We start from the raw sequence: 57,671 nt of genomic DNA on the forward strand, positions 1-57,671 counted from the left end.
CGACTGAGCCCGTAGAGGACTTTCACCTCCTAGATCAACGCCATGCTCGGCGCACCATAAAAAAGCCCACTCCGAGGAGTGGGCTTTGAGCATTTATATCCGCATATCAGCGATACACTTTAGGCGATTAAGCTTGAGAAGCTTTAACCTGAGCGTGTAGCTCTTGAACTGAAGTTACTGACGTTTTCGCGTCTGCAGTGTGCGCCATACAAGTCGCGAATGCAGCATTTAGCGTAGTCGTGTAGTTAACTTTCTCAGCAAGTGCACCACGACGAAGAACTTTAGAATCTTCAATCGCTTGACGGCCAGCTGCAGTGTTCACGATGTACGTATACTCGTTGTTCTTGATACGGTCAAGAATGTGAGGACGACCTTCGTGTACCTTGTTTACTAGACGTGGGTTGATGCCCGCTTCGCCAAGGATAACCGCAGTACCGTGAGTTGCGTCTAGCTGGTAACCAAGCTTAGATAGTTTAGATGCTAGGTCAACAACACGCTCTTTGTCGCCTTCGCGAACAGAAAGAAGTGCACGACCGCCTTCTGGGTAGATGTTACCACAACCCAATTCAGCTTTAGAGTATGCTTCTGCGAACGTCGCACCAACACCCATAACTTCACCAGTAGAGCGCATTTCTGGGCCTAACAGTGGGTCAACACCAGGGAACTTGTTGAATGGAAGTACAACTTCTTTCACTGAGTAGTAAGGTGGGATGATTTCTTTCGTAAAGCCTTGAGACTCTAGAGATTGACCCGCCATTACACGAGCGGCAATCTTAGCGATTGGCGCACCAGTTGCTTTAGATACGAATGGAACCGTACGTGCTGCACGAGGGTTAACCTCGATTAGGTACACTTCATTGTTCTTAACAGCAAACTGCGTGTTCATCAGACCACGAACACCCAACTCGAACGCTAGCTTTTCAACTTGCTCGCGCATTACGTCTTGGATTTCTTGGCTTAGCGTGTATGCAGGAAGAGAACATGCTGAGTCACCAGAGTGAACACCCGCTTGCTCGATGTGCTCCATAATACCGCCGATTACAACGCGCTCACCGTCACAAATCGCATCTACGTCTACTTCAACAGCGTCATCTAGGAAGCTATCAAGTAGTACTGGAGATTCGTTTGATACGCTAACTGCTTCGTTGAAGTAGCGACGTAGGTCTTGCTCGTCGTATACGATTTCCATCGCACGACCACCAAGTACGTAAGAAGGACGTACAACAAGTGGGAAGCCGATTTCACGAGATTTCTCTACCGCTTGCTCCATTGTTGTTACTGTCGCGTTTTCTGGTTGAAGTAGGCCTAGACGGTCTACAGCAACTTGGAAACGCTCACGGTCTTCTGCACGGTCGATTGCGTCTGGGCTAGTACCGATGATTGGTACGCCAGCAGCTTCAAGAGCACGTGCCAGTTTAAGTGGCGTTTGACCACCGTACTGAACGATAACGCCTTTTGGCTTCTCAACACGAGCGATTGCTAGTACGTCTTCCAGAGTTACTGGTTCGAAGTACAGACGGTCAGACGTATCGTAGTCTGTAGAAACTGTCTCAGGGTTACAGTTAACCATGATAGTTTCGTAGCCATCTTCACGTAGCGCTAGTGATGCGTGTACACAACAGTAGTCAAATTCAATGCCTTGGCCGATACGGTTTGGACCGCCGCCTAGAATCATGATTTTTTCTTTGTCTGTTGGGTTTGCTTCACACTCGTCATCGTAAGATGAGTACATGTAAGCCGTATCTGAAGAGAACTCAGCTGCACACGTATCTACACGCTTGTATACCGGGTGGATATCGTATTGGTCACGTAGACGACGGATTTCGCTTTCCGCTACACCTAGAATCTTAGATAGGCGCGCATCAGCAAAACCTTTACGCTTAAGCTTGTTTAGCTCGTCTTTATTTAGACCAGCAAAGCCTTTCGCTTTAAGTTCTTGCTCTAGCTTAACGATGTCTTCGATTTGAACTAGGAACCAACGGTCGATTTGCGTTAGGTTGAATACACCATCTACCGACATACCAGCACGGAATGCGTCAGCGATGTACCAAATACGCTCTGCGCCAGCTTCTTTAAGTTCGTGACGGATAGTCGTTAGAGCATCTGGTGCGTCTAGGTCTACCATTTCGTCAAAACCAGTCGCGCCAACTTCTAGGCCGCGAAGTGCTTTTTGTAGAGATTCTTGTTGGTTACGGCCGATAGCCATAACTTCACCAACCGACTTCATTTGCGTCGTTAGGCGGTCGTTAGCACCTGCAAACTTCTCGAAGTTAAAACGAGGAATCTTAGTTACTACGTAGTCGATTGTTGGTTCGAATGATGCTGGAGTTGCGCCGCCAGTGATGTCATTCATTAGCTCGTCTAGCGTGAAACCAACAGCCAGTTTCGCTGCAATCTTAGCGATTGGGAAACCCGTTGCTTTAGATGCTAGTGCAGAAGAGCGAGATACACGTGGGTTCATCTCGATGATAACCATACGGCCATCTTTCGGGTTGATACCAAACTGTACGTTTGAACCACCTGTTTCAACACCAATCTCGCGCAGTACTGCTAGAGATGCGTTACGCATTAGTTGGTATTCTTTGTCTGTCAGCGTTTGAGCTGGAGCCACAGTGATTGAGTCACCTGTGTGAATACCCATTGGGTCGAAGTTTTCAATCGCACATACGATGATGCAGTTGTCGTTTTTGTCACGAACCACTTCCATCTCGTACTCTTTCCAACCGATAAGTGATTCATCGATAAGAAGTTCGTTTGTTGGAGATAAGTCCAAACCACGACGACAGATTTCTTCAAATTCTTCTTTGTTGTAAGCGATACCGCCACCAGTACCACCCATCGTGAACGATGGACGAATGATACAAGGGAAGCCAACCATGTCTAAAACTTTGTAAGCTTCTTCCATCGTTTTCGCTGTATCAGCAGTTGGACACTCAAGGCCAATTGCTTTCATTGCTTTATCGAAGCGTGAACGGTCTTCTGCTTTATCGATAGCGTCAGCCGTTGCACCAATCATTTCAACACCGAACTCTTCAAGAACGCCGTGCTTTTCTAGGTCTAGAGCACAGTTCAATGCAGTTTGGCCACCCATAGTAGGTAGAACTGCATCAGGCTTCTCTTTAGCGATGATGTTACGCACAACTTCCCATTGGATAGGCTCGATGTAAGTTGCATCTGCCATGTCTGGGTCAGTCATGATTGTCGCTGGGTTCGAGTTTACAAGAATAACTCGGTAACCTTCTTCGCGAAGCGCTTTACAAGCTTGAGCACCAGAGTAATCGAACTCACATGCTTGGCCGATAACGATCGGGCCAGCACCTAGAATAAGAATACTTTTAATGTCAGTACGTTTTGGCATTGTCTACTACTCCGAATTACGCTGTGTGCTGTTTGATTAGTTCAATAAAGTGGTCGAATAACGGCGCTGCGTCTTCTGGACCTGGGCTCGCTTCAGGGTGACCTTGGAAGCTGAATGCTGGTTTGTCTGTACGGTGAATACCTTGTAGAGAACCATCAAATAATGATTTGTGCGTTGCACGTAGTGTCTCTGGAAGAGTTTCTTCGTCAGCAGCAAAGCCGTGGTTTTGCGAAGTAATCATCACAACATCACGATCTAAATCTTTCACTGGGTGGTTTGCACCGTGGTGACCAAACTTCATCTTCACTGTCTTAGCGCCTGACGCAAGAGCAAGAATCTGGTGACCTAGACAGATACCGAAGATTGGTAAACCTTTTTCTAGGAACACTTTTGTCGCTTCAATTGCGTAAGTACATGGTTCTGGGTCACCAGGGCCATTTGAAAGGAAAACACCGTCTGGGTTCAGAGCAAGTACTTCTTCAGCTGAAGTCTCAGCAGGAACAACCGTTAGGCGGCAGCCGCGGTCAACAAGCATTCGTAGGATATTTCGTTTTGCACCGAAGTCATAAGCAACAACGTGGTATGGCAATTCTGAGTCTGCTTTCGCTTCAGGAAGTCCACCCGTAAGCGTCCACGAACCTTGTTTCCATTGATACGCTTCTTTTGTTGTAACTTCTTTCGCAAGGTCCATACCTTTCAGGCCAGGGAATTCTTTTGCTTTAGCTAGAGCCAAAGCTTCGTCTAAATTGTTACCAGCTACGATACAACCGTTCTGTGCGCCTTTTTCACGAAGAATACGCGTCAGCTTACGAGTATCGATATCAGCGATACCAACAACGTTTTGCGACTTAAGGTAATCAGAAAGGGATTGTTCATTACGGAAGTTAGAAGCGATTAGAGGGAGATCGCGAATCACAAGGCCTTGAGCGTGGATTGAAGAAGATTCTTCGTCTTCGGAATTGGTTCCGGTATTGCCAATGTGAGGGTAAGTAAGGGTAACGATTTGTTGAGAATAGGAAGGATCAGTGAGGATTTCTTGGTACCCCGTCATCGAGGTATTAAAAACGACTTCACCAACTGCAGAACCTACAGCGCCAATGGCTTCACCGTGAAATACTGTCCCATCTTCTAGGACGAGTAGTGCTGACTTCTTCAAGACAACCTCCAGAAATAAAAATGCATTAAAATTGATTTAATTTGCAAATCTACCTTCCTGCAACACCAAAAACTGCGTGTTTATGGAAATTAGACAAATTGGCGGTATTTTAGTGATCTGCGTGATACGTGTCAACATTTAACTCAAAAGAAATTAAACATTTGTAAGGACTAATTCAATTCCCCCCCTCAAAGCTCCAAAAGTTCAACTTTCATACGCATTTAGCTCGAATATTACGATTTTCTAATTTTCACCCCTCATTTTAGCCAACCATAGAGTAACAAAAATATCAGCAACAAAACGCAATCGATAAATACAAAGAGAAAACATGGTAATTTAAAGGTCTAAAACAAAAAACACACTAAAGACCACATAAGTAGCATAGAAATAGAGTCAAAAAGGCGATAATAAGAAAGCAGAAGGAAGATCGTAGAAGTGAGTTTACTAAGGAAAAGGCACCAAATAAAGAAAGCGCCGGCAATTGCCAGCGCATAAATATCTATTTATAGGTCATTCAAACCAAGCACATCCGTCATGGTATAAAAGCCTGCTGGTTTATCATTTAACCAAACCGCGGCCTTGATTGCGCCATTAGCAAAGGTCATTCTATCAGTGGCTTTATGGGTAATTTCCACTCGTTCACCGATATCAGCAAACATAGCGGTGTGTTCACCAATAATGTCACCGGCACGAATCGTCGCGAAACCAATCTCATCTTTAGTACGCTCACCAGTAATACCTTCGCGTGACCATACAGCTACATCGTTCAGCTCGTTGCCCATCGCACCCGCAATAGCTTCGCCCATCCCAATCGCAGTACCTGACGGTGCATCGACTTTATGACGGTGATGAGCCTCAACGATCTCGACATCACAGTAATCGCCCATCACTTTAGCGGCCTTCTCTAGCAGCTTAAAGACCAGGTTCACACCAACGCTGTAGTTAGGTGCCATTACGATAGCCATCTCTTTTGAAGCAGCATCAATTACCTGCTTCTCTTCTTCAGAGAAGCCCGTTGTACCGATGATCAGTTTTTTACCGTGACGTTTACAAAGTTCAATATTCGCTAATGTGCTAACAGGGGCAGTAAAATCGACAATCACATCAAACTCTTCGATGGCTTTAGACAAATCATCGACTAAAGCAACATCAAAACGACCTTCACCGCATAACTCGCCGACATCTACGCCGACCAAAGATGACTCTGGACGCTCTGAACCAGCTCCAACACTTGCTTCTGAATTATGATGAGCGGCTTTCACCAAGTTGCGGCCCATGCGGCCCGCTGCTCCTGCAATTGCAATTCTTACCACTGCGAATATCTCCATTGTTTTGGTTACCGTTGCCACTTATCTCTTGCAGCAACGTTCAATCGATTAATCTCTTTAAACTAACAACAATCTCAAACTCAGGCTAGCAATTACGAAAACTCTTTTATTACTCGCTCTAAAATTGGCACATTTGCCTCTGGGAAGGCGTATTGATTCAATGATTCTAGGCTTACCCATTCACCTTGCTGACCTTCTTTACCATAAGGCTGCTCTTCAAAATCAGTCACGAGAATGAAATCGAACTTAAGTGACTTATCCGTGTAATCAAATTCAAGATGCTCAAACAGAGACTGCTCGGTCACCTTGATACCGACCTCTTCATCAAGCTCGCGAGTCATCGCTTGCTCAATAGTTTCGCCCTCTTCAACCTTGCCACCTGGAAATTCCCAGAAGTCACCTTTGTGCTTGTCATCTGGACGCTTAGTGATAAAGACCTGTGACTTATCTTGATTGAAGATAATACCCGCTACGATATGGATTCTTTTCATTGATGGTGTTCCTTAATAAAACGCTGAACTCACATAGTCCCTAAATACGTCATCCTCAAGAAAGAGGAACGACTGAGTTGGGGATCTAAAACTACGCGAGCCTAACTAAACAAGATTCCCTACTACGCTCGCTCCTCGCTATAGGGAATGACAACTTCCTTGCGTAACAAAGTAAGCCATGAAATTTACATACAAAAAGAGCCGCCTAAGCGACTCTTTATATTCTATTTGTCAGTTTTATGAAGCTAAGTTGTAGTGTATGAGAGCAAGGCGGTGGCACGGAGCTTACGACTGTAAGTGAGTACCACCAACGCAGCTATCATGCGCTACAGCAACGATTCATTAAACTTACGCGATTTTACCGTGACACTGCTTGTACTTCTTACCGCTACCACATGGGCATGGCTCGTTACGGCCAACTTTACGCTCGTCACGCACTACCGTTTGTGGAGATGCCGCTTCAGCTTCATCGTCAGCTAGCTGGTTTTCAGCTGTTGCATGTTGCGCTTGTGCACGACGCGCCGCTTCTTCAGCTTGAGCTTGACGTTGAGCTTCCATCTTTTCAACTTCTTCTTGTTGCTGAACGCGCACTTTAGAAAGGATGGTAACAACGTCTGTTTTCAGTACATCTAGTAGGCCTTCAAACAGTTCAAACGACTCGCGCTTGTACTCTTGTTTCGGGTTCTTCTGAGCATAACCACGTAAGTGGATACCTTGACGAAGGTGATCCATCGCAGCCAAGTGCTCTTTCCAAAGACCGTCTAGCGTTTGTAGCATCACAGATTTCTCGAAGTTACGCAGTACTTGAGCACCAACCACTTCTTCTTTCTGTTTGTACGAATCAACCGCCATACCAAGAATACGCTCACGCAATGCTTCTTCATAAAGCTTGTCGTCTTCGTCTAACCAACCTTGAATATCAAAGTCTAGATCGAAGTCATTCTTCAGACGATCTTGCAGACCCGCGATATCCCACATATCTTCAAGAGACTGAGGTGCGATGTATTCATCAATGACTGATGCCAGTACATCTTCACGGTTGTGTTCGATCATTTCGCTGATGTCGTCAGAACTCATCAGTTCGTCACGAAGCTCATAAACCACTTTACGTTGGTCATTGGCTACATCATCGTACTCAAGAAGCTGCTTACGAATATCGAAGTTACGACCTTCAACTTTACGTTGTGCTTTTTCAATTGAGCGAGAAAGCATCTTAGATTCGATCGCTTCGCCTTCGTCCATACCACTTTGGATAAGACCAGCCATACGATCCGATGTGAAGATACGTAGCAGAGAATCTTCCATTGATAGGTAGAAACGAGAAGAACCCGCATCACCTTGACGACCAGAACGACCACGTAGCTGGTTATCGATACGGCGAGATTCATGACGCTCAGTACCAATGATGTGCAGACCACCTGACTCAAGCACTTTATCGTGGATTACTCTCCAGTCAGCTTTGATCTTCTCGATCTGCTCTTTGGTTGGATTCTCTAGCTTCTCAACTTGTGCCTGCCAGCTACCACCTAACACGATATCGGTACCACGACCAGCCATGTTAGTTGCGATAGTTACCGCACTCGGCATACCAGCTTGTGCAACGATCTCTGCTTCCATTTCGTGGAATTTAGCATTTAGAACGCTGTGCTTAATTTTTGCTTTTTTCAGTGCGTTAGACAGTAGTTCAGACTTCTCGATAGAAACCGTACCAACCAATGATGGCTGACCAGCAGCTACACGGTCTTTGATGTCTTCAATGATCGCATTGAACTTGTCTTCTTCGGTACGATAAACCACATCTGGCATATCGTTACGAACCATAGGCTTGTTGGTTGGGATAACCACTGTTTCTAGGCCGTAGATAGACTGGAATTCGAAAGCTTCTGTATCGGCTGTACCTGTCATACCTGACAGTTTTTCGTATAAACGGAAGAAGTTCTGGAATGTAATCGATGCTAGCGTCTGGTTTTCATTCTGAATCTTCACACCTTCTTTAGCTTCAACAGCTTGGTGTAAACCTTCAGACCAACGACGACCTGGCATAGTACGACCAGTATGTTCATCAACGATAACCACTTCGCCTTCTTCAGTAACGATGTAGTCGACGTCTTTCTCAAACAGTACGTGTGCACGCAGCGCTGCATTAACATGGTGCAATAGGCTGATATTAGTTGGAGAGTAAAGCGTGTCACCCTCTTCCATCAGGCCGTTTTTGACCATTAGCTCTTCTACAAATTCTTGACCGTTTTCAGTCAGGTGAACCTGTTTCGATTTCTCGTCCATGGTGTAGTGACCTTCACCACGGTACTCTTCAGAATCTTCTTTGTCTTGGCGCTCAAGGTTAGGGATCAACGTGTTAATACGCGTGTAAAGATCTGAACTATCTTCAGCTGGGCCAGAGATAATAAGTGGAGTACGAGCTTCATCGATTAAGATTGAGTCAACCTCATCGACAACAGCAAAGAAGCGCTCACGTTGAACACGATCTTCAGCACGGAAAGCCATGTTGTCACGTAGGTAATCGAAGCCAAACTCGTTGTTTGTTCCGTATAGGATATCCGCTTGGTACGCTTCTTTCTTCTCTGGTGGAGCCATGTTTGGCACGTTTACGCCAACAGTCATACCAAGGAATTCAAATAATGGGCGGTTTGTTTCCGCATCACGCTTCGCTAGGTAGTCGTTCACCGTTACTACGTGAACACCTTTGCTAGGTAGGGCGTTAAGATAAGCTGGTAGGGTTGCTGTAAGAGTCTTACCTTCACCAGTACGCATTTCTGCAATTTGGCCAGCATTTAGAACCATGCCACCAATCATTTGCACGTCAAAGTGACGCATGCCGTAAACACGCTTAGACGCTTCACGTACCGTAGCAAATGCTTCAGGTAGAAGTTGGTCTAGCGATTCACCTTTATCTAAGCGCTCACGAAATTCAACCGTTTTTGCTTTTAGTTCTTCGTCTGAAAGTGCTTCAAACGTTGGTTCGAAGTTATTAATTTCTTTTACAATTTTTCTAAGGCGGCGCAGTGTTCTGTCATTGCGACTGCCAATTACCTTTGTCAGCAGCTTAGTAATCATGTGCTTGGAATCTCTTCGTTCTCAGATCGTCCGCGATCTATTTTAAATGCCGTCAGTGTCTCTACTAGCTATGAACTAGTCTTCAGTTACTAACCAAGGATACTGAGATAAATCTAGTATCTTTGATATTGTACTTGAGAGTAGAGTTTTCAAGGCTTGAGTTAAAATTAATGCCCTTTAGTGTAAGTAATTTTCACACCAACAACCATTTATAACCCCATTTGTTTGATGTGCTTGGAACTTTTCTTTCTAATTGCTGATGGATTAGCCAGACTGCAGCTCATTGGGAGACAACTTTCGGATGTTGACGACACTGTATCTGGAAAATAGATACAAAAAAACCAGGTCAATGACCTGGTTTTCGAAATCTTATATTGCTGTAAACAACAATTACGCTAGAACCATTCCTGGTTCAGCAAATGCAACAGGAGAGCCTACTTCTTCTTCGAATGTTGCCCATTCCCAAGCTTCTGCGTCAGCAAGTACTGCACGTAGTAGTTGGTTGTTTAGGCCGTGACCTGATTTGTATGCACGAAACTCACCAATAATAGCGTGTCCACACATGTACAAGTCACCAATCGCATCTAGTACTTTATGAGTTACGAACTCATTGTCAAAACGTAGACCCTCTTCATTAAGAATTCGGTATTCGTCAAGTACGATAGCATTATCAAAGCTACCACCAAGTACTAGGTTTTGAGATTGTAGATACTCAATGTCGCGCATGAAGCCGAAAGTACGAGCGCGAGAGATTTCTTTCACAAAACCTTGTGAAGAGAAATCAAACAACAAACGTTGCTCATCAGATTCAATTGCTGGGTGGTTAAAGTCGATCTCAAAGTCCATACGGAAGCCGTTAAATGGAACAAACTCTGCCCACTTATCGCCATCTTGAAAACGGATAGGCTTTTTGATACGAATAAAACGCTTCGCTGCATTCAGTGTTTCTACACCCGCTTGCTGTAGCAAGTATACGAATGGGCTTGCGCTACCATCCATAATTGGGATTTCAGGAGCATCTACTTCAACAATAATGTTGTCGATGCCCATACCCGCTAAAGCTGCGTTAAGGTGTTCCACTGTAGAGATACGTACGCCTTCGTCATTAACAAGAGCTGTACATAGCATAGTGTCACGAACTGACGCTGGATCAGCTGGGAAATCTACAGGTGGATTGACATCTGTACGACGATAAACAATACCTGTATTTGCAGCTGCCGGGCGAAGAGTAAGTGTGACTTTACGACCAGAGTGGAGACCCACACCAGTTGTTTTCACAATTTCTTTCAGAGTACGTTGTCTGATCATCTGCTTGCCTCGTTATCAGTGCTACAAATCACGGTCAGTATTTACCGACCGCGAATTTTACCATTAATTCGACGATAGTCAAATTTTGGGTATTTGTTAATCAGCCTGACGTCGTAAGAATGCTGGAATATCTAAGTATCCACTCTCTTTCTCAGCCTTAGGTGCTGCACTTTGGCTAGCGCCTGTACCTGAAGAAACAGGTGACGTTGTTGGTTGCGGCTTAACTTGAGGTTTAACCTCAGTTTTTTCTTGCAATGGTTGTGCCACTTTCTCTTCCACTTTTGGTGCAGTTTGAGCCGCTACCTGTGGTTGAGGAGTTGGTGCAACCTTAGCTTTACCACCAGCAACTAATGTAATGTCTGGTTTTTTCTCTGTGCCGATACCTGTTGCAACAACAGTTACGCGGATTTCATCCGTCATATCAGGGTCTAGAGAAGTACCAATCACAACTGTTGCATTATCAGATGCGAATGCCTTAACTGTATTACCTACTGTTTCGAACTCATCTAGACGCATATCTAGGCCTGCAGTGATGTTCACAAGAACGCCACGCGCGCCAGCTAGGTCGATGTCTTCTAGTAGTGGGCTAGAAATTGCTGTTTCAGCAGCTTCTTCAGCACGGTCTTCACCTTTTGCGATACCGCTACCCATCATTGCATGACCCATCTCAGACATTACGGTGCGAACATCCGCGAAATCGACGTTAATCATACCAGGGCGAGTAATTAGCTCAGCGATACCTTGTACAGCGTTTTTAAGTACATCATTTGCACTTGCGAAAGCTTCTAGCAGAGTTACGCCGCGGCCAAGTACTTTAAGTAGCTTTTCATTTGGAATCGTAATTAATGAATCCACATGTTTAGAAAGCTCTTCAATACCTTGCTCAGCAAACGCTAAACGCTTTTTGCCTTCAAAGCTAAATGGCTTAGTTACAACAGCAACCGTCAGCACACCCAACTCTTTCGCAACTTCAGCAATAACTGGAGCAGCACCTGTACCAGTACCACCGCCCATACCAGCTGCGATAAATACCATATCGGCGCCAGTTAGAACTTCTTTAATTCTTTCTCGATCTTCGAGAGCTGCATCACGGCCTACTTGTGGGTTTGCACCAGCGCCCAAACCTTTAGTGATATCACCACCAATTTGGATCACGCTGCTCACGCTTGTTTTACGAAGTGCTTGTGCATCAGTGTTAACACTGATGAATTCTACGCCTTCGATTGATTCACGTACCATGTGCTCAACAGCGTTACCGCCACCGCCACCAACTCCAACGACTTTAATTACTGCATCGTCAGACATTTCCATCATCGGTTCAAACATGTGTTATCTCCGTTTTTTCCTGCAACTCAGGTTAAAACTCTTTTTGTATCCAATTACGCAATTTGCCAAATAAACCAGACATAGAAGGTGCTGAACGCTTAGGTTCGCTGTAATCACCTTCATCACTGATCTGACAATCTCTTGCGTAATGAAGTAAACCAACCGCCGTAGAATGATACGGCTCTTTAACATAGTCAGTTAAGCCACTAACTTCTAACGGCTTACCAACTCGAACTTGATTGCGGAAAACACGTTCCGCACACTCTACCAATCCGTCAATTTGTGCCGCTCCACCAGTAAGAACGACGCCAGCTGCAAGGTGGTGTTTAATACCTTCATCTCGTAGCTGTAATTGAACCGTATCAATAGTTTGGTTAACGAGACCCATAAGTTCAGTGTAACGTGGTTCAATCACTTCCGACAAAGTTTGTCGTTGCAAACTTCTCGATGGGCGACCACCAACACTTGGGACGTTAACAGAGTCATCCTTGCTTACGAGTTCACTCAGAGCGCAACCATGGTTTACTTTTATCTCTTCAGCATCGCTCACTGGCGTGCCGAAAGCGAAGGCAATATCACTGGTTACTGCATTTCCTGCGTAGGAAAAGACTTCTGTGTGTCGAAGTGCGCCGCCAGTCCAAATGGAAATATCCATTGTACCCGCACCGATATCGACAACACATACTCCAAGCTCTCTCTCGTCTTCAGTAATTACCGCATTGCTTGAGGCAAGTCCTGAAAACACGATTTGTTCTACTGTGAGACCACATCGTTCAACAGCTTTAATAATGTTTCTCGCCATGTCGCTATGGCAAGAAATTAGGTGAACACTGACTTCCATTCGAACACCAGATAAGCCAAGTGGGTTCTTAATCCCTTCTTGATAATCAATGGTAAATTCTTGTGGGATCACGTGCAGAATTCTCTGCTCATCACCTATTTTAATTGATTTCGCGGTATGGATCGCTCGATCCATATCGTCTTGAGACACCTCTTCATCAGAGATAGTGCCCATGCCTTTTTCAATTCGGCTTGCGATATGTTTACCCGATAGCGAGATAAATACATTGCTGATTTGGCATTCCGCCATCAACTCTGCTTGATCAATAGCTCGCTGAACCGACTTAACTACCGACTCTAGGTCGTTTACACCACCTTTATCCATACCTCTGGATGGGCTTTGCCCAGAACCAATGATATTGATTTGACCATCAGGCAATATTTCACCAACCAGAGCTGATATGGTCGCAGTGCCTATATCAAGACCAACGATTATGTTGTCATCTGCGGTCTTAGTCATCTGTGCTCTCTTCTAACTCTTGCTCTGGAAACCAGCCTACAGCGGCTCCCGTATCATACCTGAGGTCGATGTAGCTCACTTGATTCGCTTTACTACCAAGTTCGTTGTAAAGCGAAATGAAGCGTTCAACACGCTCATCTAAAGAATCTTTACCTAGTTCTAAACGGATACCGTTATCTAGGATTATTTGCCAAGCGCGACGCTCATTGAGAACGAGAGAGGTAACGGTTAACCCTAGACTGTTAATCAAAGGAGTTATCTGTCGCCACTTTTCTATCACTTCTTGGCTGGTGCCGTCTGGGCCGTAAAGCTTAACTCTATCGCCCTTTAACAGGCCGATATCACCATTAAACACCTGACCATCGTCATTCAGCAGCATGTTACCGTTCCAGATTGCTGCCGCATGGTACTCAGTCAAAAATACTTTTATTGTGTCTGGCCACTGCTTACGAATGGAGACCACTGAAACCCAAGGTAACGCTTCTAAACTGTCTTGCAACACACCGATGTCTTGCGACATGAAGGTTCCAATGTGCTCTAGCTCGCTAAAGGCATGTTGAACATCACCAGCGGTTACGTAAGTTAAGTCGCCTTGAAGTACTATTTTGGAGAGAGGCAATCGCTGATCGTCCCACATCCAAGTTAGTGTGGTATAAAAAAGAAACCCAATGAATAGCAATACCATGACAAAAAAGGACCCGCCTAAGGCGTGTTTCTTGAGCGATGGTAAACTGAATAGGTGGCGGTTTTCGCTAAAAGTACTTTCTACCAAAGCCCGCTTTCCCTGTCGTTGGTTCGCAATTCTATTCCCTATCTTCGTAATAGAGGTAAAAGCACTTACTTTAACCTATGAATTATACTGAGCAAAATCAAACTATCAAACGTTGATAATAAGATTTTTGGTCAATTTTAGGTCAATCGCAAGAAGTGAGCGATTGACCACAGTCTGTAGACAGTATTCAGCTACGCGTTCTGCATTTTATTAATGTCTAATTGTAATGATTCTAGCTGCTTAGCAACGCGACCAACATCGCCTGCACCCTGCGTCAATACAAGGTCACCGCCTTGAATCACGTTAGCTAAAACCGATGGCAGTGCGTTGATATCAGCAACAAAGATTGGATCAATCTTACCACGCCCGCGAATAGTTCGACTTAATGAGCGTCCATCTGCACCTGCAATAGGTTTCTCACCCGCCGAGTAAACATCCAATAAGATTAAGACATCAACTTGCTCAAGAACGTTCGCAAAATCATCATATAAATCACGCGTTCGACTGTAACGGTGCGGCTGGAAAATCATAACAAGACGCTTGTCAGTCCACCCACTACGAGCAGCCTGAATAGTTACATCAACTTCGGTTGGGTGGTGACCGTAATCATCAACCAACATAGCGACACCATTACCTGTTTCGTACTCACCAAGGTGATCGAAACGACGTCCAGTACCTTCGGTTCCCGCCATCGCTTTTAGAATCGCTTCATCGCTGATGTCATCTTCTGTTGCAACAGCAATCGCCGCTGATGCATTCAATGCATTGTGACGACCTGGAATGTTTAACGTGATATCAAGGTTAGCTTTACCTTCACGTACCACTGTGAATTTGCCTTGCTGGCCTTCTTGTACGTAGTTCTCAATACGAATATCCGCATCTTCAGAGAAACCGTAAGTAATCACCTGGCGACTTACCTGAGGAATAAGCTCACGCACTACTGGATCATCAACACACATCACAGCCTGACCGTAGAATGGTAGGTTGTGTAAAAAATCAATAAACGTCTGCTTTAGCGTTTCAAAATCGCCGCCGTAGGTATCCATATGATCCGCTTCAATGTTAGTTACGATACTAACCATAGGTTGCAGATGTAAGAATGACGCATCACTTTCATCGGCTTCAGCGATAAGAATACGGCTTGAACCTAAACGTGCGTTAGTGCCGGCACTTTTCACCAAACCACCATTTACGAAGGTTGGATCTAGGCCGGCTTCCGAGTAAATCTGTGTCACTAGCGCAGTCGTGGTTGTTTTACCGTGCGTACCTGCCACAGCAATACCGTGACGAAAACGCATCAGCTCAGCCAGCATTTCTGCACGACGAACGATCGGTGTGCGCGCTTCACGAGCTGCAATAATTTCTGGGTTTTCTTCGTTGATAGCGGTTGAAACAACCACCACACTTGCGTCGGCAACGTTACTCGCTTGGTGACCGATATAAACGGTCGCACCCTTGCTAACTAAACGATCAGTCACTGGGTTTTGAGCAATATCAGAACCCGTGATCTGGTAGCCTTCATTTAGTAAGACTTCAGCAATCCCGCTCATTCCGGCACCACCAATACCAATGAAGTGGATAGATTTAACACGGCGCATCTCTGGCACCATTGCACGGATTTGCGCTAAGTCTTGGGTATGTTCAATCGTCATCAATTCAATCTCATTATTTTGCTAAAGCTTTAATCGCTTCAGCGACGGTCACATCAGCATCAAGCTTGGCGGCTTGACGAGCTTTTGTTGCCATCATTTTTAATTCATTTCTATCAAGCTGCGCGATAGTGTTCGCTAGCTTATCAGCCGTTAGTTGAGGCTGTTCAATCATTAACGCTGCGCCACATTCAACTAAATGGTCGGCATTCAACGCTTGTTGTCTGTCTTTGTGCATAAACGGAACGAAGATAGAACCGACACCTGCCGCAGACACTTCTGATACGGTTAATGCACCTGAGCGACACACTAATAGATCTGCCCACTCATAAGCTTGCGCCACATCATCAATAAATTCAGTCACTTGAACATTACCAACAGAATGTGATTTGTATTGCTCAATAACTTGTTGTTGATTGTTCTTACCCGCTTGGTGCATCACAGTGAAGCCTTCACCAAGCTGCGCCATCGTTACTGGCAAGGTATCGTTTAGGATTTTTGCGCCCTGACTGCCGCCCATAACCAAGATGCGGATGTCACCATCACGCTCAGCCATGCGTTGCTCGGGTTCAGCTAAGGCAACCACATCTTCGCGTACTGGGTTACCCACCACTTCTGCGGTAGGGAAAGCACCAGGGAAAGCTTGGAAAACCTTTTTAGCAATCTTAGACAGCCATTGGTTGGTTAAACCTGCCACTGCATTTTGTTCATGGAGAACCACTGGAATGCCAGACAACCATGCCGCGATACCACCCGGGCCACTCACGTAGCCACCCATACCAAGTACCACATCAGGCTGCCATGCTTTGATGTGTTGCCTTGCTTGAAGTATGGCATTAATAATCTGGAACGGCGCTTTAATTAACTTGCTAATGCCTTGACCACGCAGGCCTTTCACTTTGATGAAGTCGATTTCAATGCCATGCTTTGGCACTAAATCCGCTTCCATTCTGTCTGCTGTGCCTAACCAGCGAATTTCCCAACCTTGTTGCTGAAGCTTTTTCGCTACTGCTAACCCTGGGAAAACGTGACCGCCAGTACCACCAGCCATCACTAAAAGTTTTTTGTTTTGTTTCATCACGTTAGATTCTTATTCTACTAATTCGTTTTGACTATCAGCTTGTTCTTTTTGTTGCATTCGGCATTCGTGGTCAATGCGCAGCAGCATTGATACCGCCACAGACATAACAATTAAACTCGAACCACCATAACTGATTAGCGGTAGGGTTAGACCTTTGGTCGGAACGATGCCAGATGCAGCACCTACGTTAACAAGCGTCTGAAACGCAAACCAAATACCAATACCAAAAGCCAGATAGCCGCTGAACACTTGATCGTGTTCAAAGGCTTTTTTGCCAATAAAAATGGCTTTAAAAACCAAGCTAAAGATGAGTATCAAGACCAAGGTCACGCCAACAAAACCCAATTCTTCTGCCAACACAGCAAATACAAAATCGGTGTGCGCTTCGGGTAAGTATTCGAGTTTCTGAATTGAGTTACCGAGCCCTTGCCCCATCCAATCACCACGGCCAAACGCCATCAATGACTGAGTTAACTGGTAACCACTGCCGAACGGGTCGTTCCAAGGTTCCCAGAATGAGGTAACACGTCGAACACGATAAGGTTCTATAACAATCAAACCGACGACCGCGGCAATACCTGCCACCATCAAGGCGATAAACTGTGAAAGCTTGGCACCAGCAATGAATAGCATGCCGAACAGGGTCACTAGCATTACGACCACAGTACCTAAATCGGGCTGGCCTAGCAGCAGCACGGCAAAAGCGCCGAATACCATGATCGGTTTACCAAAACCACCGAAGAAGGTTTTTCTCACTTCATCTTGCTTCCGAACCAAGTAGCCCGCCATAAAGATAAACAGCGATAACTTGGCGACTTCAGCGGGTTGTAAGTTAAATAGCCCTAATGGGATCCAACGCGATGCGCCGTTAACCGACTTACCGACGGCTAATACCACAATCAGCAAGAAGAAGGACAAGCCCAGTAGATACATACTGTATTGAAACCAGCGTTGCATCGGGATTTGCAATATGACGCTAGAGACACCTAACGCCAATACAAGGAAGATGGCATGACGGAACATAAAGTGAAACGGCTGATCGGTTAAACGAGCACTGATGGGGAACGAAGCAGACGTCACCATCACCAAACCTGTCAGCATTAGCCCAAGAGCAATCCACACCAATTGACGATCGTAAAGCGCCTCGGGAGTAGCACGGTTTAGCCACTGCCAGATGGATTGATTAATCTCTTTGACTCTTTGCACTGAATGTTAGTCCTTCAACACGTTAAGCATACTCATGAGCAAGCTCAGTGAACGCATCACCTCTTGCCATGAAATTATTAAATTGATCGAAGCTTGCGCACGCCGGAGACAGCATCACCATATCTCCAGCCACCAGCTGTGGCGAGATAGATTCGATTATCTGCTGCATGGTATCGAACTTTTGTGCCGATGGGTGCAGAGGCATGAATTGATCTGCATCTTCACCGAAACAACACAGCTGAACACGCTCAAGTTGCGCCAATACTGGTTCAAGCTCACTAAAGTCAGCACCTTTACCAACGCCGCCAACCAAAAGATATAACGTACCTTGATACTCCAACCCAGACAGGGCTGCCAATGTGCTGGCTACATTCGTTGCTTTGGAGTCATTAACCCATTTGATTTCGCGCTTGTCAGCCACGACTTGGCAACGATGCGTCAAACCGTTATAGGCCTTCAAAGCATCAAGACTTTTGCTGTAGTCGATACCAACTTGCTTCAATAGTGCAAGTGAGACTAACGCATTCGCCACATTGTGACGTCCAACCAATGTTAAATCTTGGGTAGCAAGGACAGGTTTACCGTGATCGACCAACCACTCAGTACTATCAATCGTTGATACACCAAACTCTTGGTTATCTAGGCCAAAAGTCAACAATGGCATTGTCTGGTCAGGGTAAGTCTCTTTGTCTTCACGATTAACAATCGCACACTGCGCGTTATTAAAGATTCTTAACTTGGCCTCACGGTAATCAGCCATGCCTTGATAGCGATCCATATGATCTTCAGACAGATTTAAGAATGCCGCAGCGGCAAGTTTTAAATTCGATGTAGTTTCTAGCTGAAAACTTGAAAGTTCAAGGACATATAAATCCGCATCAAGTTCTAGAAGGTCTAGGGCAGGAATGCCAATATTGCCGCCAACGCCAACATTAAGCCCAGCAGCCTTAGCAAGCACACCAGTCAAATCCGTCACGGTACTCTTACCGTTTGAACCAGTAATCGCCACAACAGGCTTATCTACAGCCCAACCAAACAGCTCGATGTCGCCAACGACAGGCGTACCCGCTTGAAGCACATCTTGAATTTCAGGTGTCGCTAAAGCAATACCTGGGTTAGCAACCACCAGATCAGCCTCAGCTAGCCATTGGCTATTCCAGCTTCCAGAATGCAGCTCTACCGACTCAGGCAAAGATTCCTTTCCTGGTGGTAGCTCTCGCGTATCAATTACCTTTACGCAAGTATGGGGCTGATATTTTACGAGATGTTTAACGACAGAGAGCCCGGTAATACCGAGCCCCACAACCACTACATTTTGAATATTTTGCCAACGTTCCATTTAAACAAGATGCTCTTAATAGTTTTAAAGAGCCCCTATTCAGAGGCTCATACAGGATTAACGAACTTTCAGTGTCGCTAGGCCAACCAGTACTAATACCATTGAGATTATCCAAAAACGCACGATAACACGCGGCTCTGGCCAACCTTTAAGTTCATAGTGGTGGTGAATCGGTGCCATGCGGAAAATACGCTGACCACGCAATTTGTAAGAGCCCACCTGCAGAATCACTGACAGAGTCTCCATTACAAACACACCACCCATGATCACTAGTACCAACTCTTGACGAACGAGTACCGCAATCACACCCAGTGCACCGCCCAGTGCTAGTGAGCCAACATCGCCCATGAATACTTGTGCTGGGTAGGTGTTGAACCATAGGAAACCTAGGCCTGCACCGACGATAGCAGTACATACAACCACAAGCTCAGAAGTGTATGGGATGTATGGAATGTGTAGATATGCTGCGAAGTTAACGTTACCTGTCGCCCAAGCAATCACAGCAAAACCAGCAGCAACCATCACCGTTGGCATAATCGCCAAACCATCTAGGCCGTCTGTTAGGTTCACCGCGTTACTGGTACCCACAATAACAAAATAAGTCAGTACGATGTACAATAAACCCAATTGTGGCATCACATCTTTAAAGAAAGGAACAACCAGTTGAGTTGCCGCAGTATCGTGCCCGTGAGCATACAGAGCAAATGCCACAACCAATGCAATAGCCGATTGCCAGAAGTACTTCCAGCGAGCAATCAAGCCATCTGTGTTCTTACGAACCACTTTACGGTAGTCATCAACAAAGCCAACCGCGCCGTAACCGCCAAGGACAACTAATACCGCCCAAACGTAAGGGTTAGAAAGATCAGCCCACATTAATACCGTAATAATAATGGCAGCTAGGATCATCACGCCGCCCATGGTTGGTGTACCACGTTTGCTAAAGTGAGATTCAGGGCCGTCATTACGAACAACTTGGCCAATTTGTAGCATTTGCAGACGCTCAATTAAACGAGGTCCCATCCACAGCGACAGACATAAAGCCGTCAAAATACTCGCGATTGCACGAAACGATAGGTATTCGAACAAACGGAAAAAAGAAAGGTATGGCTGTAGTAGCTCTGCAAGCCAAATTATCATGAAAAGTTCTCCTTTAAAGCAGCGGCTATTTTACTCATTCCTGCACTATTCGCGCCTTTTACCAACAAGGTATGTGACGCGTTTTCTGGCAAGCGTAAGTGCTGCTCTATGTGCGCGATCATCGCTTGATGCGTTGCAAAGTGGGTACCGTTACAGACCTCACTAATCACCTTGGTATCATCACCGTAAGTGAGTACATGCTCAAAAGCGAATGGGGCAGCATATTCACCGACTTGACGGTGAAGTGCAAGACTTTCGTCGCCTAATTCAGCCATATTGCCTAAAATCAACCAACGTTGACCTTTGAAGCTCGACAGCAATTTTGCTGCTGCCTTCATTGCAGGTACGCTGGCGTTATAACTGTCATCTATCAGCTTGATATTCTGACTTAATTGTTGAACCTCAACTCGACCTTTCACCGAGATAAGGTTTGCTAAACCGCTTTTTATTTCCTCAAGCGTGGCACCAAATTGAGTGCTTAACGCTGCAGCCGCCAACGCATTTGCCACGTTGTGCTGACCAATAATGCCAAGTTCAACTGCCATTGCACCTTGTGGTGTCTGCATATCAAAGCAAGCTTCACCTTGCTCATTAATGCGAATATTCTTAGCAAAGTAATCCGCCGCATTATCGCTTTCTGAAAATGTCAGCACGCTTTTATCTGCAAGCACTTCATTCCAGAAATCACCACCGTTGCTCTCTAGGTTAACAATAGCAGTATCACCAGCAGCAAGCCCCTGAAAGATTTCACCTTTCGCTTGTTTAACACCATCAATTGAGCCAAAGCCCTCTAGATGCGCGGCAGCAACGTTATTCACTAAGGCCACCTGTGGTTTCACAAGCTGCGTGGTATAGGCAATTTCACCAATGTGGTTCGCGCCCAGTTCTATCACGGCATAGTCGTCATTGGGTTCACTGCGCAGCAAGGTTAGTGGTACTCCAATATCATTATTGAAGTTACCCGCTGTAAACAGCACTTTGCCACGTTGTTGTAGAATACTCGCGACCATCTCTTTGACGGTCGTTTTGCCACAGCTTCCTGTTATCGCCATGGTTGGCACGTTACATTGTTTGTGGATCCAAGCACTTAGCTGACCTAAAGCAAGTTTAGTGTCTTCAACAACAACTTGAGTAATATTTAGGTCAAGTTTTCGTTGAACTAATAACGCACTCGCATTGGCCTCAACAGCCTGACCACAAAAATCATGCGCATCAAAACGTTCACCTACGAGAGCAACAAACAGTGCACCTTCTTCAACGGTGCGAGTATCGGTAGAAACCGCATTGATCAAACTATTGCTCGATTTGCCAGCCTCTATCAGCTGACCGTTCACCGCTGAGCAGATCTGCTCGAGTGATACATCAATCATTATGAAATACCTAAAAGTTGTAGTGCTGACTCTCGATCCGAATAGTGGATCGTTTTGTCTTTCAATACTTGGTAATCCTCATGGCCTTTACCTGCCAGAAGAATAATGTCGTTATTACCCGCCTGCTCTAGAGCAAACTTAACCGCCTGAAAGCGATCGTGTTCAACAAAGGCGACTTCAGGCTCACTTAAACCTGCCAGCATGTCTTTAACAATCAAAGCAGGATCTTCGCTGCGAGGATTGTCATCTGAAATAATAATTTTGTCGGCGAACTGCTCAGCCGTTACCGCCATCATTGGGCGCTTGCCGGTATCTCGATCACCACCACAGCCAAAGATTGCCCATAGTTTTCCAGAACAGTGTACACGCAGTGCCGCCAATGCTTTTTCTAGAGCATCTGGTGTGTGCGCGTAATCGACAACGACTTTTGCTTTGTTTGGTACTTGGAACAGTTCCATGCGACCAATCACAGGTTGAAGCTGAGGCGCGGTGTCGACCAAGATTTGCTTGTCGATGCCCAGTGAAAGCAGAGTCGCGAAAGCAACCAACACATTTGATGCGTTGAACTGACCAATTAAAGGAACCGAAAGCTGACCTTGCCCCCAGCTACCTTCAAAAGACATCTGAATACCGGTTTCTGCATAAGCGACATCAGATGCCCACACTGACTGTTGATAACCAGACAGCGGAAGCAATGAAACGGCTATCGCATTGGACAAATCTGACATCCAAGCTTTACCGACTTCATCATCCACATTGATCACTGCATGCTTGCATTTATGTTGAGTAAACAGGCTTTTCTTAGCCAGTGCGTACTCTTGCATCGTGCCGTGATAATCCAAGTGGTCACGACTCAGGTTTGTGAATACACCAACCTCAAAATCCAACGCTTTTACGCGGCCTTGAACCAAACCATGAGAAGAGATTTCCATCGCGGTATAAACGGCTTTTTCTTCAGCCAACTCACTCAGCGTGCGCTGTATTTCAATCGCACTGCCTGTGGTGTTAGCTGCTGTTTTTAGATTATCTAAGAAGCCATTACCTGTTGTGCCCATTACCGCAGAGCGTTGACCAACGAGATCAAGCCATTGAGCAATCAATTGAGTGATGGTGGTTTTGCCATTGGTACCTGTAACGCCAATCAGTTTGGTCGCTTGAGAAGAATAAACTCGGCCTGCCAGTTCAGAGAGAATTGAATTTAGCTCTGCTACATAAACAACAGGAACGGCATTTAACCAGTTAACCAAGCCATGAGTTTTGTCATCACCAGCCTGTGCGATGACGGCTTTCGCACCTTGAGCGATCGCTTTGTCGATAAAGCGACGACCATCAACGGCATGTCCAACAATGGCAACAAAGATATCACCGTCCTTGATCGCACGGCTATCCAACTCCAACTGCTTAACAGCAATCGCATCCAGCTCAGGTGAACTAAAGTCACCCCAAGGAGAAAGTAAAGATGACAGCGTGAGGCTATTACTCATATTGAATCCTGATTGGCTCTATTCTTGAAACTTGTTTTCATCAGCAGGGACATTCAGAATTTGCAGTGCGCCCTTCATGATTTCAGAAAAAACAGGGGCTGCGACCGAGCCACCATAGTAGAGGTCACCTTGAGGTTCATTGATCATCACAACCAAAGAGACTCTTGGGTCACTCACTGGAGCAACACCTGCGGTATAGGCGAAGTACTCGTCTCCATAACCACCGGAAATCGCTTTTCTAGATGTACCTGTTTTTGCTGCTACTCGGTAACCCGGCACGGCAGCTCTTGTCGCTGTACCGCCCTTTTGGGTTACGCCTTCTAGCATGTTCAAAACCAACTCAGCATTTTCGCGCTTGATGATCTGTTTTGAGAAATCTTGGTCGTTGCTTTTAACGATATGGATAGGTTCGTAAACACCGTGATTCGCTAACGTCGCATAGGCATGAGCCAATTGCAGCGGAGTAATCGCTAGACCATAACCAAAGGATAAGGTAGCGATTTCAAACTTAGACCAGCGTCGACGGTTCGGGAAAATACCCGCGGTCTCACCGACTAGATTCAGCCCAGACATCTCGCCAAGACCAACAGAACTGTACATGCCCAGTAGCGCTTCAAGTGGCATATCCAGTGCTAACTTCGCCACACCGATGTTACTCGACTTCTTAAGGATTAACGCCAAGTCTGCCTTACCAACTTTGGAAGTATCACGTACACGGCTACCACCGATTTGCATGATGCCGTTACCCGTATCAATTACAGTATCAGCATCCGCGGTACCATTTTCGAGAGCGGCAAGAACAACAAACGGCTTAACCGTCGAACCTGGCTCAAAAGCATCGGTGATCACGCGGTTACGCATCTTAAAGCTTTGTAAATCAGCACGATTGTTTGGGTTGTAAGACGGTGCGTTAACCATGGCCAAAACCGCACCCGTTTTTACGTCTAATAAGATGGCAGATCCAGACGTCGCCTTGTGATCGGCTACCGCCTGTTTAATCGCTCGATAAGCGATGGCTTGTAAGCGCTGATCGATGGTCAATTCGAGTGGTTTACCTTCTTCACGCTCTTCTAGTGCAATGTTTTCAACTACTCGCCCGTAACGGTCTTTACGGATTGTACGTTTACCTGCTTCACCCGTGAGCCACTTATCGTAGCTGCGCTCGACACCTTCTAGGCCGTGTCCATCAATTCCGGTCACACCAATAAGATGCGCGCTGACTTCACCGGCTGGGTAATAACGACGTGATTCTGCTTTAAGACCAATACCCACCAGCTTTAAGTCGCGGATGTATTTCGCCATTGCTGGGCTAACTTGTCTTTGTAGGTAGATAAAACGACGAGATTTGTCGCTGGAGATCTTGTTGATCATCGATTGTCGATCTAAGCCAAGTACATCAGCTAGCGCATACCAACGATCAATTTGGGCCATGCCATTTTTATCGAAGATGGTTTTCGGGTCAGCCCATACCGCCTCAACAGGCACACTCACAGCAAGTGGTTCGCCATTGCGGTCTGAAATAATACCGCGGGCAGAAGGAATAGCCTTAACACGTACAGAACGAAGGTCGCCCTGACGAATTAAGTTATCTGGTTCAATGACTTGGATGTAAGCCACACGACCTACTAGTACAGAAAAGGCAACCAACACAAAAGCAATAACGACGTTGAAACGCCATTTAATCAGAATTGGATCCGAGTCCTTTTCGCTCTTCACTCGCTCTTTCGTTGGTTTCTTAACGGCTTTCGCGGGGGCTTTTTCCTTTTTTCCGGTCATTTCAGTATGATCACAACTTCTTTGTCGGAGTCTGGACGTTTCATGTCTAGCTCTCGTTTTGCCGATGCTTGAACGCGGCTATGTTCAGCCAGAGCCGTCTCTTCAAGCATTAAATTTCGCCATTCATTATCAAGCTGTTCACGCTCACTCAATGCCATGTCTTTTTGCGTGATTGCCTGACGTGACATGTGTGTCGTGAGAACGACCCCCATCGCACTCGCGAAGATACAGATAAGAAGCATCAATGGGACCTTGCCCACGGAGATCAAATCAAAAAATATTATCTTGGCTAAGTTCGGTTTGGAGGTCTTCATTGACTATAGCTTTTCTGCGATTCGTAGTACTGAACTGCGCGAACGAGTATTCTCATCCACTTCATCTTTAGAAGGCTTGATCGCTTTACCAATTGGTTTTAGATCGGCACTACCTAAAGCTTTAATTTGATCTTCTGTTAGCGGTAAACCATGAGGAACCTGTGGCCCTTGGCTCTCTTTACGGATAAAGCGCTTCACCATGCGGTCTTCAAGAGAGTGGAAGCTGATAACAGAGATACGACCTTGAGGAGCAAGAATGCTTGCTGCACCTTTCAGTGCGGTATCGATCTCTTCAAGTTCGCTGTTGATGTAGATACGGAAGGCTTGGAAAGCACGTGTTGCTGGGTGCTTTTTCTCTTTGAAGCTTTTTGGAGCGACATCCGAGATAAGCTTAGCCAACTGACCGGTACGCGTTAGTGGTTCGTTCTCTTCATTCTCTTGATAAGCAATGATGCCTTTCGCGATACGACGAGCGTGTTTGTCTTCACCGAACTCACGAATAACCCATGTGATGTCATCAAGATCGGCTTCAACTAACCACTGAGAGACAGGAATACCGGTTGTTGGGTCCATACGCATATCAAGCGGACCGTCTTTCATGAAGCTAAAGCCACGCTCAGCGTCATCTAGCTGTGGTGAAGAAACACCTAGATCCAGTAACACACCATCCACTTGACCGACTAAGTCATAACGCTCTGCATATTCAGCCATACCTGAGAACGGGCCGTGAATAATCGTAAAACGAGGGTCATCAATCTTTTGCGCTTCTGCAATCGCTTGTGGATCGCGGTCAATACTAAAGAGTCGTCCATTCTCGCCCAGTTTAGACAGGATTGTACGGCTGTGACCACCACGGCCAAAAGTACCATCGATGTAGGTACCGTCAGGTTTGATCGCAAGTCCGTCAATAGATTCGTTAAGCAATACTGAAATATGTTTGAATGCTTCTGTCATAGTCTTCTCAGTGAGTGGATTGAGCCATTAGTTCGGCAATAATTTGTTCTATTAACGTTTTAGTGTACTGATTTCACGCCGTATCTCCACCATATTGTGTATAGGCTTTGGGAATTTTTGACCCAAGCTCATATCAGGGTGAAGGATTCTAAGGAAATCTAAATAATTTACGTCAATATAAAGCAAAAAACCCATCACTACCGTTAAGTAATGATGGGTTCTTTATATAGGTGGAGTTGACACATACGCCGGGTTCTGTTCCGCTTGCGCGGCGGTAACCATTCGTCTAGGCCTGCAATCGCTCACAGGCTCAAGCAATCTACCCGCCCCCATACGCGAGCAACGCAATGTGAGGGCCTATTTGATCTTGCTCCGGGTGGAGTTTACCTTGCTACGAACTGTTGCCAGTCGCACGGTGCGCTCTTACCGCACCCTTTCAGCCTTACCTGTGCCCCTTCCGAAGAAATGAGGCCATCGGCGGTCTTCTCTCTGCTGCACTTGTCGTGGGCTCGCGCCCCCCAGACGTTATCTGGCACCCTGCTCTATGGAGCCCGGACGTTCCTCCCCTCTGCCAGTCTCCCGAAGGACTTCAACGTCAGTTTCCCGAAGGACCTCAACGTCAGTCTCCCGAAGGACATCAGCAAAGCAGCGATTACCCGTTCAACTCCGAGGGCGGATTGTATAGAGATTAGGGTGCAGTGTCTAGCGAGATCACAAATATGGTGCAAACCTCTAAGCAACTGCGTGAATTTTACACAATTCAGACAAAAAAAGAGGAATAACGGCAATACCATCACTCCTCACAAGCTTTTCAATACAGGTTAGCTACTCTATAAAGAGGTTTCTAGTGGTCTAGATGCTCTAGGCCCCATTTGTATAACGCGTTCTTTTTCAGATTGTAGATTTCTGCCGTCATCGCCGCCGCTTTTTTAAGAGGCAGCTCTTTGGTTAGAATGCCTAGTGTGCGAGTCGCTTCGTCTGGCAGTTCTGTGCTCGCTTCTTCACGGTGGCCGTGAATCAGTAACACCATCTCACCGCGTTTACGGTTCGCGTCTTCTTCAATCCACTCAATAAGTTCACCAAGTGGCAGCCCTTGGATGGTTTCGAAGGTTTTGGTTAGCTCACGCGCCAATACAACCTCACGGTCAGGGCCAAGAATCTCAAGCATATCTTGTAGAGAATCTGAAATACGGTGTGGTGATTCATAGAAGATGCACGTGCGCTCTGCCTTTGCGATCTCTAAGAACTTGTCTTTGCGACCCTTACTCTTTGGTGGTAAGAAGCCTTCAAAGCTGAAACGATCTGACGGTAAACCTGACGCACTGAGTGCGGTAATCACAGCACAAGCACCAGGAAGTGGCACAACTCTCACACCCGCTTGACGACATTGTGAGACAAGATGGTAACCTGGATCACTGATTAAAGGAGTACCCGCATCAGAGACTAATGCGATAGACTGACCTTCTAATAACCTTTCGACTAGAACTTGCGCTTTAGTTTGTTCATTATGATCATGTAAAGCGAACGTTCTGGTGGATATATTGAAGTGAGCAAGCAGCTTACCCGTGTGGCGTGTGTCTTCGGCTGCAATAACATCGACACTTGATAAAATTTCAATTGCTCTTTGAGTGATATCTCCCAAATTTCCGATTGGGGTTGGCACAATGTAGAGAGTTGGGCTCTCTGTGAGCAAGGTTTTGTTATCTGTCATTTGTTTACCATCACTTCAACGATTAATATAGATACAAATTTATACGGAATTTAAAGAACTCATGGCAACGATGAACCATAAGAGACTCAGTGTACCACGCTTACTAACTCCAATTGCATTAGCAATTACATTGGCGGCTTGTTCTTCAGGTCCTCAAGCACCAACGAGCGTTGATATTACACTAGATCCAGCGCAATCAACTGAAAGTTACATGATGCAAGCGGATAGTAGCAAAGGAAGTCTACAAAACGACTGGTTAATCATGGCGCTTAAGGCTTCTGTGCAAGCTGGAAAAACCGATCAAGCAACTCTGCTGATTAAACGCTTAGCAAAACAAGAGCTGAGCGAAACGCAACAAGCGGAATGGCAATTAGCGCGCGCTCAACTGCTGGTGAATAACTCGCAGCCTGAACAAGCTTATAGCCAACTGAACTTCCAGCCTTGGTGGAAACTGCCTAACGAACAGTGGAAAGATTATCACGAGCTACGCGCGAACATTTCAGAGATGAAGAGTGAGTATTTCGAGGCAAGCCGTGAGTTAGTGCTCTATTCAGAGTACTTAGACGCTGACGAAGAGCTTCAACAGCAAACTGCCGACCGTATTTGGCAGAATCTGAATAGCTACTCTCAATACGAGATTCTAGAACTGAAAACATCGCCGACAGAAGATGTGCTTTCTGGTTGGTTACAACTGGCTATCTACATGAAGACGCTGAACTCGAATCTTCCAAACCTACAGGAAACCTTATCTGATTGGTTAGCCGAGAATCCTCAGCACCCAGCTGCTACTTACACACCTCAAGCGATCACCGATATATTAGCGTTAGAAATCAGCAAGCCAACCAGCACAGCACTGTTGCTGCCGCTAACGGGTAAGTACGGTAAGCAAGCACAACTCGTACGTGATGGCTTCATCTTTGCGATGATGAACGACAAAGAACGCGAAGAAGATGCAACGCTGACAGTAATGGATACCAACGTACAAAGTGCAGCTGAGATTAAAGCGACACTGGAAGAGAACAACGTTGATTTCATTGTGGGTCCGCTAATTAAGAGCAACATCACTAAGCTTCAGCAAGCGCAGAAAAACCACGAGAATTCGATTCCAGCTTTAGCTCTGAACATTCCAACGCAACTAGAACCTGATACCAATATTTGCTATCTCGCTCTATCGCCTGAACAAGAGGTCGCTCAAGCAGCGAAGCACCTTTTTGCTCAAGGCTACAAGTACCCGCTTATCCTTGCGCCAAGAGGACGTTTAGGTGAGCGTGTTGAGCAAGCGTTTAAAGAAGAGTGGAAAAAATACAGCAGCAACGATGTGGCTATCAGCTTGTTCTCTGACAAACGCCAACTGCAACGTAATGTGAATCAGGTATTTGGCTTGCAAGAGAGCCAACAACGTATCGCTCAAATGGATGGGTTACTGAACCTAGACCTAGAAACAGAGCCACGCAGCCGTCGTGATATCGATTCTGTCTACATTGTGGCTAAGAACTCAGAGCTAACGCTAATCAAACCCTTCATTGAAGTTGCAATTAACCCTGATGCTAGCCAGCCCGCTCTTTTCTCAAACTCACGCAGCAACAGCGGTGATAAGCAGTATGAAGACCTAACCGGCGTGTTCTACAGCGACATACCACTATTGGTTGAGAACAAAAACGAGCTTAATAAAGAGCTAAACGACCTATGGCCTGCACACTCAAACGGCCAAAAGCGTCTGCAAGCACTGGGAATGGATGCATACTACCTAATGGATGCACTGCCACAGATGAAAGCCGTACAGGGTTACAGCATTCCAGGTGAAACGGGTGTGCTAACCATCGATAACAACTGTGTGGTTCAACGTGAAATCAGCTGGGCAGAGCATGGGGCTTTTTAGCCGAAAGTTCCTATCCAAACCAACCATCACCCACAAACAAGTGGGTGATAAATACGAGGCCGTGGCAAAATCTTATCTGATTAACCACGGTTTATCGTTAATAGAAGAAAACTTCATAGCAAAATGTGGCGAGATTGATCTTATAATGCGCCATAACAATACGGTTGTGTTTGCTGAGGTAAAATACCGCAAGCAAACCCGCTACGGACATGCCGCTGAAATGGTGACTGCCAAGAAGTCACAGAAACTGCTCAAAACAGCCAATGTTTGGCTTATGCAGCAAGGCTTGTCGGTGCACTCTACAGATTTCAGGTTTGATATTGTTGCCATTGAAGGGCCGAATGACACTATCGACTGGATTCAAAACGCGATTACCCAAGGATAAACATGCTAGACAGCATTAAAGAAAGTTTCACAGAAAGTATTCAAATCCAAATTGCGGCTGCAGAAGCTCTGCCTGACGCAATCACGCATGCCGCTCAAGCAATGGTTGCGACCTTGCTTAACGGAAACAAAATTCTTTGTTGTGGTAATGGTGGTTCGGCGTCGAATGCTCAGCAATTTGTATCGTGCCTACTCAACCGGTTTGAAACAGAGCGCCCTAGCCTTCCAGCAATGGCACTCACAGCAGACAACACCACGCTAACGGCTGTGGCTAACGACTACCACTATGAAGAGATCTTCTCTAAGCAGGTGCGTGCATTCGGTCAAACTGGCGATATTCTGTTGGCTATCTCGACTAGCGGTAATAGCAAAAACATCATCAAGGCAATGGAAGCGGCGGTAACTCGCGACATGACCATCATCGCCTTTACCGGTAAAGATGGTGGTGAGATGGCAGGTTTGCTTGGTGAACACGATGTAGAGATTCGTATCCCGTCACACCGTACAGCGCGCATTCATGAAGTACACATGGTGACACTGCACTGCCTATGTGACCTAATCGATCAAGTACTCTTCCCTGCTCACGAAGAGTGATATACGGAGCATCACAATGAAATCATTAACCTCTATGAGGCTGTTTAAGCTGATTAGTGTTTCGCTACTTACACTGTCTCTGTCTGGTTGTGCTGGCATTTTCATTGCTGGTGCTGCAACCACTGCAAACCTAGTCACGGATACGCGAACAACCAAAGAGATTTGGAACGACAACAACATCGAATTTGAAGTCGCAGCGATTACCAATAAACAACCATTCCGTGGCAACGTACGTGTCACCGCAAGCTCGTACCGAGGTTCGGTGGTATTGATGGGACAAGCAACCACAGATTCAGAACGTCGCGCTTTTGAAAACCAAGCCAAAGAAGTGGCTGGCGTTGAGAGCATCCACAATCAGGTTCGAGTGAAAGAACCTTTGTCTGTAAGTGCTATTAGTAAAGACAGCTGGATTACCACTAAAGTGAAATCAGCTCTGCTTGCGAATGCTGAGCTTAACGGCATCAAAGTAAAAGTGATTACTGAGGATTCAGAAGTATTCCTGCTTGGACTCGTGACTCGAGAGCATGCCGATATCGCAACAGAAGTTGCTCGTAACATCTCTGGCGTAAAACAGGTCATTCGAGCGTTTGAATATGGTGAAGAAGAGACGGCTGTTAACTAGCCTTAAGCCAGTCAATTGAATGCTATATAGCAGAAAAGAAAAAGCAGCGACGAGTCGCTGCTTTTTTATTTGGTTCGTTATTTAACTAACGTTATTTGATAACACGAAGGCTTGGGCGACCTTTCGCTGGACGAGGTGGCTCAGGATCTGAGTCTGGCTCTTCAGCATCTACGTCTGCCGTTGCTACGCTCAAAGATGGGCCTTTTTCTGGTTCTTCAAAAGGACTTTCTTCAATCCCTTCTTCAAACGCTTCCATGTAAGCCTCTTCAGGTTCAAACATGGTACCAGCACCATTTTCACGAGCATAAATCGCTTGTACTGCGTAAAGCGGAACGATCACAGAGTGTGGACGACCACTAAAGCGAGCACTAAACGTCACAGCTTCGTTACCCAGTTCAAGTTGTCCAACCGCACGAGGCGCGATGTTCAGAATGATCTGACCATCTTGAACAAACTCTTCTGGAACTCGCACACCCGGTAATGTTGCTTCAACAACAAGGTGCGGAGTTAGTTCGTTATCAACCAGCCATTCATAAAATGCACGAAGCATGTATGGTCGGCGTGGAGTCATATTAGAAATATCCATAAACGCTTAGCGAACGAGTCGCATCTCACGCTCAGCTTCAGTTAGAGAAGCTAGGAATGAATCACGTTCGAATACGCGGTTCATGTAAATCTTAAGCTCTTTAGAACCAGGACCAATTAGTTCGATACCAAGCTCAGGTAAACGCCATAATAGCGGAGCTAGGTAACAATCAATTAGGCTAAACTCTTCGCTCATGAAGTATTCATACTCAGCGAAGATAGGAGCAAGAGTCAGTAGGTCGTTGCGCAGTTTAACGCGAGCTGCTTCAGATTCTTCAGCGTTGCCTTTAACGATCTTCTCTGCAACTGAATACCAGTTACGCTCAATGCGGTACATCATTAGACGGCTATTACCACGAGCAACCGGGTATACAGGCATCAACGGTGGGTGAGGGAAACGCTCATCTAGGTATTCCATGATGATCTTCGAGTCATATAGAGCAAGCTCACGATCAACAAGAGTAGGTACTGATTTGTACGGGTTCAGTTCAACAAGCTCTGCTGGTAGATTTTTTTCATCAACCAACTCAACTTCAACACTTACGCCTTTTTCAGCAAGAACGATGCGCACCTGATGGCTATACATATCAGAAGCACTTGAGAAAAGAGTCATTACAGAACGTTTATTGGCAGCTACAGCCATGGAGCCCTCCAGTACACTTTAAATAAAAACAATGGAGGCCTAAAGCCTCCATTGAACATTAACATAATTTGGGAATTAGCACGGTATTATAGCACAATTAGTGCACATCACGCCAATACTCTTTCTTCAGCAAAATCACGATGATAGTGAAGATTACTAAGAAGGCCATTACCCACCAACCCATAGCGTGACGCTCAAGTTGAACTGGGTCGCCCGAGTAAACCAAAAAGTTAACAAGGTCACGAACTGCTTCGTCGTATTCACCAGCACTTAATTCGCCAGAGCCGTCAGTCTCAGTGCCAACAACAACCGTCACTTCCTCGCCATCTACCATATGAGTATCGTAGATTGGTGTTGGGATACCTTGCAGTTCTTCAAGAACGTGCGGCATACCAACGCTTGGGAAAACAATGTTGTTCACGCCAAATGGACGAGACGGATCTTCATAGAAAGTACGAAGGTAAGTGTACAGCCAGTCTGCGCCACGAACACGAGCAACCAATGTTAGGTCTGGTGGCGGAGCACCAAACCAACTTGCCGCTTGATCAGAAGGCATAGCATTAACCATCAAGTCACCGATTTTCGCTTCAGGGTCGAAAATCAGATTTTCCTTCATAAGATCAACGGGGATCTCTAAATCATTCGCAACACGTTCATAGCGCTGGTACTGCGTTGAGTGACAAGCGAAACAGTAGTTCATGAACATCTTAGCGCCATTTTGCAATGAAGCTTTGTCTGTTAAATCATTGTTCGCTTTGTCTAATGGTACGTTTGCACCCGCTGCCATCACCAGTGACGGCAACATAGCAAATAAAATTACAATCCACTTTTTCATTTGAATGTCACCCTTTCTGGTAATGGTTTCGTCGCTTCATTTTTACTGTAGAACCACAGTAGAACGAAGAACATGAAGTAACCTAAGCTAAAGATTTGAGCCAGTAGCGTGTATGTTGGCGTTGCTGGAAGCGCACCAAGTACACCAAGAGCAATAAAGCTTATTGTGAATTGGATGATGTTAATCAAATGCAGTTTGCTACGGTAACGGTAAGAACGCACTTTACAACGGTCGAACCATGGTAGTAGGAATAGCACAACAATAGATGCGCCCATTGCTACAACACCTAGCAACTTATCAGGAACAGCACGCAGAATTGCGTAAAACGGCGTGAAGTACCATACCGGAGCGATGTGCTCTGGTGTTTTCAGTGGGTTAGCAGCTTCAAAGTTTGGCGGCTCAAGGAAGAATCCACCCATCTCTGGGTTAAAGAACAGCACATAACAGAAGAAGAATAGGAAACCGGCCACACCAACCATATCTTTCACGGTCCCGTATGGGTGGAAAGGAATAGAGTCAATGATGTCGTATTTCTTAGTGTAATCCTTGTGGAATGGGAACTGCGTTTTGTAGTCGTCGCCCATTGTGCCTTTAGGAAGTTTCGTCTCAATACCGTCTGGGTTGTTCGAACCCACTTCGTGCAGTGCTAGTACGTGAAGTACGATAAGCAGCAGAAGTACAATTGGTAGAGCGATAACGTGCAGTGCGAAGAAACGGTTCAGCGTTGCACCAGAGATGATGTAGTCACCACGGATCCAAAGCGTTAGGTCATCACCGATAACAGGGATCGCACCAAACAGAGAAATGATTACCTGAGCACCCCAGTAAGACATTTGACCCCATGGTAGTAGGTAACCCATGAAAGCCTCAGCCATAAGCACTAAGAAGATCAACATACCGAAGATCCAAAGTAGCTCACGAGGCTTTTGGTAAGAACCATAGATTAGGCCACGGAACATGTGCAGGTAGATAACAACGAAGAATGCCGAAGCACCTGTTGAGTGCATGTAACGTAGTAGCCAACCGTATTCCACATCACGCATGATGTATTCAACAGAAGCAAATGCACCCTCACCTGACGGTACGTAGTTCATTGTTAGCCAAATACCCGTAAGGATTTGGTTAACCAATACCAACATTGCCAAAGAACCGAAAAGGTACCAAAAGTTAAAGTTCTTAGGCATTGGGTATTCAGATAAATGCTTTTTATACGCATTCATCGCGGGTAGACGTTTCTCTACCCAATCAAGCAATCCTTGCATTACGCGTCTCCCTCGTCCACACCGATCATGATCTTAGTGTCACTCAAATACATATGCTTTGGTACAACAAGATTCAATGGAGCTGGTACGCCTTGGAATACTCGACCTGCCATATCAAACTTTGAACCATGACAAGGACAGAAGAAACCAGACTTAACACCCTGAACTTGTTCTGCAAAAGAATCCGGCAGGTAAGTTGGAGAACAACCTAAGTGCGTACAGAAACCAACAGCAACGAAGAATTCCGGCTTAATTGAACGGAACTCGTTCTGTGCGTATTCTGGTTGTTGTTCAGCTTCAGATTGAGGGTCACGAAGTTGACCACCGATCGATTTTAGGTTTTCTAGTACCGACTCAGCACGGCGTACAACCCATACAGGTTTACCTTGCCACTCGACACGAACCATTTGTCCCGGTTCTAACTTACTGACTTCCACTTCCACCGGCGCGCCCGCAGCTTTCGCCTTGGCACTCGGATTCCATGATTTAATAAAAGGCACGGCTACAGCAGCTGCTCCTAAACCACCAACAACGGCTGTTGTTGCGGTTAAGAAACGCCTGCGACCGTTATTTAAAGGCGCGTTGCTCATCCAAACATTCTCCCATTTGCTCCTTGTGGATTGAAATAATTCCGATTAAAGAGCATGGCTAACAAAATATGTATTTAGTTCTATTTATTGACGGCAAATGATAAATAAAACCCTACTTTTTGACAAGATAAAGCTACCTTTTTGTAACAATCATGAGGCAAAGCGCACATTGGGTTACAAAAGCTTTCAAAATATAAGAATTTGGAAATAAAACGAGGAAGGGAAAGCGTTTAGAGGGGGTATAAAAACAAAAAGCCCGGCATATAGCCGAGCTTTGAACCACAATTCCAGTCGTAAAACTGGGGGCGTGTACTTTTTCGTAAAGAAAAATTAACGCTTAGAGAATTGAGGTTTACGACGTGCTTTACGTAGACCAACTTTCTTACGTTCAACGCAACGAGCGTCACGAGTAACGTAGCCAGCTGCACGTAGAGCAGGACGTAGAGTTTCATCGTACTCCATAAGAGCGCGAGTGATACCGTGGCGGATTGCGCCAGCTTGACCAGAAATACCACCACCAGAAACAGTGATGTAAAGGTCAAGTTTCTCAGTTAGTTCAACTAGCTCAAGAGGTTGCTTAACAACCATACGAGAAGTTGGACGACCGAAGTAAACATCAAGGCTACGCTTGTTGATTACGATCTCACCAGAGCCTGGTTTGATGAAAACACGAGCTGCTGAGCTTTTGCGACGACCAGTGCCGTAGTATTGATTCTCTGCCATTTTCATAATCCCCTTAGATGTCTAGTACTTGTGGCTGTTGAGCAACATGGTTGTGCTCAGTACCAGCGTACACTTTAAGCTTACGGTACATCGCGCGGCCTAGAGGACCACGTGGAAGCATACCTTTAACTGCTAGTTCTAGAACCATTTCTGGTTTCTTAGCAATTAGCTTTTCAAAAGTGATAGTTTTAAGACCACCTGGGAACTCTGAGTGACGGTAGTAAACCTTACCCTTAGCTTTGTTACCAGTTACAGCAACTTTCTCAGCGTTAACAACGATGATGTAATCACCAGTGTCTACGTGAGGAGTGTATTCTGCTTTGTGCTTGCCGCGTAGGCGAGAAGCGATTTCACTTGCTAGACGGCCAAGAGTTTTGCCTTCAGCGTCTACAACATACCAGTCGCGTTTTACAGTTTCTGGTTTAGCAACGAAAGTTTTCATGCTAATAATTACCTATTTAAAAAATTTACACTTAAGGAATACTCGCGTATTCCCACTGTCTAAGAGTTACCATTCATCACCCCTTCGAGTGTTGGAAAACTCTTGGCATAACGTGATTTTACTCATCGCTAGAGGCCCGCAGTAACGGTAGGTCGCAGGATTATAGAGAAGAGCGAAGAAAAAATCACCTCTTTTTGAACAAAATCACGATTTTTTTAATTCTATTTCTTATTCGAGATAATCAAAGCTAACTTAAGTGTTCTTTTGCCAAATATTCATGGCTCTGCATTTCAATTAAACGCGACTGACAACGTTTAAATTCAAACTCTAGCTGACCATGGGTGTATAGCTTTTCTAGCTCCACTTCCGCTGAAATAATCAGCTTCACATTGCGCTCGTAGAACTCATCAACTAATGCAATGAAGCGCCTCGCAGCGTCATCTGAAGTCGCGCCCATTTGCAATACATCCGCCAATAGAACTGTGTGATAAACCCGAGACAACTCAATATAGTCGTTCTGGCTACGAGCCGACTGACAAAGCTGAGCAAAGGTACCATGCAGTACGCCATCACTCGCTTCGACTACATCTAATTGACGGTGGTTAACCTCTATCTGCTTAAGCTTCTCTTTATCTTCACCAACGAGCTGAGCGTAATACTTTTCGAGATTAATATTCGCTTGGCTATCTAGCGGGTAATGGTAAATCTCAGCCTGTTCTAAGGTACGTAGACGATAGTCAATACCACTATCGACATTAAGGATATGACAGTTGTCTTGAATGAGCTTGATGGCAGGTAAGAAACGCGCTCGCTGTAACCCGTTGCGATACAGATCCGCAGGTGGAATATTAGAGGTCGCAACCAAGATAGCGTTTCGAGCGAATAACTCTTGGAACAAGGTTCCTAGGATCATCGCATCGGTGATGTCTGAAACAAAGAATTCGTCGAAACAGATAATGTCCGCTTCTTCCTTCAACTTGTCTGCGACTAAAGGCAATGGATCACTCACATTACCTAGCGCCTTTAGCTCATCATGAACTCGATACATAAAGCGGTGAAAGTGAACACGCATTTTTTTAGTGGTCGGTAAGGCATCATAGAACGTATCCATTAGGTACGTTTTTCCTCGCCCTACGCCACCCCAAAAATAGAGACCTTTCGGTGGTTGTGGCAGTTCTGGCTTTTTGCCTAGTAATTTCTGGAAGCGAGTCAGTTGAGGAATGGGCGTATTCATGTAATCTTGAAATTGATGAAAGAGTTCATCTAAAGATTTTACGGCTTGCTCTTGTGCTGGATCTCTTTGAAATCCATGTTCTTTTATATCTTGTTCGTATTTTTTAATGGGATTCATGACGACATTTCCACAATGAAAGCAATATCAGACAACAACTAAAAATGAGCCCAAACAGTACGAGGAATAACGTGATGTGGTGAATAATGCAGCATCAAACTGCTAACTAGCGCACACGCATTTCTCTTTATACTGCGGCTTTCTCATAGTACCATGGAGCCGTATCACGTGTAACTAAGTAGTAACAAACATGTTAAAAAACAATAATAAGGAGCTGTTATGCCTTGGATGTATGCCGTTGCCGGTTTACTAGTCGGAGTTATTTTAGGGGTCGCTATTTCTCGTCTCATGACACCTGAATACAAAAAACAAAAGAACGTACAGAAAGAATTGGATAGCGCAAAGTTTGCCCTTGAGCAGCAGCGACAAGAGCTGGCTGATCACTTTGCGAAATCAGCAGAAATGTTGGACACATTAGGTAAAGACTACACAAAACTGTACCAACACATGGAAAAAACAAGCTCAGAGCTGATTCCTAACCTGCCAGAGCAAGATAACCCGTTTGTGAAAACAGCCGCTGCCCATTCGGACAAGCCACAAGAGAAGCCTTCAGTAAAAGAGGCGACACTTGAGGAACAACCGAAAGATTACGCTAATGGCGCAACCGGTTTATTTACAGAGCAGAAGAAAGAAATCATGAATGCTCCCGATGTTGTTACAGCAAAAGCATCGTAAACATTTAACACTTCTGTGAACTTTACAAAGGTTTTTGAGTCATAACTTTCACTCAGGTCATTTGAAACTTATCATACTTATTAAACGTATAAGAGGGTTAAGACCTTAACTAGAGAGGAGTTTATGATGAAAAAACCTTTGCTTGCTTTATCAGTGCTAACTTTAAGCTTAAGTTCAATCATCACCCCCATTAAAGCAACAGCCGCACTGCCATTAAGTGTGGGTAATGAACAATTACCGAGCCTTGCTCCTATGCTTGAACAAGTGACCCCCGCTGTGGTTAGTATTGCCGTAGAAGGCAAACAGGTACAACGTCAGCAAATCCCTGAACAATTTCAATTCTTTTTTGGTCCAGAACAAACACGAGAGCGTCCCTTCCGCGGATTAGGCTCTGGTGTCATCATTGACGCCGAGAAAGGTCATATCGTGACCAATTACCATGTCATTAATGGTGCGGACGATATCAAAGTAAAACTGCATGATGGTCGAGAGTACGATGCTGAGCTAATCGGCGGCGACCAGATGTCTGATATCGCACTGCTAAAATTAGAAGAAGCCAAAAACCTGACCCAGATAAAAGTCGCAGACTCAGACAAACTAAGAGTTGGTGATTTTAGTGTCGCGATCGGTAACCCATTCGGACTTGGGCAAACCGTGACATCCGGTATTGTTTCTGCACTCGGCCGTAGCGGCCTGAATCTAGAAAACTTTGAAAACTTCATTCAAACCGATGCAGCAATCAACAGCGGCAACTCTGGTGGTGCGCTAGTGAACCTTAACGGTGAGCTAATTGGTATCAACACCGCCATTCTTGGCCCTAACGGAGGTAATGTCGGTATCGGCTTTGCAATCCCTTCTAATATGATGACAAACCTGACAGAACAAATTCTCGACTTCGGTGAAGTAAAACGCGGCATGCTTGGCGTTCAAGGCGGAGAAGTGACCTCTGAATTGGCAGAAGCACTCGGTTATGAATCAAGCAAGGGCGCCTTTGTTAGCCAAATCGTCCCTGACAGCGCAGCCGATAAAGCAGGACTGAAAGCGGGCGATATTATTGTCTCTATTAATGGCAAACGCATTGATACCTTCAGCGAGTTAAGAGCTAAGGTCGCAACACTCGGCGCTGGTAAGCAGATTGAACTGGGTGTGGTTCGTGACGGTAAGAGCAAAACCTTTGATGTGACGCTTGGTGAATCCACCAATAATAAAACACAAGCTGAGAAGCTCCATGAAGGACTAGCTGGTGCTGAGTTAACCAACACAACAGAGAGTGACTCTGCAACGGGCGTCAAGGTATCGAATGTTGCTCAAGGTTCACCAGCCGAAGCCTATCAACTCCTGAAAGATGACATCATCATCGGAGTAAACCGCCAGCCCGTTAAGAACCTTGCTGAGTTTAGAGAGATTCTTGAAAAACAACCTGGTGTACTGGCGCTTAATATCCAGCGAGGCGACCGAACTATCTATCTTGTGATTCGATAGTCTTACGTCAGCGCAATTACAGGGAGGCTCAGTAAGTTTGCTTTAAACTTACTCAGTCTCCCTTTTCTTTAGATCAATCAAAATGCTATGCTTCACTTGTAATCAAATCAGTCATCCATTGATGGAGGCTTCACACCTTACTTGTTGAAGAGGGAAACATGCTGTCCTTTCTATTTCGTTCTATTTCCCTTGGACTCGTTTCAGCGGCGCTTATTCTTCTCGCCTTCCCGAGCTTAAGACCAGCGATTGTCGCTGACGTCACTAGCCCTAAAGTCGATAATATTGGCTCTCTTCAGATTTCATTTAACCAAGCAGTTCGCCGCGCGGCGCCTGCAGTGGTTAACATTTATAGCCGTAAATACGCTGAAAGCGATCGAAACAAACTGCTCACACAAGGTTTGGGCTCTGGGGTGATTGTTAGCGAGAAAGGCTACATCATTACCAACTTCCATGTGGTGGCTCAAGCAGACCAAATAGTTGTGGCACTTCAAGATGGCCGAGTAGCAGCTGCGCAACTTGTCGGTTCAGACAAACGCACCGATATCGCGATACTTAGAGTCAGCGGTGATAATCTACCGGTGATCCCACTCAATCCTAATTACAAAGCCAATGTCGGTGATGTTGTACTGGCTATCGGTAACCCATACAACCTAGGTCAAACAACAACCTTTGGTATCATCTCTGCAACCGGCCGTTCTTCGATCAGTGCCGATGGCCATCAAGCCTTTATCCAGACCGATGCGGCAATCAATGAAGGTAACTCAGGTGGCGCACTGGTGAACTCACAAGGTGAGCTAGTCGGTATCAATACCGCCTCTTTCCAGCAAGCTACCGACATGGAAACCTATGGGATCTCATTCGCTATCCCCTATCCGCTTGCTAATAAAATCATGGAAAAGATCATCGCCGATGGTCGTGTGATTCGTGGCTATATTGGTATCGATGGACAAGACATCAACTCAGTCACCTCACGCATGTTGGGTACTAAGAATATCGGCGGGATCGTTGTGTTGGGGATAGACCCTAATGGTCCGGCTGCCGATGCGGGTTTTGAAGCTCAAGACATTATTGTCAGTATCAACGATAACCAAGTAAATGGTCGCCAGAGTGTAATGGACATCGTTACCGACCTGCGACCTGGTACAGTTATCGATGTGGGTATATTGCGCCAAGGTGAAAGCAAAACCTTAAAGGTGACCATCGCCGAAGATACTCGCCTGTAGAGCAAACTCTGTAAGCAATGATTCAAGCTGCTAATACACAAGTACAAAAAACCCAGCTCATAGGCTGGGTTTTCTTTTATCTAAAGATTGTTTCAAGTATCTCTACGATTCACTTTGCTCTTCGATATCGATGCGAGTCACTCGCTGTAGTCCTCTAGGCAGTAGACCACCACGACGACCACGTTCACCACGGAAGTTTTCAAGATCCGCAGGTTTCAAACCAAGCTTACGTTTACCGGCGTAGATAGTCAGCGTCGCATTCTCTGGGATAGCCATAAGATGTGAGACAAACTCTTCACGCTCTTTTGCTTTCGCAGAAGGGATGTTGATGATCTTGTTGCCTTTACCTTTGCTCAGCTGAGGGAGATCTTTAATCGGGAACAACAACATACGACCTTGGTTAGTAATCGCCAGAATCTGATTACTGTCCAAGTCAGCAATAGGGCTTGGCATCATCACTTCAGAAGCTTGTGGCAAGTTAACCAAGGCTTTACCGCTCTTGTTCTTGGACAGCAGATCGCTACCCTTACAAACAAAACCATAACCTGCATCAGAACCGACTAACCATAATTGTTCATTCTCTCCCATCACCACTTGGCGAATAGAAGTACCTGGGCTGACGTTCAAGCGGCCTGTAATTGGCTCACCTTGGCTTCGCGCCGACGGTAATGAATGTGACTCAAGGGAGTAGCTTCGACCATCACTGCCGAGGAACACCGCTTGTTGGTTACTCTTACCCTTAGCACTCGCTAAGAATTTATCACCCGATTTGTAGTTCAAACCTTCAGCGTCAACTTCATGCCCCTTGGCATGACGAATCCAACCTTTCTCAGACAACACAACCGTGATTGGTTCGCTTGGTACTAAGTCGCGCTCTGTTAGCGCTTTCGCTTCAGCGCGCTCAATCAGAGGTGAACGACGATCATCGCCGTATTTATCCGCATCTGCTTGGATTTCTTTCTTGATCAGCGTATTCAAGCGACGCTCTGAACCGAGTAGCTTTTCAAGCTTCTCACGTTCAGCTTCAAGCTCTTCTTGTTCCGCTCGGATTTTAAACTCTTCTAACTTAGCTAAGTTACGAAGTTTAATATCAAGAATCGCATTGGCTTGAATTTCAGAAATGTTGAAACGGCTCATTAGGACAGGACATGGTTCGTCTTCTGTACGAATGATCTCAATCACTTCATCGATATTAAGATAAGCAGCAAGCAAACCTTCTAAGATGTGCAAGCGTGCCAGTACTTTATCTAAACGGTACTGCAAACGACGGCGAACCGTTGTGCGACGGAACTCGATCCACTCTTTCAGGATTTGAACTAAGCCTTTAACTTGAGGACGATTATCTAAACCAATCATGTTCAAGTTAACGCGGAAGTTTTTCTCTAGATCCGTCGACGCGAACAGGTGACTCATCAATTGGTCACAGTCGATACGATTCGAACGAGGAACGACAACGATACGCGTTGGGTTCTCGTGATCCGATTCATCTCGCAAGTCGTCAACCATTGGCAGCTTCTTAGCGCGCATCTGGTTAGCGATTTGCTCAAGTAACTTCGCACCTGACACTTGATGAGGTAAAGCCGTGATAACAATATCAGAGCCTTCCTTGTGCCAAACCGCGCGCATCTTGATGCTGCCACGTCCAGTACGGTAGATCTTTTCGATGTCCGATTTCGGGGAGATAATCTCAGCTTCAGTCGGGTAATCTGGACCTTGAATGAAACCCATCACGTCTGAAAGCTCAGACTTAGGCGTATCAATTAGGTGAATGGCTGCATTGGCGACTTCACGCACGTTGTGTGGTGGAATATCGGTCGCCATACCTACCGCGATACCTGTAATACCGTTAAGTAGGATGTGAGGTAGGCGAGCAGGCAACATTTGAGGCTCTTTCATCGTGCCATCAAAGTTTGGTTGCCAGTCAACAGTGCCTTGACCTAGTTCACCTAGAAGAACCTCAGCAAACTTAGATAATTTGGCTTCGGTATAACGCATCGCAGCGAACGATTTCGGATCATCAGGAGCACCCCAGTTACCTTGACCATCTACCAATGGGTAGCGGTAAGAGAAAGGCTGCGCCATCAATACCATCGCTTCGTAACAAGCAGAGTCACCATGTGGGTGATACTTACCTAATACGTCACCAACGGTACGTGCTGATTTTTTGTATTTCGATGCAGCCGATAAGCCTAGCTCAGACATCGCGTAGATAATACGACGCTGTACTGGCTTCAAGCCATCACCGATATACGGCAATGCACGATCCATGATCACGTACATTGAGTAATTTAAGTAGGCATCTTCGGTGAACTTGCGCATTGGCAGCTGTTCAACGCCATCATATGTAATTTCGTTAGACATCCATTATACCTCGGCCATATCACCGTTAGTCTGTAGCCATGTACGGCGATCATCTGCACGTTTCTTACCAAGCAGCATGTCCATCATCTCGTTGGTTGCTTCGCTGTCATCAATCGTTAACTGCACAAGGCGACGAGTGTTTGGATCCATGGTGGTTTCACGCAACTGAAGTGGGTTCATTTCACCCAGACCTTTGAATCGTTGCACGTTGATCTTGGCTTTCTTCTGCGATAGTCGCTCAAGCACACCGTCTTTCTCTGCGTCATCGAGTGCGTAGAACACTTCTTTACCGCAATCGATACGATACAGAGGAGGCATTGCCACATAGATATGACCCGCTTCAACTAATGCATGGAAATGGCGAGTAAACAAAGCACACAGCAGTGTCGCGATATGAAGACCATCCGAGTCCGCATCGGCAAGGATACAGATCTTACCGTAACGCAGGCCGGATAAATCATCGTTGTCCGGGTCGATGCCTAGAGCCACCGAGATGTCGTGCACTTCTTGCGAAGCCAATACTTGGTCTGCTGACACTTCCCATGTATTTAGGATCTTACCGCGAAGTGGCATAACTGCTTGGAACTCACGATCACGTGCTTGTTTAGCAGAACCACCCGCCGAGTCCCCTTCCACGAAGAAGATTTCGGTACGGCTTAAGTCTTGAACTGAACAGTCAGTTAGCTTACCCGGCAGTGCTGGGCCTGAAGCGATTTTCTTACGCACAACCTTTTTGCTTGCGCGCATACGGCGGTGGGCATTCGCAATACAAGCTTCTGCTAGCTGTTCTGCCAGTTGTGGCTTTTCGTTCAACCACAGGCTAAACGCATCTTTTACCACACCAGACACAAACGCAGCAGTTTGACGTGAAGACAAGCGCTCTTTTGTTTGACCAGCAAACTGCGGATCTTGCATCTTCACCGACAGTACGTACGAACAGCGATCGAAGATATCGTCGCCCGTTAGCTTAACGCCACGCGGCAGCAAATTACGGAATTCACAGAACTCACGCATTGCATCAAGAAGACCTTGGCGAAGACCGTTTACGTGTGTACCACCTTGTTTAGTCGGTACTAAGTTCACGTAACTTTCGGTGATCATGTCGCCGCCTTCTGGCTGCCAGATGATCGCCCAGTTTGCCATTTCTGTTTCAGCAACGAATTCGCCAACATACGGTTCTTCAGGCAGCAAGGTGTAACCTTTCACGCCTTCGGCAAGGTAGTCTTTTAGACCATCTTCATAGAACCATTTATGCTCTTCACCACCGACTTTGTCGATAAAGGTAATTTCTAAACCTGGGCAAAGCACTGCTTTTGCACGTAGGTTGTTAATCAGACGAAGTGTCGAGAATTTAGGGCTATCGAAGTACTTAGGATCAGGCCAGAAATGTACTGATGTACCACTGTTACGATGACCACAAGTGCCCGTCACAGTAAGCTCTGTTACTGCATGACCGCCTTCAAGTGCGATCTCGTGAACCTGACCTTCTCGGCGTACGGTCACTTCAACACGTTTTGACAGCGCGTTTACAACCGAGATACCTACACCGTGCAGACCACCAGAGAACTTATAGTTGTTATTCGAGAATTTACCGCCAGAGTGGAGCTTAGTTAAAATCAGCTCAACACCTGAGATCCCTTTTTCAGGGTGGATATCGACAGGCATACCACGGCCGTCATCGGTAACTTCTAACGATTGGTCTGCATGAAGTACCACTTTGATCTTCTTAGCGTGTCCCGCTAGTGCTTCATCGACCGAGTTATCAATGACTTCTTGGGCAAGGTGGTTAGGTCTTTCTGTCTCGGTATACATTCCCGGGCGGTGTCGCACAGGGTCGAGACCTTCAAGTACCTCGAGGTCTTTTGCATTATATTGTTCAGTCATAATACGGAGTTTACTCAAAAAGTTTGCGTCAGTTCGCTGGCTCCAGTTTCACTAAAGCAGAATCATTACTATGAACCGTCATAGTAGAGCGAACGAGCGAAGTATTGGGGAATATAGTCTGGAAGCTGAGTAATGATGTCAAGCTAGTTCAAAAACTAAGACATCAAACTATGATATTTCACCATTGATAGATGAAATAACAGGCAAACAAGAGAAAATCACTTGGTTGGTGGAACAGATTAAAGATTTAGAAAGGTGATGATTTGTTGTGGGTAGCGTTCAAAATCAACAAAGCTATGATCCCCGCCCTCTTCTACTGTCTGTGTTGCACCTTGGTACTTCTCTACCGCTTGTCGGTAATCCAGAACTTCGTCTTCCGTTTGCTGAAGTAACCAGAAGTCGCTCGGCTTAGCGATAGCCGAAACCTCTAACGCCTTCAGTTCATCAATATGTTTTGTTTCCAGTACATATCGTTCATCTGTGTATGGGTTTACTTGTTCACCTAAATAGTCAGCAAGAAGCTCATACGGCTTCACTGCTGGGTTTACAACCACCGCTTTAAAACCATAGTGGCTATTCAGCCATGTTGAAAGATAGCCACCCAGCGAGCTACCGACCAACGCTATTTGATATTGCTCTTTGTATTGCTCCACCAGCTGCTGTAAATGAAGTGCCGCTTGTTGAGGGAAACTCGGCAGTTGAGGGGTTACGACTTTAATATCAGCGCGATGCTCCGCACAGTAATCTGCCATCACATTCGCTTTATGAGAACGTGATGAGCTGTTAAATCCGTGAATATAGAGAAGCAGCGATGGCTTATTAGCTTGTTGATTAGAGCCTGGCATCAATAACCGCCTTCATTAGTAACCAGCAGCCTTAAAATCAGGCAAGAACTGCCCATGAGGCAGACGACGAACTTGCGTGCTAACGGTACCGTCTTGATGTAATTCAATCTCTCTCCAGCCCGGAGACAAAGTATCAACCGCGAAGTCATCTGAGTTAGGTTTGAATTGCACACAAGTCGACGGTGTTGCCATGACTTGTACACCATGATGATCTCGGTTCATGTCTTGATGAACGTGACCACACAGTACGGCTTTAACATTGGTGTGCTGTTGAACCACATCCCAAAATTGATCGGCGTCTTTTAGGTTATGTTGATCTAACCATGCGCTGCCAACCAACAATGGATGGTGGTGCAATAGAACCAAGGTATTACGTTCAGGGAACTCCGTCAGCTTCTGTTCTAATAGGTCAAGCTGTTGATCGCTGAGGCGACCATGAGGCACACCAACCACCTGCGAGTCTAGCATCACCATCTGCCAGTTATCGCCTAGCAAGACATGCTCAACACACTGTATTTGTGGTGATGGTAAAACACTGCCCATATTAGGCTTAAAGTCATGGTTCCCTGGCAGCCAATAGCATGGCTTTTCCAAAGGCTGAATCCCTGACTCAAATTTCTGGTACGACTCAGCACTGTGATCTTGAGATATATCACCGGTTGCTAAAATCGCTTGATAGTCAAAGCCCTGACTAACAATGCCATCGACTACAGCACGAAAGCTATCTTGAGTGTTGATGCTTAATAAGCTGCCATTGCTCGGCGCAAATAAATGCGTGTCCGTTAGCTGCACAAGCTTAATAGTGCTCTCATCAAATTTTGAAGTGTGTGATAATTCCAAAATAACAAATCCAGATACGTTACTGTTTAGACTTTAAAAGTGTTGATAAATAGGCTCAATTAAAAGGCAATTGGGGTTCGGCTGATACCCGTTTTTAAACAAAACGTTAACCATTCCCCAAGAAATTTATTCAATTGAAATTTCTCGTCCTTTTGCAGAAGCTTAGTGTTGGGATAGTCATATTTCGCTTTGACTCGCGAAAAATCCCCGCTAGCGCACACTTCTGCAACTCGAGCGTCGTGATATAGCCTGACAGACATTTTTGGCAAAGGAAACACTGGCATCGCGTCACTCTGACATATATCTATTAATGTGGTGTATTTTGTGACCTCATTCACTGTCAATTGATACACCATATTAACGGCTTGGTAACAGCGAACGTCACCAACCTCATGCCCAACCGGTAACAAAGCGTTCAGTTTGGCATAGTTAGTCTCGTAAACTCGCATCAATTCAGCAAGATCAACATGATACGTTTTTTTGACCGCGATATTTGGCATGACGTTAATCTATCCACTCTGACTGTAATTCTTGGTAGTTCAATTGTAGCCACTGTAGCGCAATGATCGTGGCTCCATTTTCAAATACACCATCTTTTACCAACTGATAAGCAGCTTCGCGACTCATCACTTGTACACGAATGTCTTCACCTTCGTAGTCCAATCCGTGTACCCCTTTGGCTGTCGTTGCATCAACACAGCCAACAAAGACGTCGAGCTTTTCAGAGCAACCACCAGATGAAGGATAATACGAAGTAATAGGCAATACAGATCCGACTTCGACTCCGGCTTCTTCCATTGCCTCACGACGAGCGACATCTTGTGGTGATTCATCGGTATCAATGATCCCAGCAACAATTTCGTATTGCCATGGGTTCTCATGCTCTAGGGCACCAACACGGATCTGTTCGACGATCACAACTTCGTCACGCACAGGATCATAAGGTAGCAAAGCGGCAGCATGTCCACGCTCAAACATCTCTCGCTCTATTGGTTGGCTCCAGCCGCCCTCAAACAGTCTATGTTTAAATGTGTACTTAACCATTTTGAAAAAACCACGAAACAGCGTCTCTTTTGAGACTATTTCCACATCTTGCGGAGTAAACTCATGTCGTTGATTGTCATACTGTTGCATTTGGTACCTCACTAAGTGATCTTTATAGTTTACTCATTGTCCGAGTTAACTACCAAGGATAAGGTTCAACTTTTTATATAAAATTTATAATTAAAGTTAAGTTTTAAAAAAAATATTGCACAAGTGGACAGTTAACTGTAAAAAAGTGCAAAGTTTCGAGTAAATTACCACCAAACTGGGTTAAACTCTTCTAAAGAAAATTCCATAAAAGGCAGGAATAGGAAAATGAAAAAACTGCTTCCACTATTTATCAGTGCAGCAATTGGCAGCCTGAGTTCGTCAGCTTTTGCTGATACGCTAGCTGAAGTTTACGACCAAGCAAAACAGAACGATCCACAACTTCTTCGTTCAGCAGCGCAGCGCGATGCCGCTTTTGAAGCAGTAACGTCAAGTCGTAGCTCTTTGTTACCGCAAATCAACCTAACAGCAAACTACGACATTAATCGTGGTGATCGAGATACATCAGGTGTTGGTAATTCAAGCATTGATAACAACACTTGGGGAGCTGCTATCGGCTTCAGCCAAGAGCTTTACCAGCGTTCTTCATGGATCACACTAGATACGGCAGAGAAAACCGCTCGTCAATCTGATTCAGCTTACGCGGCAGAACAACAAGCCTTGATCCTTCGTGTTGCGACAGCATACTTCGAAGTGCTTCGCGCTCAAGATAACCTAGAATTTGTTCGTGCAGAGAAAGCAGCGGTTGCTCGTCAACTAGAACAAACTAAGCAACGTTTTGAAGTAGGTCTTTCAGCAATCACCGATGTACATGATGCGCAAGCTCAGTACGATGGTGTTTTGGCTGATGAAGTTCTTGCAGAGAACGACCTAACGAATAGCTACGAAGGTCTTCGTGAGATTACAGGTCAGGAACACTCTAACCTAAGCATCCTAGATACTGATCGTTTCTCAGCAAGCAAATCTTCTGAGTCTGCAGTTGCACTTGTTGAACAAGCAGAACAAAAGAACCTTAGCTTATTGGCTGCACGTATCTCTCAAGACGTAGCAAAAGACAACATCTCTCTAGCAAGCTCTGGTCACCTACCAAGCTTAACCCTAGATGGTAGCTACGCTGTTTCAGATCAATCAAACAGCACCCAAGATTACGACCAAGACAACCTAAACATTGGTTTGAACTTAGTTGTACCTCTATACACGGGTGGTAACACAACTTCATTGACTAAACAGGCTGAATACAACTACGTTGCAGCAAGTGAAGATCTAGAAGCAACTTACCGTAGCGTTGTAAAAGACGTACGTGCATTCAACAACAACATCAGCGCTTCGATCGGTGCTCTACGCGCTTACGAACAGTCTGTAGTTTCTGCTCAGTCTGCTCTAGAAGCAACAGAAGCTGGTTTTGATGTAGGTACTCGTACTATCGTTGACGTACTAGATTCGACTCGTCGTCTATATGATGCGAACAAAAACCTTTCAGATGCTCGTTACAACTACATCCTAAGTGTACTTCAGCTTCGTCAAGCAGTTGGTACGCTAAGCGAACAAGACATTGTTGATGTAAACGCAGGTCTAAAAGTAGCAAGTAAGTAACTCTTAATTACTCAAGTTACCGTTACAAAAATGCCGCTCATTGAGCGGCATTTTTATTATCGATTAAAGCGAGATTTACTGCCTAACTAAAAGCTTAACGCCAAAAACTAAAAACTAGCCTCGACCACCTTTAATCGCTTTAATGATTTCAGTGGTAGAGCAACCATCTTCAAAGTTAAGTACTTTCACTTCACCACCAGCAGCAATCACTTCCGCACCACCAGCAATCTCTTCAGGCTTGTAATCACCACCTTTCACAAGAATGCTTGGCAGTACCTCAGAGATTAAACGTTGAGGGGTATCTTCAGAGAATGGCACAACCCAATCAACTGCACCTAAGCCAGCCAATACCGCCATACGACGATCAGTTGGGTTCACAGGGCGACCAGGGCCTTTCAAGCGTTTCACTGATTCATCGGTATTTACCGCAACGATCAAACGATCGCCCAGCTCAGCCGCGTGATTCATGTAAGAAACATGACCAGCATGTAGAATATCAAAGCAGCCATTGGTCATCACCACCTTCTCGCCTTTCGCACGAGCACGCTTCACCGCTTCAACCAGTGCCGCTTCAGAGATAACACCGTAGTCTGTGTCTTGACTACCGTGAATCGCTTCCGCTAGCTCAATCGTGGATAACGTTGACGTACCTAGCTTACCAACAACGACACCAGCTGCAGCGTTCGCTAATGCACACGCCTCATCCAATGGCTTACCAGCTGCAACAGACGCAGCCAGTACTGAGATAACCGTATCACCAGCACCAGTTACGTCGTACACTTCTTTCGCTTGGGTTGGCAAGTGGAATGGTGCCTGACCTTTACGTAATAAAGTCATACCATGTTCACTACGAGTCACTAGCAATGCTTCAAAATCAAACTCTTCGATCAGTGCGAGTCCTTTTTCGATCATTTCTTCTTCAGATTTTACTTTGCCAGCCACCAACTCGAACTCAGCCATGTTTGGTGTAAGCAACGTTGCTCCACGGTAGCGTTCAAAGTCTGCGCCTTTCGGGTCGATAAACACAGGAACTTTTGCTGCGCGCGCTTTTTGGATAAAGCTCTGCACGTGCTCCAACGCACCTTTTGCGTAATCAGATAGAATTACCGAGCGCACATTTGGAAGCGCTTGCTCCATACGAGATAAAACCAGCTCAGGATCCGTATTCTCAAATTTATCTTCAAAATCAAGGCGAATTAGCTGCTGACCACGGCTCATCACTCGCAGTTTAGTAATGGTTGGGTAATCTTCTAACTCAACGAAATCACATTTAACCTTTAGTGCGCCTAAGGTATTTTTTAACACCTCAGCAGGCTCATCTTTACCGGTCAAACCAACGATATGAGCATGGCCACCAAGAGAAGCAATATTCATTGCTACGTTGGCTGCACCACCAGGACGCTCTTCGTTATTTTCTACTTTTACAACGGGTACAGGCGCTTCTGGTGAAATACGGCCAGTTGGACCATACCAGTAACGGTCAAGCATTACGTCACCGACAACAAGAACGCCTGATTGGCTGTAGTCAGGTAGAATTGGTTTCATTATGGATCTCCAAAAATCGAATCTGGCTAGAGTCTAGCACACTGATTACAGAGGCTAAACTATAGATAAATGAGTAAAAGCCTATCAAGATAGGTACATCCGTCATTACTGTATGACTGGGTTATGCTTCCATCCACTGCTTCCATGCTTGAACAACATGTTCTCTTTCCATTTCAAACTTTTCAATCGCCACATCCGCATCAAGATTAAGTAGATTACGGTGGTGGATTTCATCTCTTAATGTTGTATAAGCATGGGTCAATGCCATACCTTGTTGCTCGTCCATTATCCCTTGCGACAACAAGCTTTCAAAGATTCTCACATTGTCACACCAACGAGTAAGCTTAGGTTTCTCGTTGCTGTATCTCAGCACTAAGTATTGCGCCAAGAACTCAATATCAGTAATACCGCCCGCATCTTGTTTAAGCATGAATCGATCGGCTTTTTTACCGCCTAAATGGCCACGCATTTTTTCACGCATATCCACAACTGACTTTTTGAGTGTTGCCTCATCTCGTGGCAAGCACAAAACCTCATGCCTAGTTTTGTTAAACGCAGATACCAATAAGTCATCACCGTAAATCATACGAGCACGAGTGAGGGCCTGGTGCTCCCATGTCCACGCGTCATTGTGCTGATACTCGTCAAAGGCATCGGTTGGACTCACCAATAGACCAGATGCACCAGAAGGGCGTAGGCGAGTATCGACTTCGTACAAAATGCCAGAAGCAGTTCTGGTCGAGAAAATATGAATAATACGCTGCGCTAATCTTAAGTAGAATTGGCGTCCATCGATCTCTTTCTTTCCATCAGTATAGATGTGTACCGGGCAGTCGTGCATGAACACGATATCGAGATCGGAGTTATAACCAAGCTCCCAACCACCGACTTTGCCATAACCAACGACAGCAAAACCGCGACCTTCGCGATCTTTAACATGGGTCGGTTCACCAAACTTGGCGGATACTTGTAACCAAGCTTGATTGACCCCCGCCTCCACAATGGCTTCTGCTAAGTAGGTCAGGTGATCACTGACCTTCATGACAGGTAGAGCACCCGCAATATCCGCGGCTGCAATTCTCAATATACAGGTCTGCTTAAACTGACGCAGACCTTCCATCTGTTGCTCCATATCATCTTCAGGGATACGGGCTAGATAATCACGCAACTCGGTCTTGTAAGACTCTAAAGGCACGGGATTGTAGAGTTGCTGAGGGTCGATAAGTTCATCTAACAGAATTGGATAACGACCCAACTGCTCCGAAATCATCGGGCTTGCCGTACACAGGCGAACTAGCTGAGTCAACGCGGCAGGGTGTTCATCTAGTAGTTCAAGGTAAGTGGTACGCGTAACGATTTTATGCAGCAGATGCAGTACTCGCGACAAACCAAACTCGGCATCCTTAGCGGTGTACAGCGCTTGAAACACTTTCGGCATCAGTCGATTGAGGACTTCCCGCCCACGAGGGCCAAGAGTCTTTTTAGCCAAATCGGCTTTAAACTGAATGATCGTTTTCGCCGCATCAGGCGGGCTCGCGACCGCAATGTCGTGTTCCAACACGTGCTCAATTACATCGGGTTTATGGGCCATATCCCACAACTCGCTAAAGTGGCTCGCGATCGGATTAGCGTCATCTTCATCAACGCCAATTAGGTCTTCGAACACGGTATGTACATTCGCCATATGGGCGCGAGTTGCCACAATCAAGCTATCCCAATCGGAAAATTGCATGGCAACCGCAAGCTGCAGTTGTTCGAATTCACCGTCAGGTAAGGTTTGAGTTTGCTTATCAGCCATGGCTTGTAACAGGTTCTCAAGGCGACGCAAAAACAGATAAGCTTCACGTAGGTGCCCCACCTCTTCAGACTCTAGCAGATGAAGGGATTCAATCGCACTTAAGGTTTCGAGTAACCCTCGACCGCGTAAGCTAGGCTCGCGTCCACCACGAATCAATTGGAAGACTTGTGCGATAAACTCAACTTCACGAATACCACCAGAGCCAAGCTTGATGTTGTTCGAGAGACCACGACGACGCACTTCGCTGCTGATCATAGACTTCATTCGGCGCAGAGATTGAATCGCACTAAAATCAATATAACGGCGGAACACAAACGGGCGTAGCATTTGGCGAAGCTCTTGATACTCAGGGTACATCTCACTGCCCATCACACGCGCTTTGACCATAGCGTAGCGTTCCCAATCGCGACCTTGTTCTTGATAGTAATCTTCTAGCGCAGCGTAACTCATGACCAGTGGACCACTCTCACCGAATGGACGCAGGCGCATGTCTACTCGATAACAGAATCCATCGAAGGTTTGCTGATCAAGCGCCTTAATAATACGTTGCCCGAGACGTGTAAAGAACTGCGCATTGGCAATGCTGCGTCTTGCACCTTGGGTTTCACCATTCTCTGGGTAGGTGAAGATCAGATCGATATCGGAAGAGAAGTTAAGCTCACCGCCCCCTAGCTTGCCCATACCAATGATCAACATCGGCTGTGCTTCGCCTTGTTCATTACAAGGTGTGCCCCACTCTTTACAACAAATATCGTACTGCCATTGGTAGGTTTCGAAGATCATCGCCTCAGCCAACATCGATAGATGATTTAGGCTCTGCTCTAGCTCCCACGAACCCATAAAATCACGCCAAGCAATGTAGGTCATTTCTCGATTTCGGAATTGACGCAGCACGCGCTGACCGCTCATTTCATCGGTGCAACTAGAAAGTAATTCAGCCAAGCGTTCTCGGTATCCTTCAGCGCGTTCTTCGCATGCCAACATATTAGGTAAGTCACCACATAAAACCGTATCACGCTGCAGGCAATCACCAATAAAACAGCTTAAACCGAGTACACGTTTAAGATCTTCAGTCAGTGGCTCAGACCAAGTATTGATGGCTTCACTTTGATGCTCTAATAATTGCTCAAAAGCAGACTGGGAGTGAGTGATGAGTTGAGAAGGCAATGGCATGTTTCTTCCTTGTATAAGCTGCGCGCCGAACAATCGGTTTATCGATTCAGTTCTTCAATAACGAGTTTTCATAACCAAAGATAAGTTATACCAAAGTTACGCCAATAAAAAACGCCCACATTAGCAATGTGGGCGTTTTATCGATTAACTTATCTGGTTGAGCTTACAACCGAGAAACAGTCTCTGGGAATTAGCCTTTGACGGATGAAGATTGGGTGCTGAGGACTAAACCTTAAATTGCTTAATCTTACCGTCGAGTTCTTGCGCGTTACTTTCCATAAGCTGAGAGGTCTCGAGCAGTTCACCAACCACCACAACTGAAGCTTCAACAAGCTCGCGTACATTGGTCAGGTTGACGCTCATCTCTTCAGCAACACTGCTCTGTTGGCCTGCAGCGGTCGCGATCTGGAAGTTCATATCATTGATTTGATTGACTTGGCTTACAATGCCGTCAAGCTCACTTCCCGCGTTAGTCACCAGATCAACACCTTCAGCCGCTTCAACAACACTCTTCTCCATCAGTTCTACCGCAGAGTTAGCGCTGCTTTGTAGATGACTGATCATGTCTTGAATCTCTACCGTCGCTTGCTGAGTGCGCTGTGCAAGGTTACGAACCTCATCAGCAACAACCGCAAAACCACGACCCGCTTCACCGGCACGTGCCGCTTCAATTGCAGCGTTCAATGCTAGTAGGTTTGTCTGTTCTGAAATGCCTTGGATAGTACCAACCACACTGCCAATTGAGTCAACGCGTTCTTCTACTTGGTTTACCGCTGCTGCAGATGCTGCGATATCTGAAGATAGCTCACTCATCTTAGACACTGATCCTTGAACGAACTTCTGACCAGTAAGAGCTTGGCCTGATGCCTGTTCAGTCAATGACGAAGCGCTTTGTGCATGCTCAGCGACAGTTTGCACCGTCGACGTCATCTCACTCATTGCTGTTGCCAGTTGATCGATCTCGTTGAACTCTTCTTGAGCTGACTCTTTGGTTTCAGACATGCTGATGGTCATCACTTCCGTCAGAGCAAACAGCTCATCAGAAGAGGCCACCTGAGTTTTGATCATGTCGTTCAGTTGGACGCGAGTTTTTTCAAGTTCGCGTGCCACATCGCCGTATTCATCTTTACAGTCCATTTGAATCGGCACTGAAAAGTTCTTATCTGCCATGGTTTTAATGGCGTCATTAAGGTATTGAGTCTGGCGCAGCATAACGCGCGCCGCTGCTAACAGAAGAACCACAAACACAATGATCATCAAGGCTGTTTGCCAAGCCACTTGAACTAGGTAAGTCTCGTAATGCTGTTGTGCGACTTGCGCATTGTTCGTTACAGCAAGCAATGAATCGTAAAACGTACTTGCGTCCCATAGCTGCTTCGAAATGATCAAGATAGTGCTGAATATCATCAACATGACCATTTTTGGAACGAGACGAACGTCAGAGATTACCCTTTCCCACGGCTTGAATGACAGTTTAGTCATTGTCAGTTCTCCATTAATTCTTATATATTGATGGCTTCTATATCCGCGAGGTGGCTATGTCAGTCAAAGTTCGCGATTTATTTTGAGCCTCGTATGAATGTTGAATAATACCAAAGACGCCACCAAGCCGATGAGCTTATTGTCACTGATTCTCTCTTTCTTAGCGTTATTTGTGATCTCAGGCTTATTGTTCGTACCGATCGATAAAGAATCGAAACAAGTCCTTATCGGCCTCGATTTTATAATCTGTAGTGTTTTTCTTTTTCAGCTCACAATTGATCTATTTAGATCACAAAACAAAAAAGAATTTCTAAAAGTACACTGGATCGATTTCTTAGCAAGTATCCCAATGATCGAGCCTCTTCGTTTCGCCCGTATTTTTCAAATTCTGCGAGTCATCTTAGTTCTGCGTTCAAGTAAACGTATTTTCAGAGAGTTATTTCGTAATAGGAAAGAGACCACTTTCGCTTCCATCATTCTGCTTTTGGTGATCTTACTGACTATCGGTGCTGGCACGATCCTGCTATTGGAACACAAAGATCCGAACGCCAACATCACCACTGGCCAAGATGCTTTATGGTGGGCTTTCGTTACCATCAGTACGGTGGGATATGGCGATCATTATCCAGTCACGAGCTCGGGAAAATTAGTCGCCTCTCTGGTGATCATTTGCGGTGTCGGTGTGTTTGGTATGATTTCAGGCTTGATTACTTCTTTGATCACCTCCCCAACTCATCATGAGAATCAACGAGCGGAAAACAAAGAGAAACACCTTGAGAAGATCATCGAGCAGCAACAGAAAATCTTAGAGCGACTCGAAAAACTTGAGCAACAAACAAAAAAATAGGGCCCGAGCCCTATTTTCAAATTCATACTTCTATTGATACAGGTATCGAGTTTAGTCTTGCCAGTATGGCTCAACCTCAACACTGATTTGGCGTGTCTGTTCCATCGCATGCAGAATGGACACTTCTTGACGAGCTAACCAACGCTCTAGCTGAAGCTTCTCATCGCCTTCCAGCTTCTCAGTCAAAGGCTCTAATGTTTTAAGTGCCAGCAAGTCATCAATGCCTTGCACCATATCGGCCCATGGCAAGCGGAAGCTGTTTCGTTCATCGTCATCATACAAACTCGCGAAACCAACGCCAGAATACAGATTACGCATCAAACGGTATTGCTGATCAATATACGCTTGGCTAGTCATCACTCGCTCTGGCGGGAAAGCTTCCATCAAATCGGCCCATGTGCGATCGAGTTGCTGCACGGAAAACCATTCGATACCACGAGCCATTTGCTCACGTGCTTTTTCATCTAAGAAAGGTTGCCAGCCACGAGACAAGATCCAACGGCTCAGATCTAATAATAACCCAGTGTATCGAGCAGAACTCAGCAAGGTAAGCAGATCTTCACGATCTGGCAGTTGCTCTTGCATCTCTTTAAGCTCAGCGACTAAGAACTTACGCGCATCGAGTTTACGTAGTACATGGCCTTTATCTTCCAGCAAGTCTTCGAAGTGATCATAGCTTTTCAGCCAGTCGAGCTCTTGCTCAAGCCACTTCAACTCTTGACGTAAAATCGCACTTGCTCGTCTAGGGACAATGCCGCCATAGATAGTGAAAGTTTGGCGAAT

At 45.6% G+C, this 57,671-nt stretch carries 47 protein-coding genes and 1 other RNA gene (1 of these 48 running past the window's edge); 9 read left to right on the forward strand and 39 right to left on the reverse strand.

Going from position 1 to position 57,671, the window contains the following annotated elements:
* Positions 1-127 precede the first annotated feature (127 nt).
* From carB to rsmI, 21 genes are all read right to left on the reverse strand, one after another.
* A complete protein-coding gene (gene carB, locus AB6F11_RS11890; RefSeq protein WP_017059294.1) occupies positions 128-3,358 on the reverse strand; it encodes a carbamoyl-phosphate synthase large subunit in 3,231 nt (1,076 codons plus the stop codon).
* Positions 3,359-3,374: 16 nt separating this feature from the next.
* Positions 3,375-4,514 carry a glutamine-hydrolyzing carbamoyl-phosphate synthase small subunit gene (gene carA, locus AB6F11_RS11895; protein WP_048609692.1) on the reverse strand — a complete coding sequence of 380 codons (1,140 nt, stop codon included), beginning with the start codon at positions 4,512-4,514 and terminating at the stop codon, positions 3,375-3,377.
* Positions 4,515-5,017: 503 nt separating this feature from the next.
* The gene (gene dapB / locus AB6F11_RS11900) at positions 5,018-5,842 is read right to left on the reverse strand and encodes a 4-hydroxy-tetrahydrodipicolinate reductase (protein ID WP_020628676.1); all 825 of its coding nucleotides are present in this window, start codon (positions 5,840-5,842) and stop codon (positions 5,018-5,020) included.
* A gap of 92 nt (positions 5,843-5,934) precedes the next feature.
* Positions 5,935-6,333, reverse strand: coding sequence for an 8-oxo-dGTP diphosphatase MutT (mutT, locus tag AB6F11_RS11905; protein WP_102393646.1), 399 nt, complete (start codon positions 6,331-6,333; stop codon positions 5,935-5,937).
* Positions 6,334-6,681: 348 nt separating this feature from the next.
* Entirely contained in the window at positions 6,682-9,408 is a 2,727-nt protein-coding gene (gene secA / locus AB6F11_RS11910) for a preprotein translocase subunit SecA (protein WP_017069544.1), read from the reverse strand.
* A gap of 390 nt (positions 9,409-9,798) precedes the next feature.
* Positions 9,799-10,716 carry a UDP-3-O-acyl-N-acetylglucosamine deacetylase gene (lpxC, locus tag AB6F11_RS11915; protein ID WP_102393647.1) on the reverse strand — a complete coding sequence of 306 codons (918 nt, stop codon included), beginning with the start codon at positions 10,714-10,716 and terminating at the stop codon, positions 9,799-9,801.
* Between the two features lie 96 nt (positions 10,717-10,812).
* Complete coding sequence (gene ftsZ, locus AB6F11_RS11920) at positions 10,813-12,042, reverse strand: cell division protein FtsZ (RefSeq protein ID WP_017059291.1); 1,230 nt, start codon at positions 12,040-12,042, stop codon at positions 10,813-10,815.
* A 31-nt stretch (positions 12,043-12,073) separates the two neighbouring features.
* Positions 12,074-13,342, reverse strand: a complete 1,269-nt coding sequence (ftsA, locus tag AB6F11_RS11925; protein ID WP_010434747.1) for a cell division protein FtsA — start codon at positions 13,340-13,342, stop codon at positions 12,074-12,076.
* Complete coding sequence (locus AB6F11_RS11930; protein WP_017059290.1) at positions 13,335-14,027, reverse strand: cell division protein FtsQ/DivIB; 693 nt, start codon at positions 14,025-14,027, stop codon at positions 13,335-13,337. The genes ftsA and AB6F11_RS11930 overlap by 8 nt, the downstream gene beginning before the upstream one ends.
* A 278-nt stretch (positions 14,028-14,305) precedes the next feature.
* Entirely contained in the window at positions 14,306-15,766 is a 1,461-nt protein-coding gene (murC, locus tag AB6F11_RS11935) for a UDP-N-acetylmuramate--L-alanine ligase (RefSeq protein WP_102393649.1), read from the reverse strand.
* A gap of 13 nt (positions 15,767-15,779) precedes the next feature.
* Positions 15,780-16,841 (reverse strand): undecaprenyldiphospho-muramoylpentapeptide beta-N-acetylglucosaminyltransferase, encoded by a 1,062-nt coding sequence (gene murG, locus AB6F11_RS11940; protein WP_017062898.1) that lies wholly within the window; start codon positions 16,839-16,841, stop codon positions 15,780-15,782.
* A 12-nt stretch (positions 16,842-16,853) separates the two neighbouring features.
* On the reverse strand, positions 16,854-18,050 hold the full coding sequence (ftsW, locus tag AB6F11_RS11945; protein ID WP_017059286.1) for a cell division protein FtsW: 1,197 nt from the start codon (positions 18,048-18,050) through the stop codon (positions 16,854-16,856).
* Between the two features lie 22 nt (positions 18,051-18,072).
* A complete protein-coding gene (murD, locus tag AB6F11_RS11950) occupies positions 18,073-19,389 on the reverse strand; it encodes a UDP-N-acetylmuramoyl-L-alanine--D-glutamate ligase (RefSeq protein ID WP_029235639.1) in 1,317 nt (438 codons plus the stop codon).
* 57 nt (positions 19,390-19,446) lie between these two features.
* Complete coding sequence (gene mraY, locus AB6F11_RS11955; protein WP_102393650.1) at positions 19,447-20,529, reverse strand: phospho-N-acetylmuramoyl-pentapeptide-transferase; 1,083 nt, start codon at positions 20,527-20,529, stop codon at positions 19,447-19,449.
* Positions 20,526-21,899 (reverse strand): UDP-N-acetylmuramoyl-tripeptide--D-alanyl-D-alanine ligase, encoded by a 1,374-nt coding sequence (gene murF / locus AB6F11_RS11960; RefSeq protein ID WP_102393651.1) that lies wholly within the window; start codon positions 21,897-21,899, stop codon positions 20,526-20,528. The genes mraY and murF overlap by 4 nt, the downstream gene beginning before the upstream one ends.
* On the reverse strand, positions 21,899-23,383 hold the full coding sequence (gene murE, locus AB6F11_RS11965) for a UDP-N-acetylmuramoyl-L-alanyl-D-glutamate--2,6-diaminopimelate ligase (protein WP_102393652.1): 1,485 nt from the start codon (positions 23,381-23,383) through the stop codon (positions 21,899-21,901). The genes murF and murE overlap by 1 nt, the downstream gene beginning before the upstream one ends.
* A gap of 18 nt (positions 23,384-23,401) precedes the next feature.
* Entirely contained in the window at positions 23,402-25,159 is a 1,758-nt protein-coding gene (locus AB6F11_RS11970) for a peptidoglycan glycosyltransferase FtsI (protein ID WP_008223684.1), read from the reverse strand.
* Positions 25,156-25,473 (reverse strand): cell division protein FtsL, encoded by a 318-nt coding sequence (gene ftsL, locus AB6F11_RS11975; protein ID WP_102393653.1) that lies wholly within the window; start codon positions 25,471-25,473, stop codon positions 25,156-25,158. The genes AB6F11_RS11970 and ftsL overlap by 4 nt, the downstream gene beginning before the upstream one ends.
* A gap of 3 nt (positions 25,474-25,476) precedes the next feature.
* Positions 25,477-26,427: a 16S rRNA (cytosine(1402)-N(4))-methyltransferase RsmH gene (rsmH, locus tag AB6F11_RS11980; RefSeq protein WP_017084764.1), complete on the reverse strand. Its 951-nt coding sequence runs from the start codon at positions 26,425-26,427 to the stop codon at positions 25,477-25,479.
* A gap of 228 nt (positions 26,428-26,655) precedes the next feature.
* Positions 26,656-27,095, reverse strand: an RNA gene (rnpB, locus tag AB6F11_RS11985) — RNase P RNA component class A.
* A gap of 176 nt (positions 27,096-27,271) precedes the next feature.
* Positions 27,272-28,138, reverse strand: coding sequence for a 16S rRNA (cytidine(1402)-2'-O)-methyltransferase (gene rsmI / locus AB6F11_RS11990; protein WP_017066241.1), 867 nt, complete (start codon positions 28,136-28,138; stop codon positions 27,272-27,274).
* A 61-nt stretch (positions 28,139-28,199) separates the two neighbouring features.
* On the opposite strand from rsmI, the gene AB6F11_RS11995 reads away from it, so the two are divergent.
* Genes AB6F11_RS11995 through AB6F11_RS12010 form a run of 4 tightly spaced genes read left to right on the forward strand, consistent with a single transcriptional unit; the run spans position 28,200 to position 31,617 of the window.
* On the forward strand, positions 28,200-30,017 hold the full coding sequence (locus tag AB6F11_RS11995) for a penicillin-binding protein activator (protein ID WP_102393654.1): 1,818 nt from the start codon (positions 28,200-28,202) through the stop codon (positions 30,015-30,017).
* The gene (locus AB6F11_RS12000) at positions 30,004-30,402 is read left to right on the forward strand and encodes a YraN family protein (RefSeq protein ID WP_017059277.1); all 399 of its coding nucleotides are present in this window, start codon (positions 30,004-30,006) and stop codon (positions 30,400-30,402) included. The genes AB6F11_RS11995 and AB6F11_RS12000 overlap by 14 nt, the downstream gene beginning before the upstream one ends.
* Before the next feature lie 2 nt (positions 30,403-30,404).
* Positions 30,405-30,995, forward strand: coding sequence for a phosphoheptose isomerase (locus AB6F11_RS12005; protein ID WP_004729817.1), 591 nt, complete (start codon positions 30,405-30,407; stop codon positions 30,993-30,995).
* A gap of 16 nt (positions 30,996-31,011) precedes the next feature.
* Complete coding sequence (locus AB6F11_RS12010; RefSeq protein WP_017059276.1) at positions 31,012-31,617, forward strand: BON domain-containing protein; 606 nt, start codon at positions 31,012-31,014, stop codon at positions 31,615-31,617.
* A gap of 91 nt (positions 31,618-31,708) precedes the next feature.
* Here AB6F11_RS12010 and sspB read toward each other — a convergent pair whose 3' ends face one another.
* The 8 genes from sspB to zapE all read right to left on the reverse strand — a co-directional run bounded on the left by sspB (position 31,709) and on the right by zapE (position 38,048).
* The gene (sspB, locus tag AB6F11_RS12015; RefSeq protein WP_017072808.1) at positions 31,709-32,203 is read right to left on the reverse strand and encodes a ClpXP protease specificity-enhancing factor; all 495 of its coding nucleotides are present in this window, start codon (positions 32,201-32,203) and stop codon (positions 31,709-31,711) included.
* 6 nt (positions 32,204-32,209) lie between these two features.
* The gene (sspA, locus tag AB6F11_RS12020) at positions 32,210-32,845 is read right to left on the reverse strand and encodes a stringent starvation protein SspA (protein ID WP_009848943.1); all 636 of its coding nucleotides are present in this window, start codon (positions 32,843-32,845) and stop codon (positions 32,210-32,212) included.
* Between the two features lie 97 nt (positions 32,846-32,942).
* Positions 32,943-33,680: a cytochrome c1 gene (locus tag AB6F11_RS12025; protein WP_017061436.1), complete on the reverse strand. Its 738-nt coding sequence runs from the start codon at positions 33,678-33,680 to the stop codon at positions 32,943-32,945.
* Positions 33,677-34,942, reverse strand: coding sequence for a cytochrome bc complex cytochrome b subunit (locus AB6F11_RS12030; protein ID WP_017061435.1), 1,266 nt, complete (start codon positions 34,940-34,942; stop codon positions 33,677-33,679). The genes AB6F11_RS12025 and AB6F11_RS12030 overlap by 4 nt, the downstream gene beginning before the upstream one ends.
* Positions 34,942-35,532 carry a ubiquinol-cytochrome c reductase iron-sulfur subunit gene (petA, locus tag AB6F11_RS12035; protein ID WP_017061434.1) on the reverse strand — a complete coding sequence of 197 codons (591 nt, stop codon included), beginning with the start codon at positions 35,530-35,532 and terminating at the stop codon, positions 34,942-34,944. The genes AB6F11_RS12030 and petA overlap by 1 nt, the downstream gene beginning before the upstream one ends.
* A gap of 330 nt (positions 35,533-35,862) precedes the next feature.
* Positions 35,863-36,255, reverse strand: coding sequence for a 30S ribosomal protein S9 (gene rpsI, locus AB6F11_RS12040; protein WP_004740758.1), 393 nt, complete (start codon positions 36,253-36,255; stop codon positions 35,863-35,865).
* A gap of 13 nt (positions 36,256-36,268) precedes the next feature.
* Positions 36,269-36,697, reverse strand: coding sequence for a 50S ribosomal protein L13 (rplM, locus tag AB6F11_RS12045; RefSeq protein WP_010434689.1), 429 nt, complete (start codon positions 36,695-36,697; stop codon positions 36,269-36,271).
* Positions 36,698-36,944: 247 nt separating this feature from the next.
* Positions 36,945-38,048, reverse strand: a complete 1,104-nt coding sequence (gene zapE, locus AB6F11_RS12050) for a cell division protein ZapE (RefSeq protein WP_017061433.1) — start codon at positions 38,046-38,048, stop codon at positions 36,945-36,947.
* A gap of 219 nt (positions 38,049-38,267) precedes the next feature.
* Between zapE and zapG the strand changes: the two genes are divergently transcribed.
* The 3 genes from zapG (at position 38,268) to degS (ending at position 41,428) form a co-directional block, all read left to right on the forward strand.
* Complete coding sequence (zapG, locus tag AB6F11_RS12055; RefSeq protein WP_017061432.1) at positions 38,268-38,723, forward strand: Z-ring associated protein ZapG; 456 nt, start codon at positions 38,268-38,270, stop codon at positions 38,721-38,723.
* Between the two features lie 126 nt (positions 38,724-38,849).
* Positions 38,850-40,205, forward strand: coding sequence for a Do family serine endopeptidase (locus AB6F11_RS12060; protein ID WP_017061431.1), 1,356 nt, complete (start codon positions 38,850-38,852; stop codon positions 40,203-40,205).
* 158 nt (positions 40,206-40,363) lie between these two features.
* Positions 40,364-41,428: an outer membrane-stress sensor serine endopeptidase DegS gene (degS, locus tag AB6F11_RS12065; protein WP_017061430.1), complete on the forward strand. Its 1,065-nt coding sequence runs from the start codon at positions 40,364-40,366 to the stop codon at positions 41,426-41,428.
* 102 nt (positions 41,429-41,530) lie between these two features.
* On the opposite strand, the gene parC is transcribed toward degS, so the two are convergent.
* From parC to nudF, 6 genes are all read right to left on the reverse strand, one after another.
* Positions 41,531-43,789 carry a DNA topoisomerase IV subunit A gene (parC, locus tag AB6F11_RS12070; protein ID WP_017067236.1) on the reverse strand — a complete coding sequence of 753 codons (2,259 nt, stop codon included), beginning with the start codon at positions 43,787-43,789 and terminating at the stop codon, positions 41,531-41,533.
* Positions 43,790-43,792: 3 nt separating this feature from the next.
* Positions 43,793-45,673, reverse strand: a complete 1,881-nt coding sequence (gene parE / locus AB6F11_RS12075; RefSeq protein ID WP_017061428.1) for a DNA topoisomerase IV subunit B — start codon at positions 45,671-45,673, stop codon at positions 43,793-43,795.
* A gap of 239 nt (positions 45,674-45,912) precedes the next feature.
* Complete coding sequence (gene yqiA, locus AB6F11_RS12080) at positions 45,913-46,518, reverse strand: esterase YqiA (RefSeq protein ID WP_017061427.1); 606 nt, start codon at positions 46,516-46,518, stop codon at positions 45,913-45,915.
* 15 nt (positions 46,519-46,533) lie between these two features.
* Positions 46,534-47,358: a 3',5'-cyclic-AMP phosphodiesterase gene (gene cpdA, locus AB6F11_RS12085; RefSeq protein ID WP_017061426.1), complete on the reverse strand. Its 825-nt coding sequence runs from the start codon at positions 47,356-47,358 to the stop codon at positions 46,534-46,536.
* A gap of 59 nt (positions 47,359-47,417) precedes the next feature.
* A complete protein-coding gene (locus AB6F11_RS12090; protein WP_102393655.1) occupies positions 47,418-47,858 on the reverse strand; it encodes a DUF1249 family protein in 441 nt (146 codons plus the stop codon).
* A 4-nt stretch (positions 47,859-47,862) separates the two neighbouring features.
* Complete coding sequence (nudF, locus tag AB6F11_RS12095) at positions 47,863-48,492, reverse strand: ADP-ribose diphosphatase (protein ID WP_017061425.1); 630 nt, start codon at positions 48,490-48,492, stop codon at positions 47,863-47,865.
* Between the two features lie 225 nt (positions 48,493-48,717).
* Between nudF and tolC the strand changes: the two genes are divergently transcribed.
* Positions 48,718-50,043, forward strand: a complete 1,326-nt coding sequence (tolC, locus tag AB6F11_RS12100; protein ID WP_017061424.1) for an outer membrane channel protein TolC — start codon at positions 48,718-48,720, stop codon at positions 50,041-50,043.
* Positions 50,044-50,157: 114 nt separating this feature from the next.
* Here the strand turns inward: tolC and hldE are convergent, their stop codons facing one another.
* From hldE to AB6F11_RS12115, 3 genes are all read right to left on the reverse strand, one after another.
* A complete protein-coding gene (hldE, locus tag AB6F11_RS12105; protein WP_102393656.1) occupies positions 50,158-51,588 on the reverse strand; it encodes a bifunctional D-glycero-beta-D-manno-heptose-7-phosphate kinase/D-glycero-beta-D-manno-heptose 1-phosphate adenylyltransferase HldE in 1,431 nt (476 codons plus the stop codon).
* 121 nt (positions 51,589-51,709) lie between these two features.
* Positions 51,710-54,559, reverse strand: coding sequence for a bifunctional [glutamate--ammonia ligase]-adenylyl-L-tyrosine phosphorylase/[glutamate--ammonia-ligase] adenylyltransferase (gene glnE / locus AB6F11_RS12110; protein ID WP_102393657.1), 2,850 nt, complete (start codon positions 54,557-54,559; stop codon positions 51,710-51,712).
* A 225-nt stretch (positions 54,560-54,784) separates the two neighbouring features.
* Positions 54,785-56,041, reverse strand: coding sequence for a methyl-accepting chemotaxis protein (locus AB6F11_RS12115; protein ID WP_102321460.1), 1,257 nt, complete (start codon positions 56,039-56,041; stop codon positions 54,785-54,787).
* A gap of 97 nt (positions 56,042-56,138) precedes the next feature.
* Between AB6F11_RS12115 and AB6F11_RS12120 the strand changes: the two genes are divergently transcribed.
* The gene (locus AB6F11_RS12120; protein WP_102393658.1) at positions 56,139-56,888 is read left to right on the forward strand and encodes a potassium channel family protein; all 750 of its coding nucleotides are present in this window, start codon (positions 56,139-56,141) and stop codon (positions 56,886-56,888) included.
* 51 nt (positions 56,889-56,939) lie between these two features.
* On the opposite strand, the gene AB6F11_RS12125 is transcribed toward AB6F11_RS12120, so the two are convergent.
* Positions 56,940-57,671, reverse strand: the 3' end of a protein-coding gene (locus AB6F11_RS12125) for an inorganic triphosphatase (RefSeq protein WP_102321462.1). The gene runs 786 nt beyond the window's last position; the window shows 732 of its 1,518 coding nt (coding positions 787-1,518); the start codon falls outside the window, past its right edge; it ends in the stop codon at positions 56,940-56,942.

Origin of the sequence: Vibrio sp. 10N.247.311.14, assembly GCF_041467715.1 — a bacterium.
Taxonomy (GTDB): Bacteria; Pseudomonadota; Gammaproteobacteria; order Enterobacterales; family Vibrionaceae; genus Vibrio; species Vibrio crassostreae_C.

Excerpts from the sequence above, each read along its gene's own strand:
- carB (WP_017059294.1), bottom strand. The coding sequence starts at position 3,358 with ATGCCAAAACGTACTGACATTAAAAGTATTCTTATTCTAGGTGCTGGC.
- dapB (WP_020628676.1), bottom strand. The coding sequence starts at position 5,842 with ATGGAGATATTCGCAGTGGTAAGAATTGCAATTGCAGGAGCAGCGGGC.
- mutT (WP_102393646.1), bottom strand. The coding sequence starts at position 6,333 with ATGAAAAGAATCCATATCGTAGCGGGTATTATCTTCAATCAAGATAAG.
- secA (WP_017069544.1), bottom strand. The coding sequence starts at position 9,408 with ATGATTACTAAGCTGCTGACAAAGGTAATTGGCAGTCGCAATGACAGA.
- lpxC (WP_102393647.1), bottom strand. The coding sequence starts at position 10,716 with ATGATCAGACAACGTACTCTGAAAGAAATTGTGAAAACAACTGGTGTG.
- ftsZ (WP_017059291.1), bottom strand. The coding sequence starts at position 12,042 with ATGTTTGAACCGATGATGGAAATGTCTGACGATGCAGTAATTAAAGTC.
- ftsA (WP_010434747.1), bottom strand. The coding sequence starts at position 13,342 with ATGACTAAGACCGCAGATGACAACATAATCGTTGGTCTTGATATAGGC.
- AB6F11_RS11930 (WP_017059290.1), bottom strand. The coding sequence starts at position 14,027 with ATGGTATTGCTATTCATTGGGTTTCTTTTTTATACCACACTAACTTGG.
- murC (WP_102393649.1), bottom strand. The coding sequence starts at position 15,766 with ATGACGATTGAACATACCCAAGACTTAGCGCAAATCCGTGCAATGGTG.
- murG (WP_017062898.1), bottom strand. The coding sequence starts at position 16,841 with ATGAAACAAAACAAAAAACTTTTAGTGATGGCTGGTGGTACTGGCGGT.
- murD (WP_029235639.1), bottom strand. The coding sequence starts at position 19,389 with ATGGAACGTTGGCAAAATATTCAAAATGTAGTGGTTGTGGGGCTCGGT.
- mraY (WP_102393650.1), bottom strand. The coding sequence starts at position 20,529 with ATGATAATTTGGCTTGCAGAGCTACTACAGCCATACCTTTCTTTTTTC.
- murF (WP_102393651.1), bottom strand. The coding sequence starts at position 21,899 with ATGATTGATGTATCACTCGAGCAGATCTGCTCAGCGGTGAACGGTCAG.
- murE (WP_102393652.1), bottom strand. The coding sequence starts at position 23,383 with ATGAGTAATAGCCTCACGCTGTCATCTTTACTTTCTCCTTGGGGTGAC.
- AB6F11_RS11970 (WP_008223684.1), bottom strand. The coding sequence starts at position 25,159 with ATGACCGGAAAAAAGGAAAAAGCCCCCGCGAAAGCCGTTAAGAAACCA.
- ftsL (WP_102393653.1), bottom strand. The coding sequence starts at position 25,473 with ATGAAGACCTCCAAACCGAACTTAGCCAAGATAATATTTTTTGATTTG.
- rsmH (WP_017084764.1), bottom strand. The coding sequence starts at position 26,427 with ATGACAGAAGCATTCAAACATATTTCAGTATTGCTTAACGAATCTATT.
- rsmI (WP_017066241.1), bottom strand. The coding sequence starts at position 28,138 with ATGACAGATAACAAAACCTTGCTCACAGAGAGCCCAACTCTCTACATT.
- AB6F11_RS11995 (WP_102393654.1), top strand. The coding sequence starts at position 28,200 with ATGGCAACGATGAACCATAAGAGACTCAGTGTACCACGCTTACTAACT.
- AB6F11_RS12000 (WP_017059277.1), top strand. The coding sequence starts at position 30,004 with ATGGGGCTTTTTAGCCGAAAGTTCCTATCCAAACCAACCATCACCCAC.
- AB6F11_RS12005 (WP_004729817.1), top strand. The coding sequence starts at position 30,405 with ATGCTAGACAGCATTAAAGAAAGTTTCACAGAAAGTATTCAAATCCAA.
- AB6F11_RS12010 (WP_017059276.1), top strand. The coding sequence starts at position 31,012 with ATGAAATCATTAACCTCTATGAGGCTGTTTAAGCTGATTAGTGTTTCG.
- sspB (WP_017072808.1), bottom strand. The coding sequence starts at position 32,203 with ATGGATATTTCTAATATGACTCCACGCCGACCATACATGCTTCGTGCA.
- sspA (WP_009848943.1), bottom strand. The coding sequence starts at position 32,845 with ATGGCTGTAGCTGCCAATAAACGTTCTGTAATGACTCTTTTCTCAAGT.
- AB6F11_RS12025 (WP_017061436.1), bottom strand. The coding sequence starts at position 33,680 with ATGAAAAAGTGGATTGTAATTTTATTTGCTATGTTGCCGTCACTGGTG.
- AB6F11_RS12030 (WP_017061435.1), bottom strand. The coding sequence starts at position 34,942 with ATGCAAGGATTGCTTGATTGGGTAGAGAAACGTCTACCCGCGATGAAT.
- petA (WP_017061434.1), bottom strand. The coding sequence starts at position 35,532 with ATGAGCAACGCGCCTTTAAATAACGGTCGCAGGCGTTTCTTAACCGCA.
- rpsI (WP_004740758.1), bottom strand. The coding sequence starts at position 36,255 with ATGGCAGAGAATCAATACTACGGCACTGGTCGTCGCAAAAGCTCAGCA.
- rplM (WP_010434689.1), bottom strand. The coding sequence starts at position 36,697 with ATGAAAACTTTCGTTGCTAAACCAGAAACTGTAAAACGCGACTGGTAT.
- zapE (WP_017061433.1), bottom strand. The coding sequence starts at position 38,048 with ATGAATCCCATTAAAAAATACGAACAAGATATAAAAGAACATGGATTT.
- zapG (WP_017061432.1), top strand. The coding sequence starts at position 38,268 with ATGCCTTGGATGTATGCCGTTGCCGGTTTACTAGTCGGAGTTATTTTA.
- AB6F11_RS12060 (WP_017061431.1), top strand. The coding sequence starts at position 38,850 with ATGAAAAAACCTTTGCTTGCTTTATCAGTGCTAACTTTAAGCTTAAGT.
- degS (WP_017061430.1), top strand. The coding sequence starts at position 40,364 with ATGCTGTCCTTTCTATTTCGTTCTATTTCCCTTGGACTCGTTTCAGCG.
- parC (WP_017067236.1), bottom strand. The coding sequence starts at position 43,789 with ATGTCTAACGAAATTACATATGATGGCGTTGAACAGCTGCCAATGCGC.
- parE (WP_017061428.1), bottom strand. The coding sequence starts at position 45,673 with ATGACTGAACAATATAATGCAAAAGACCTCGAGGTACTTGAAGGTCTC.
- yqiA (WP_017061427.1), bottom strand. The coding sequence starts at position 46,518 with ATGCCAGGCTCTAATCAACAAGCTAATAAGCCATCGCTGCTTCTCTAT.
- AB6F11_RS12090 (WP_102393655.1), bottom strand. The coding sequence starts at position 47,858 with ATGCCAAATATCGCGGTCAAAAAAACGTATCATGTTGATCTTGCTGAA.
- nudF (WP_017061425.1), bottom strand. The coding sequence starts at position 48,492 with ATGCAACAGTATGACAATCAACGACATGAGTTTACTCCGCAAGATGTG.
- tolC (WP_017061424.1), top strand. The coding sequence starts at position 48,718 with ATGAAAAAACTGCTTCCACTATTTATCAGTGCAGCAATTGGCAGCCTG.
- hldE (WP_102393656.1), bottom strand. The coding sequence starts at position 51,588 with ATGAAACCAATTCTACCTGACTACAGCCAATCAGGCGTTCTTGTTGTC.
- glnE (WP_102393657.1), bottom strand. The coding sequence starts at position 54,559 with ATGCCATTGCCTTCTCAACTCATCACTCACTCCCAGTCTGCTTTTGAG.
- AB6F11_RS12115 (WP_102321460.1), bottom strand. The coding sequence starts at position 56,041 with ATGACTAAACTGTCATTCAAGCCGTGGGAAAGGGTAATCTCTGACGTT.
- AB6F11_RS12120 (WP_102393658.1), top strand. The coding sequence starts at position 56,139 with ATGTTGAATAATACCAAAGACGCCACCAAGCCGATGAGCTTATTGTCA.